Consider the following 57,671-nt stretch of genomic DNA (forward strand, 5'->3'; position numbering starts at 1 on the left):
TTCTCGTTCGGCTTCAACCGAAATCCGTGTTCGTCATTCAGCAAAAACCTTGCTCGCCTTCAACCGAAAACCCTGTTCGGCTTCGCCGAAATACGCATATTTAACATGAATCGAGAACGATTGCCGTAATGTGCGCTCGAGGCGCGCGGCATCGATTCCGTCGATAGAAAAGAGGCTCACCGCACCCAGCGTCTCGGTGTCGAGCGGCGTGTGAATCCGCAAGCCGTCAATGTCCGCGGCGCGTGCGGTCCAGTAGCGGGTCAGCGCACTCAACCTTGCATGAATGTTCGCGACGCCGATCGCCTGATGAAAGCGAATCGCCGGTTCTATGCCGGCTTGCAACGCCGAGTTATAGGTGCCGAGATTCCAGTGATCGAATTTGTCCACTGTGTCGGGCGTGGCATCGAACGGAGCGAGCAACGGCCAGGTTTCGCCTATGCGTTGTCGATTAATAATCAGCATGCCGTTGCCGACGGGCGCGCCGAGCCATTTATGCAGGCTCGTGACGAAGAAATCGCAACCGAGCCTGCGAAAGCTGACGGGCATCTGCGCGAAGGATTGCGCTGCGTCGACGATGGTGATGATGCCGCGCTCCCGCGCGAGCGCGCACAGGCGGGCGACCGGCAGCACTCTCCCCGTCCAGTGAAGCATGTGCGTCAGATGGAGCACGCGCGTGTCGGGACGCATTGCGCACGAATAGGCGGCGACGATTTCGTCATCGCTTGCGAGCAGATCGAACGCGACCGTGTCGACGACAATATTTTCGCGCGCCTGACGCTGTTGCCAGCCGCCAAGTGCGCTCGGATAGTCCCATGGAGACACTAGCACCCGCTCTCCGGCAGACAACGGGATGCCGAAAATCGCAACGCTAAGTCCTTCACTTGCATTCCGATTAAGTGCGATCTCCCCGGCGGAGCAATCTACGATCGTGGCTAACTGCCGCTTGATGTCCGGAAGTTTTGTGTCTAGTCCGGTCCACATGTTGACGTCGGGATTTTTGCTGACGAACCGGTAGGCGTCGATCACCGCCTGCTCGACGACGAGCGGCGGCGGACTCACAGCTGCGTTGTTCAGATTGAGCAGCGGGTGCTGCACGGGATACGATTCGCGCACGCGTGCCCAGTCCACGACGGCGTTTGTTGCGCAGGAAGTACATTCAAGCATGTTTCTCGTCCTGTTCTAGTTTCGGCGGGTCGCATCTGTAAAGCCGAAGTTAATTTATCCGGTAAAAGGCGGCCCGTGTAGTTGTTCAGGCAGAGGAAACCGCATGAATGTTAGGTTTTTGCCACCGTAAGCAGGATATTGTGCCGCGCTGCCACCAGCGACGCGCAGCCCGCTGTCGCGCGCCTGGTTCACTGTCTCGATCGGGGGCGAAGCAGCCGCTCGAACGTCACAGTGACGCACATCGCCAGCGGCCGCTCATGGCCGATTTTCGTCGGATGAGTACGCGAGCCAGCCCGGCGGAATTGCCGATTGCTGCTGTAAGTGGGGAAGTTTCGCGCGCTAAAGATTTGCTACAGCAAAGGGGAGCAACCCATATCTGACAGGTCTTGCGCCTGTCATTCCATCCCCTGAACTATCGCCGCTCGGACGGCTCGGCAAAGTCACTTTGTCCGGCACAGTTCGACCCGTGAGGGACTTTCAGCGAAGTCCCCCAACGTCTCAACTTCAGCGCACACCTGCCAGCGGCAAAGTCCGCGCGCTCCAGCATACCGCGTAGAGCGACTTAATCGAAACATCCATAGTGCTGACCGGCGATCTACCGACGTTTGCGGCAGAGTTCACGCCCGGCGTAGACGGCTAAAAACAGGCCAACGAGCGTGGCCGCTACGGCCAACGATTCATCTTGCCATCCGGGAGGAACCGACAACGTCGCATAAAACCACAGGCTCATTCCGATTGCTGTCATGAACAGGCCAAAGATAAGCCCCCAAACCGGTCCGGCCGTACCAGAGCTTCCTAATCTGTGAGACATGTTCATCGCTATACTCCCCGTTCCGCGCCGACGTTTCCTGATTGCCGCATCCTGCGAGTTCCGCATTCGCACGGTCTGAAGGTAGCGTACGCGTCCAAAATGACGCCTTCAACAACCTAAATTATCATCGAGGTCTTTAGAGTCTTGCGATCAAACAGACAGACACCAATGAAAGAGAGGGCAACCGTTTTGTGTGTCCGAGACAACCGTATTCTGCTGGTTGCCAGGGAAAGGTCGAGATGGGCGCTACCGGGCGGAAGAATCCGTCGGGACGAAGCGTCCCATGAAGCCGCGTTGCGGGAGCTGGAAGAAGAGACCACGCTCGTCGCAGATGAGCTAATGTATCTTTTTCAGTTTAACGGCTTCAACACGCAGCACCATGTCTTCTTCGCTGAGGTGGGGCCTCACCTGACCGCACAGCCCAGCAACGAAATTGCGAGGTGCAGGTGGTTCGCCCCGGTCAAAATCGCGACGCTTTCTTCCAGTGTGCCTACTCGTGGCATCGTGGAGCTTTTCTTCCGACACATCGGCATTCCGGATTTGGATGACGTACTGCGGACGTCGCAGCAGGTGGACCGGGTGACCCCATGAGCCGCACTTATCACTATCACGGATTCGATATTGAAGTGGCCGTTGAGACTGACTTCAGTTGGAAGGCCGGACCCAAGGGGACAACCAGCGTCGGATTTGTGGCGGTCGTGAGGATTAGCAAGGCCGGTGCATCTGTCGCCGTCTTCTCCCCGCTGCGTTTTGGCGAATCCCAAGGCAAGCCATTCCTCAGTGAGGCTGATGCGCTGATGGGCGGCTATAGTGCGGGACGACGTATTGTCGATGACTTGTTCAATTCGTAACCCCGTGCCCTGATGCCCATGCCGCGCAGGAAACCTGGCAGTCGTCCATCCAATTCTCCGAGGCTCTAGATGGCCGCCATGGCGCCATGACCGACCATTCGGTAGCGCCGGACGACTGTCTCCTCGTGGCCGAACCCTGTCCGATGCCGACGAGCGTCAGAGGGGACTCCAAGGCACGTGAGGTGCACGTTTATGGTTCCAAATATCAAACGCCGCAATGCGTGTTTTTCCAGATTCTTGAGGCTCCGTGGGGCCGCCGAATTCGGTTCTCAATGAGTTATTCCGACATCAAGCCGGCCTCGCGCGGGCTTTTTTCTTTCCGGCATACAATTTCACTGGTGGCCGGGGCAAACTGATGGTCTTTCGGCCCACATCGAGTCCATGCCAGCCCCGTTCAGACCCACGCCAGAGCAGCAAGCCATCGTAGAAGCGTCCGGCAGCGGCGACAATCTCAAGATCAAGGCTAACGCGGGTGCGGGAAAAACATCGACACTGCGTCTGGTCGCGCATCGGCTTGCTCCACGGCGTGGTACCTCCCTCGCGTTCAACAGGGAGATCGCTGAGCACGCGCGGCGGGGCTTTCCGGATAACGTCGTTGCGCGGACTGTCCACTCGCTCGCGAATGCCTCGACACCGTCCGGCTTGACCTCGCGGGTGAGCCAGCGCGCCGAGCCGCCGCACGAGCTTGCGGCAAGGTACGGCCTGAGCTCCGTTGAGGTGCCATCTGTCACTGGCAAGACTCTCGAGCTCACCTCCTTCGACCTGGGGCGGATGGTCGCCGATGGACTTGGACACTTCTGTCGTTCCGCTAGTCCCGTATCATCTTTGCTTGATCCGCTTGCCTTACCGCGACAGAACCTGCGCGAAGCCCGGATCACGTGAATACCGCGAGCCCGCGCGGCCACCCGTGATTCGATCACCGAAGGGCTATCGATACGGTTGCCCGGCGGGTCAGACATGTTGCCCCCCGTTGATGTGGATCTCGGCGCCGTTGATATAGGACGCCGCCGGCCCGCAAAGGAAATGGATTGTCTCCGCCACCTCGCGAGGGTTACCCAACCGGTGAAGCGGAATCTCCTTGTTGACAATCTCTTCGGTGCCTGGCGACAAGATCGAGGTATCAATCTCTCCAGGAGCAATCGCATTGACACGTATGCCCTCTGATCCAAACTCATGAGCCATCTCTCGCGTCAGGGCGAAAAGTGCCGCCTTGGACACCGCGTAAGCAGTACCTGCGAAGGGATGGACTTTGAAGCCGGCAATCGAGGTGACATTGACAATCGCGCCCTTGGCGCGTGCAAGTTCCTGAAAGAGAGCCTGGGCGAGCAAGGCATTGGAGACCAGATTGACGTTGAGGACGGTCGACCACGTGCGGATGTCGCTCTTGAGTACGCCAAGTCGCATTCGATCTTCGCCTTTAGGTGAGATCCCGGCATTGTTCACGAGCGCGTGCAGTTTGCCGTCAGGAAGCCGCCGGCGTACTTCGTCGGCAATCTTCTCGACGGAATTCAAGTCCGCAAGGTCCGCCTGAATATGCGACTCCCGCGCAGCTCGCCACTTGCAGTCGTCGGAGAAGGCCTGTCGCGAAACGGTGAAAACCTTCCAGTTGTGTTCCTGGAACAGTTTTACAGTTGCGTGTCCGATCCCACGACTCGCGCCGGTAAGTAACATATAGCGGACTGAATCTTCTGCGTGGGGCGTTTCGGACAATCGACCGATCGATGCGGGTGCCATGTTCATAGTTTTGTCCGGGATAGCGCCGTCGTTGAGACGTTGGGGTCGACCCGCAGCCACTCGAGAGAGATGGCACGGGGGATTCAGACTGGTCGGTAAGTGGAAAAACCGGGGCGTGAGTCGGCCGTAAGGGCCCGCAACAACGAACCAGAAGATGACGAAGCGAAACCGACGGACACACTCGCCGGCGTTCAAGGCAACGGCGAGAACGAGTGGCGGGCTGGATGCCGGATCTGGTGCAACAATGCTCTTCGGCTTGCTCATCGTCGGTACCCTACTCGTCCAGTTCGACGCCGTAGCCGATTCGCCTTCGTTTGCACGCGATCCGGACCTGCCTTGATTTTGTCGAGACGATAGGAGAGGCGAACGAAAGGAGTAAGGCGTTGGTGCAGCACGATGCCGGGCGGAAGCACGCCGTACTCCTTGCAGGCTTACATCGGCGGCGCGACGCCGTCCTTTTCGACAACGACGAACTGACCGCCATAAGTGCCGCCCGTCATCGGCATTGCCACGACAAACACCTTCTTGCCCGTCGTCAACTCAGCGCGGGTCGCCGGAAGAAGCGTCACGACCGGAACGTTGTCCGGCACGGTGATGGTATTGCTGCCGCCCTTGTATGAAACCTTGAGATCGCGACCGCTCGTGCCTTGCACCACCGTATCCACGTTGGCATTCGTCATCGTACTGTTCGCGCCGAGATCCCACGCGTAGTGGCCTTCGCCCGTACCGCGAGCGGCTTCCGGAAAGACCAGAACTTCCCTGGCGGTCAGCTTGCCATCAGGGCCGGGCATGGCAGCCGCGCCGACATAAGAGCCCGGTTTGATATCGGAAAGCTTGATCGCCTTTACGGCGTTGACACCGGACGACTCTGGCATTTCGATCGTCACGGTGTCCCCACTGCGCCGATGCACCTTGAGGGTGCTGCCAGCGAACGACACAATCTCGCCACGGAGTCGTTCGGGCTTGCCGGCTGGGGACTGAGCGAACGCTGCACCGGCGAGCGTCATTGCGACAAAGGAAACAGCGAGCTTGAAACGGATTGACATGATTGCTCCGTAGGGTTTGTTGAGTTGAGGAGATCTTTGCGACTTGTGGCTCAGGATCCACCGAACCAGTTGTAGCCCTGGTTTTCCCAATAGCCACCGGGGAATTCGTTGGTTACGGTGATGCCTACAATGTGCTTCGGGTTCTTGTAGCCGAGCTTCGTGGGTATGCGAAGCTTCATGGGGAAGCCATACTTCGCGGGCAGCAGGCTACCGTCATAGGTCAGCGTGAGCAGCGTCTGCGGATGCAACGCCGTCGGCATGTCGATGCTGGTCCAGTAGTTGTCGGCGCAGTGTAGTGCGACGTATTTTGCAGTTGTATCGGCGCCGGCCCGCAAGAGAAAGTCGGAAAATCGCACCCCACCCCACTTGCCGATTGCGCTCCAACCTTCAATGCAAATGTGCCGCGTAACCTGGCTCTGATGCGGCAACGCATGCAGTTCGTCGAGCGTCCAGATTCGCTTGCCTTTGACGAGACCACTGAGTTCAAGGTGGTAAACGCGTGGGTCGACGTCGGGTACCTGGTCAATGTCATAAAAGGCATTGAACGGAAATGGTCGCGTGATCATCGATTCAGGATAGGTCGGCGCGAGTCTGCGCGGATCGAACAGCAGGGCTTGCGCGCTATCGTTGAATGAAGACATTCTGCGCAGCATGGTGTCGACCGATTCTTCGTTAGTCAAATCGCAGCCCGACAGTAGCGCGAGTCCGCCCATGGTCAGGATTCGCTTGCCAAACAGGCGGCGTGCGGCTGATCGCAGTTCCTTTTCTGCATCCTTGATGATCGATGCGGTGTCGAGCGGTCGTACGGATTTTCGTGAAGTCACGGTTAGCGGCCCCGGATCATGGTGAGCAAAGATCGCGGCGCGAGCGCAACCATCACGACATGTATCGAGAAGAAGACGACGAGCACGCCCATCGCGACGAAGTGGACGATGTGTGCGTTGTCGAAACCGCCCATCAATGTTCGCAGGATCGGCAATTGAACCGGCTTCCAGATAGCCAGGCCTGATAACACCACGAGCACGACGTCAGCGATCACGACGAGATACGCAAACTTCTGTACTGCATTGTATTGGCTAAGATCGTCCTGACTGAGGTTGCCGCGTAGCGCGGCAACCAGGTCGGCGGCAATCGAGCGAATGCCGATGGGAAAGAGTTTTTTGCGCAGGCGTCCCGTCAAAATGCCCAGAACCAGGTATGCTACAAAGTTCGCGACCAGTATCCACATGACCGCGAAATGCCAAAGCAGCGCACCGCCTAGCCAGCCACCCAGTGTGATGGAGGCTGGAAACCAGATGGCCTTGAAGATGGGCGATGCGTCATACACTTGCCAGCCACTCAGGCACATGATTATGACAGCGGCTGCATTGATCCAGTGGATGATGCGAACCCATACGGGATGTATCGTTGCGTGTGTCAAGACGGCCTCACTGTCAACGGTATTAAAAGTCTGAAGCGTGTTCTGCGGCTGTCACCGGCGAGAGAAAGCCAACTGTGCATCGTGCCTCTCCTCGCAGACTCAGTTCGAATCCTAGCTCGCGAAAGACTGTCACGTTGCGCGGTTATCGTTTGGACACTCGTGCTTTAGCCCGCGACAAGAATCGCATCCGGAGCCGTTCAACGCTATCGGTCAAATGACCGACCAGGACGAGTCCTCCTGATTGGAGTGATGGCGTGTCGAAGCACGGGAGAAATGGCCTCGGTCATTCGACCGATGCCGTTCGGCACGCGTCGATGTCATTCTATGGCTTCACTTACGTTGCATATCGCAAACGATGTATCCATTGGCAGCAAACACGCAGACCACTTCTGTGGGCGCGATTGAGCACCTAACGCGAAGATGTTTAAAAGCATCGCCGCCGGCGGCAACATGTCAGGTATCCATCCAGGAAATACCGCGCGTTCCAACTGCGTAGTGCGCTTTCCGACTTCGGATCTTAGTCTCTGAGGAGTTTGAATGATTAAACGTAAAATTGAATCGAGTAGCGCCCGTGAAGCGCAATGGCTCAAATCATATTATTCCGTCCGGGCAGCATTTTCCGCCGTTTGGGTGGCGTTAGCATTTTTAATCGGTAAGCACGCTACAGCTGGCGTCGCAGTTCTGCTTGTCATTTATCCCGCCTGGGATGCTTTTGCCAATTTCATCGACATGTCGCGCAGCGGTGGAACGGGCAAGAACCGGACACAGGCCATTAACATCGCTGTCAGTGCCGTTACAACGCTCGCAGTGCTCCAGACGTTGAGCGTAGGGACGCCTCCGGTACTCGAAATCTTTGGTGTTTGGGCGATCCTCTCGGGGCTACTTCAACTCGCTACCGCGGTCCGCCGTTGGAAGGATCTTGGGGCGCAATTGGCAATGATTCTAAGCGGAGCGCAATCCGCGCTCGCGGGAGCATTCTTCATTAGCCAAAGCGGGGGAACAATGCCTCCCGCTATTTTCAGAATAGCGGGCTACGCAGCCGTTGGAGCAGTTTACTTCCTGATATCCGCCGTATGGTTACATGTGAAGCATGCACGACGTAACTCTATTTGAGGGCCTGCCAGAAACGTAGTCGCAGTTGTCTCAACACGAAAACACGAGATTATCGGTGACTGAAAAGCGGATATCTATGGCGAGCCGTTCAATAGGAGTTCAGTTAATGGCAATTAAATCTCTTAGCATTCGATCACTATTCATTCCTCTCTCCGCTTCACTCTTCTTCGCAGCGCCTTATTCAACAGCGTCAGCTCCCGCTGCGAAAACGTTCCTGCCATTGATTGAATTGACAGTAACGAGACTCAGCATTGCAAAGCAGGTCGCCTTGGTGAAATGGGATTCAGGCTCCGCAATCGAAGATCTCCCGCGAGAGGAAGAGGTTCTGGCAACTGCCAGGACGGAAGCTCGCGCCGCAGGCATATCCGACCAGGAGGCAACTCACTTTTTTTCCGATCAGATAGAAGCGAATAAGCTCGTTCAATACGGCCTTTATGCGCAATGGCGGCGAATCGGAGGAGCGCCCAATGAACCAAGGGCCGATCTGGCACGCGACATCCGTCCGACGCTTGATCGATTGCAGAAGGAGTTCCTACAGGTTCTGGTTTCGACAAGAGATTTGCGCACAGAACAGGGGTGCGGCGAGAGACTCGCCCGAGAAACGCAGTTATACGTTAAAAGTCGGGCTTTGGAGCCGCTCTACGGATTCGCCCTCGAGCGTGCGCTTGCGAGAGTTTGTGTACAAGGTTGAAGTGCTATTCAGTGCATTTGCAGAGACTCCCCGGCACAAACGTCGCTTTTTGATTCGCCCGTACACTGCAAACGTGGAAGGGATCAGCGAGACTTATCGTCGGACCAGGTCAAGCCGTTCATAATCGAGAGGTTCGGCCAGAAAGGCGTAGTACTGCGCGTTGAATCGCATGGTCTTTCTGGTCGCCTTCTCACTCGCCATCCATGCTTCTGAGGCCCCGCGTCCGAGACGCTTGCCGGACTGAAGCAGCAGCGACGAGTATAGCCGCCCGGTTGAATGCGGGTCAGATGTCGATCGCATTGGTTTCGTTGCAACAAAGATCGCCCAACATCCTGTTTTCCTATCGTGACTGCCAATGCCCCTTGGCATCGGTCGTTCGACCCGAATGCCGATATCATCGGAAAGCACTGTCGCGCAGCATCCCGTATCGTCGCGTATGATTGTTAACCCATCCTCGTGACGTTCCATACTCAATCCGATGTTCGACCTTGAGGCCAGCCATGCCGCGCTGCGTATATTCGATGCCGTGAGAGCACTCGCTTTCATCGGCGATCTGAGCATGGGACAACCGACCGACCACTCGTTGCGCACCGGGTGGCTGGCAGTGCGGCTCGCGCACGCGGCCGGACTCGAGGCCTCGGCTTGCGACACGGTCCGCGAGGTGTCGCTGCTACGCTGGTCGGGTTGCACGGCAAACGCGGCAGGGTTCGCAAAAACGTTAGGCGACGACATCGCGATCCGGAGCGCGATGCTTGAGGACAGGCCCGGCATCGCCGAGGTGACTGGCGGAGTCGGCGCCGCAATGATGCCGCTTGCGCAAACTCACTGCGAAGTATCCGGCGAGGTCGCGCGAATAATGGGTCTTTCAAATGCGACCGAAACGGCGCTGCGCCACATTTTCGAAACGTGGGACGGCAAAGGCTTGCCCGCGCAACTCGCACGCGAGGAGGTGCCGATATCCGTGCTGGTCGTTGCGCTTGCCGGTGATCTGGAGGTGTTCAGCCGCACCTACGGCGTCGAAGCTGCGCTTGCGCTGATCGAACAACGCTCCGGTGCACGGTATCCGGCGCACCTCGTAGCGACAGCAACACGCCACGCAGGAAGTTGGCTGACGGAACTGGAGCGTAAATCGCTGGCTGATTTTGACGTCGCGCTGGCGACATCCGATATGCAACGGACGACGTCGACGGAATTGATCGCCGACGTCATCGATCTAAAATTGCCGTGGATGACGGGCTTTTCGCGTGCGGTCGCAATGACGGCTGCCGAATGTTACGCTCGGTTCACGTCGGATGACGCGGCACGCTCGCTCGTATATCGGGCTGGATTGATTCATGGCAGTGGCAGGGCCGCCGTGCCCAATAATGTGTGGAACCTACCCGGGCCGTTGTCGGCGAGCGCCTGGGAAAAGGTGCGGCTGGTGCCGTACTGGACCCAGCGCGCCGGCAAGCAGACCGGCGCGCTGGGCGAAGCCGCCGCACTTGCGTCGTATGCGTACGAACGACAAGACGGCTCGGGGTATTTCCGCGGCGCTGGCAATCCGGAACTGATGTTGGAGGCTCGCGTGTTGGCTGCGTCGGTGGCGTGGGTTGCGTTGCGCTCGACGCGGCCTTGGCGCTCCGCTCTGGCCGACGAGGTTGCCGCACACCTGTTGCAAGGCGAGGCTGCAAACGGCCGGCTATGCCGCGAGGTGGTGAATGCACTGGTGGCGGAACGCGTGCCCACCGCCAGACGCGCGGCAAGGAGTGCGCCGCAAGGTCCGCGTCTGTCTGCGAGAGAGATCGACGTCCTGCGCGCGATCTCGCGAGGTGCGAGCAGCAAGGAAGCCGGGCAGGAGCTGACAATGAGTCCGAGCACGGTGCGCACCCACGTCGAGAACGTGTTTCGCAAGCTCGAGTGTTCGACACGCGCAGCAGCGACGCTCAAGGCGTTGACGATGGGCTTGATCTAGATGCACGGTGTTGCGTGTCCGAGTCATAGACAGCACTCGCCTGATTCAGTACGCGCTGCGCGCGCCCTTCCCGGGCCGCCTTAGCGAGACCCCCCGGCCAGCACAATGTCCGGTACGCCGCCCGCCTGCATCATGATATAGACGACCTCGTCGTTGGTTTCGTTCTTCACGTGGTGAACGGTTCCCGGTTCAACCGAGTAAAAATCACGCACCGCGGTGCTCTGAACATGGCCGTCTATATTCAACTCAACGGTCAGGACGCCACGGACCACGAGAAACCGATCACTGACATTCGTGTGGTGATGCCATTGCGTCTCACCACCGGCTTGAACCGTCGTTTGCAGGATCGCGCAGCCTTCCTCGCGCAATAGCGTCTTATACTGCACCTTGCCGTTGGCAAGCGGAATATCGTTGTCATCCATCTCATTCTCCGATGCGAGCCGACAGCGTGTTGCTGGCGGTTTTGGTTGTCAGGACTTGGCGGAATGCGGACAAACCGGGCGGCAACCACCCGTCAGGTTCGTTGATCGTTCATGATGTCCCGATACACTTGCGGCGGTATCCGCCCACCGACCACAACAATCCTTCGATCAGGAAGTAGACGGCGCCCATGGCCTGGCTTAAAAGCAGCACTCCGGCCAGCGCCGACCGTGCGCCGCTCGAGATCATTCCCCATTGTGCGCCGGAGCGCTTCCAGCGACAGACGGCATGGTAGAGCTGGAGAGCTCCTGAAAGAGCGGCCCAAACTCCGAATGCTCGAGGTAGCCAGCTCAAAACCATGAAAACAACGAATTGATGAACCGACATTGCACTCATCCTCCAGGAATTCCTGTGAGCTTTGCCCTGAGTAACCCGACTTTCGTCACCTCGAGAATCGGTGTGGCTCGAACGACATCATGACATTCGATTGATCTCTGAGGCATCGGTCAAATGACCGACCCAATTCGAAAGTCGTCACATACGGCTATTGGCCCGCAATGTAGGTATTTCCCGGCTGAAGCCCCAGGCAGGAGCAGCAATCGCCAAGACCCGACAACGAGTGGCTTTAAAGGACGTTTCCGTTCCAGTCGAAAGAAGCCGGAAGACCAAAAAACGACGCCGCTATCGGCATGGCGTAATTCATCATGTTCTTTCCATGATGAACCTTGAGTCCACGCGCGTGCGCAGCTCCAAGCAGCGCGGTCGTGTGCGGTTCCATGATCACATCGGCGACGAGTGCATGGGACGGCAGTGCGTCGACGGGAAATGGCAGGGCGTCGCTGGCGTTCAGCCCGACCGGCGATGCGTTGATGGCGATATCGATGTTCTTCATCGACGGCATTCCCGTTGCGAGACGGGCGCTGGATATCGTAGCAATCGAGCGCGCCAACTCACGTGCACGCCCTTCATCGGCGTCATGGACGGTGAGGCTTGCGATCTTCTCCATTCCGAGCGTCCATCCTATGCATCGGCCCACACCGCCGCAGCCGTGCAAATAGATGTTGGCGCCCTCGAGACTCACGCCATCCGCATGCAAGCCCGCGAGAAAACCGGCGCCATCGACGTTGTCGCCTTCCCAGGTCCCATCCGTAAGTCGCCGCAGCAGATTGACGGAACCGATGCGTCGCGCACGTTGCGTCAACACGTCGGCGTGGTCCATTGCCGCGAGCTTGTGCGGCATGGTGAAGATTGCACCATCGACGTTTTCAGTCGCCTTCAGCCCTTTCATCGCCGTATTGAAATTTGAAGAGGTGACGTCGGCAGGCAGCATCAAGGCGTTGACGCCGTAGCGCTTGAAGAGCGCGCTCCAAACAATCGGTGCACGAACATGCGCGATGGGCGAACCAAGGATATAGAAGAGACGCGTCAACGCATCGACGGGTGAGTCGACAGAATATCTTTCATCTTTAATCGTCATCATATTTTTCCATGTTGGCGCCGGATCTTTCAACCCGACGCAGGCCAGTCAATGCGAAGCCGCATTCTGTAGCATCGGCAGCACCGTATTGTTCCGGCGGCCGCCGATATACGCCGCGACGATCGCCGTACCGATCGGTATCGTGAGTGACATGAAGAGCTGGCCGAAGCTCCAGTTCAGACTCAAAAGGATCGCTCCGACATATGCCCCCGATATGGCGCCGAAGCGTCCGATGCCCGTCATCCAGCTCGTACCCGTGGCGCGCATCTCCGTCGGATAGTAGTTCGCGGCCATCGCAGTCCATCCCGTGTTGGTCGAGTTGGTGCAGTAGCCGAGAAGGAACACGGTCATCATCAGACCGGCGAGCGTGAATGACACCTTTGCCAGAATCACAGTGAAAACCCCTGCGGCGAGCAACGTGCCGATCATGACCCTGTGAGCCCTGAAGCGGTCCATCTCCCACCCAATGACGACGTTTCCAAGCGTGCCCCCAACCTGCATCATGGCAGCGACCAACGCCGCCTCACTCAGCGAAAAGTGAACGCCCGTCACCATGATCGGCAACCAGCTATTGAGGAAATAGACGGTCATCAGGTTCATGAACAGGCCGACCCAGAGCGCGAGCGTGACAGTCCTATGAGGTTTGCTCACTACGAGGCGGATAGCCCCCTGCCCCGCGTGTGCGCGCTCAGCGGCGATGAACATGGTCGAGGAGTCGGCGGATGAAGGCTCGACTTGATTGAGCACGCGCATCAATGCGTTGCGCCCATCCTGTTTCACCGCCAGAAACTTTGCAGATTCTGGCAGCACGAACGCCAGGACGAAAGCAAAGAGAATCGGCACTACACCACCGACCAGCAGTATCGACTGCCATCCATGCCGGTCGATGAGATAAGTCGAAAGGAACCCGCCACCGGCGGCACCGAGCGTGAAACCGCAATAGATCACGGTCACCATGATCGAGCGATACTTCCTGGGCGCATACTCGGACGCGATCGTGGCCGCATTGGGCTGCGAAGCGCCCAGTCCTAGGCCGGTCAGGAAGCGCATGACCGACAGCACCGCGAGATTCGGCGACCACGATGAAAGCAGGCTCATCAGGCCGAAGAAGAAAACAGCACCGATCACGAGCTTCCGTCTGCCGAACTGGTCAGCCAGCGGCCCCCCGGTCAAGGCGCCTATCGCAAGTCCGAAAAGACCCATGCTCAGGACTGGTCCCAGCGCCGTTTGACCAACCTTCCAGTCTTTGATGATCGCTGGCGCAATGAAGCCCATCGCGACGACATCAAATCCGTCGAGAATTAGCACAGTCAATCCCAGCATCATAATCTTCCAGTGGAAAGCGCTGAAGGGACGCGTATCGAGGAAGTCCTGAACATTGAGTTGCCTGGCAGCGGACACCTGCGTCTCCTTATTTATTTTCACTCGTGTATGCACCGCTTCATGCAATGGCGTCGCCGGCTCTGAACCGGATATCCGCACTGATCTGGATCTTTTGACCCGTCCGCGCAGCTTCCACGACAGCGAGGGTTGTTGCGAGCGTCTGCACGGCATCGTGTGCGTCAATGAGCGGTTCGACCACGCCGTTCACAACATCAATGAAGTGCCGCAATTGATTTGCATAGACGTTTTCTTCTTCCATTGGAATGCGCTCGTCCTGAATCGGGCGATGACGGCCTTTCTCACCGTCATATGACCAGAGCGTGCTGTCCGGCAATGAAAGCGAGCCGTTGGTGCCCGCGAAGAAATGTGTTGGCACCGGACGGTAATCGAAAAGCTGGCGGTCTTCTCCGGCTGCGGTATCCCAGTTCCATGGCGTCGCGGCGGTGTCAGAGAGGCTGATGTTCGCGACCATTCCGTTCTCGAGTTCGAGTGTGCAGGCGGCTGAATCCTCGACTTCATGCGCCCGGGTCCTGCTCGACGATACCGCCTGAACCGAAACGATCTCTCCACAAAGGTGCCTGATCAGATCGATCTCATGGATCATGTTGATGAGAATCGGGCCACCTCCGGTGCGGCGACGCCAAGGCACCACAAAGTAATCATCGGGTTTGTAAGCCAGGCACATGATGTTGGCGACCACCAGCTTGCCGATGCGTCCCTCACTTATCACCTTCCTTGCAGCCCGCACCATCGGGTTGTGCCGACGGTGATGTCCGACGAGCACTGGCACGCGCGCAGAGCGTGCTGCCTCGGCGAGTGCGCGCACGGTTGCGAGGTCATCGCCAATCGGCTTTTCGATCAGCACCGGAATCCCACGGTCGATACACGCCATTCCGACTTCCACATGCGTGCTGTTTGGCGTGCACACGATGACCGCGTCGATGCGCTCCGTATCGAGCAGCTTGCGATAGTCCTTATAAAGCCCCACGCCCAGTGTACCAGCGTGGTGTTCGGCTTCAGGAGATGGATCGGCGATCGCCACGAGCCTGCATTGATCGCTATTCGCGACCTCCTGCATATGACGCTTGCCGATGACTCCCGCTCCGATTACCGCGATGTTGATTTCCGACATTTGACTAAAGCCCCCTCAGCATCGAGCGTATATGTGAACATGTTCCTATCTGTGTTTTGTGACTTTAGAATCCAAACAAGCAGGTTGTCAACGGATTTTCCAGTCGCGTTCACGTATGGGAACAAACATGCGTTCGCCTCTGAAAACTGGCAAAACGTGCTTGACTCCGTGCCCACTAGAAATCACTATGTGAACGTATTCCCATTTATAAACTCGAGGACATCCATGAACGCTGTGATGCTTGACCGTTTGGCCATTCGCGAAGCAATTGAAAACTGGGCCGTGTGGCGGGATGCAGGAGACTGGGAACGGTTTGCGAGACTGTGGCATCCGGAGGGCGTGATGATGGCCACCTGGTTTCAGGGCAGCGGACCTGAGTTCATTCGCGTGACGCGAGAGGGTTGGGCACGCGGCGTCAGCATTCTGCATTTTCTCGGTGGCACGTCCATCGATCTCGCTGGTACGCGTGCGATCGCGCAGACCAAGATGACCATCTCGCAACGCGGAGACGTGGACGGTCACCGAAGCGACGTCGTGTGCACCGGGCGCTTCTACGACTTCTATGAAAAACTGGATGGCGAATGGCTGCTGCGCCTGCGTCAGCCGATCTATGAGAAAGACCGCATCGATCCCGTCGAAACCGGCGTGAAGCTGAATCTCGATGCGGAGATACTCGGCCGCTTCCCTGAAGGTTATCGTCATCTCGCGTATATTCAGACCAAGATCGGCTATGACGTCAAACGCGACATGCCCGGACTCACCGGCCCTGCTGTCGATGCGCTCTACGCGCGCGGCCGCGCGTGGCTCGATACGGGAACCCTGTCATGAGAGGTCAGATTGACGCTTTCACCTACAACGCGTTGCCGGCTCGCATCGTCATGGGCTCGGGAAAGCGCAAGGAGGTCGCGGCGGAAGGTGCAAGACTCGGATGCACACGTCCTTTAATCGTCACGACACCCGAACAGGCGTCGCTCGGCGACGACGTTGCGCGGCAGTTCGATGCCGGATCAGCTGCCGTCTTCGCCTGCGCCGCGATGCATACGCCTTGGGATGTAACCCAAAGGGCGCTCGATGCCGCTCAAAGCGTGCGCGCTGATTGCGTGGTTGCCATCGGCGGCGGTTCGTCCATAGGGCTCTCGAAAGCCATTGCGTTGCGCACGAGATTGCCGCAGATCGTGCTGCCCACGACGTATGCGGGCTCCGAGGTGACGCCAATTATCGGCGAGACGCGCGATGGGCAGAAGCACACGCAGCGCACGTTAGAGGTGCTGCCCGAGGTCGTCATCTACGATGTCGAATTCACGCTGAGTCTGCCTGTCGCGCTGAGTATCGCAAGCGGTCTCAATGCGATCGCGCATGCGGTCGAGGCACTTTATGCGTCGGACGCCAATCCGGTGACTTCGCTGACGGCGGAGGAAGGGATCGCGGCCCTGAGGGAATCGTTGCCGCTCGTCGCCCAGTCACCGCAGTCCGTCGAGGCACGGCGCCTCGCCCAGTACGGCGCCTGGCTGTGCGGCATATGCCTCGGAGCAGTTGGAATGGGCTTGCATCACAAGATATGTCACGTACTCGGCGGAACGTTCGACCTCCCGCATGCGCAGACGCATGCGATCCTGATTCCGCACGTCGTCGCCTACAACGCGCATGCCGCGCCACATGCGATGGCGCGCATTGCTCGCGCACTGAATGCACCGCACGCGTGGACCGGGTTATACAATCTTGCCGCCGAACTCGATGCGCCGCGTTCGCTCGAAGCGCTCGGTATGCCTGAATCGGGCATCGACCGCGCAGTGGAACTGATCATGCAAAACACCTACTCGAACCCCCGTACGCCCGACGTTCACACGCTCGGTCAAATGCTTCTAAAGGCATGGAAAGGTATGCCTCCAGAGCCGATGGAATGAGGATGCCCATGCGAAACTTCGATGAGGACAACATTACCCAGGCCGTACTCGACAGCCTGGGTGGCTGCGCAACCCCGCGCACACGCCAGATTAGCGAGGCGCTTGTGCGTCACCTACATGCCTTCGTGAAAGAGATAGAACCAAGCGAAGCGGAATGGGCAGCTGCAATCGCCTTTCTTACGAGGACCGGGCAGATGTGCTCGGATACGCGGCAGGAATTCATATTGCTGTCGGACACACTTGGCGTATCCATGCTCGTGGATGCGATCAATCATCGCTTCGATGAAGACACCACGCAAACCACGGTGCTCGGGCCGTTCTATGTGGAGGAAGCCGAGCATTTCCCGATCGGCGCGCATATCTCGCGCAAGTCCGATGGGCTGGCACTGCTCGTCGAAGGTACGATCGAAGATTCCCGAGGCAATCCGATAGCGGGCGCATTGATAGAAACGTGGCACGCCGACGATCGCGGCTTCTACGATGTTCAGCGCGACACCGGCAAATCGGCGCTCGACATGCGTGCGCGCTTTCGTACTGACCAGGCGGGACACTTCTGGTATCGTTCCGTCGTGCCCGCTGCCTACCCTATCCCGAACGATGGCCCCGTGGGCGAGATGCTGGACGCTCAAGGGCGGCACCCGTTTCGTCCCGCGCATGTACATTTCAAACTGAGCGCACCGGGCTTCGAGACCATCGTGACGCATGTCTTCATCGACGACGATCCGTATCTGGACTCGGATGTCGTCTTCGGCGTGAAGGATGCCCTGATCACTAAGCTCTCAAGGATAGAGGGATGTGCGAGCCCCGGCGGACACGAAGTCGAGCCCGGCACGTCGTTGATCGCGTACCGGTTCGTGCTCCCAGACAAAACCAGAAACTAACGGAAGGAATCGTGCACAAACTTTCCTTGCATCACCTGACCATGCTCGACGCACACCCGTTGCAGCTCGTCGACGCCGCGCATGCCGGGGGATTCGACTACTACGGATTGCGCGTCGTCGCGCCGACCGCAGCGGATACCATCATCGATGTGGCACATGATCCCGTTCTCATGCGGGAACTGTCGGCTCGAATGGAAGCGACTGGCGTGCGTCTGCTCGATATCGAAGCGATCTGGTTACAGGCCAGTACGCGTATCGAAGACTTGCTTCCGGCCCTGGAGGCAGGGCACCGTCTTGGCGCGAAGCATGCGCTGGCCGTGGGCTTCGATGACGACCGCGCTCGCCTCGTCGACAACTTCAGCGCACTGTGCGAAGCCGCCGCACGCTTCGATATTACCGTCGGACTCGAACTGATTACCTATTGTCCTGTCGGCACACTAGATGACGCGCTTTCGCTGATCCGTTCAAGCCGCCAGGCGAACGCGCGTATTCTGATCGACACGCTGCAGGTGTTTCGCTCCGGCGCCAGCGTGGAGGATATCGGTAATGTGGAGGCAAGCCTCGTCGAATACATTCAGATATGCGACGGCCCGCGTACTTCGCCTGATTCGGTGGACGGGCGGAGAACGGAAGCGCGCACTGCGCGCCTGCTACCCGGCGACGGCGAACTCCCCTTGCGCGAACTGTTGGCGAAATTGCCGCCTGACCTGACGCTTGCCGTCGAGGCCCCAACCCGCGAATTACGTGGGCGCCCATTCGATCAACAGGCGCGCACCATCATGGAAAGGATGCAGCGCTTTCTCGTCTAGGCGCGTTACTCCGCCAGGTATTGACGCTGAATCCGTGCCGCCGAAGTCGTGAGAATGGCGATGGCCCGCTCGCCGATCTCTTTCGAATAACGCACGGCCGGAATCGCCAGATTCAACGAGCCGAGCGGGAAACCGTTTGCCGACAGGATGGGCACGCCGACACCCACGATGCCCGGCGTGTACTCTTCCAACGAATGCGCGTAGCCTTTCTTGCGCACGTCCTCCAACGTAGCGAGCAAGGCTTTCTTGGTGGAGATCGTGTTCTTCGTGAAGCGCTCAAAGGTGACCGTTCGCATGTACTCCTCACGCATCACGTCAGGAAGATGAGCAAGAATCGCCTTGCCGCCAGACACGGCATAGAGAGGCGCGAGATCGCCGAGCCGCATGTGCGATTGCAGGCGCTGCTGACTGATGACCGTGGCGACGACTTCGACCTGTTCGCCCTTCAGCTGGTTGAGCGCGCACGATTCCGCGGTCTGCTGCGTGATGTCGCGCAAAACCGGTTCCGCACAGGCGATCAGACTGCGCACCTGGTTCGACTGCTGAGCGAGCTTAAGAATGGCGTCGCCGAGCCGGTAGCCTCTGGTCTCGGCCACGAAGCGCAAGTACCCGCGATCCGTGAGATTGCGAATCAGCTTCGTCAAACTGCTCTTCGGGATGTCGAGCGCCTCCACTATTTCCGTATGCGACATTTCGCGGCCCCATTGAGCCAGAAGCTCAAGCAGGTCCAGGGTACGGTCCGCCGACTTCACGGTACTCGCTGTCTCGACATCATTCGTGCGCATGATCATCTGGTCCTTGTTCATATATGGGAACATGGTACATCGCGTCCGGTAAATGTCAAGCGGGCTGAGCTGTCGACTTGCTCACTCCCTGAAGAACAGAATTGGAAAATAGCACTTGTTCCCACCCACGAACGCGTTCACAATTGTATCTACTTATCGAACTTCAACTGGACGGCGCAATACACGCGAGGAGCATATGGAAAAAATCACACAAGGCTTTGGAGGCAGCACCTTCTCATTCATGTGGCAAGACACGGCGCTCGCTGCGATGCGGAAGATGCAAAAGCTGGATTTGAACGACTTCGACGTGCTGGTCGTCCCCGGTCATCTCTGGCCCGATGAGCTTTCCGCAGCGGATCGATCCGGCATGGCAGGCAACTTGAGACGCGAAGGCATTCGCATCGAGTCGCTCAATCTTCCGGCGCTCGATCTCAATCTCGTCAGTCGCGTCGGAGAATTCCGACGCTATTCCATTGACCTGTACGTCCGCACGATGCAACTCGCCTCGGACCTCGGCGCGGGCGCAGTGGTCGTCGTTCCCGGCAGGGTCTCTTCGCTGTTCCCTCCACCTCGCAAGGATTCGGAGCTGCTCCTTCGAGACAGCATGGAGCAGCTTGTCCGGGTTGCCGAACGGCTCGATCAGAAGATCTTCGTTGAGCTTCATCCACAGACACCCATTCCGACCACGGACGCAATGCTTGGCTTTCTCGACGGGCTGGGTCATGAAAGGCTTCAGATTGCCTACGACGTCTCGAACGCCGAATTCGTCGGAGAAAATCAGCCCGACGCGATCAGGCGATCGGGCAATCGCATCGGGCAACTACATCTTTCCGATGGGACACGCACCCAGTGGCGCCATGACCGTATCGGCCTTGGAACGGTCCGCTTCGATGAAATCCTGAGCGCGGTGAAAGAAATCGGAGTTTCCGCAACTTCCATTCTCGAGATCATTTCCTCGTCGCCGCTGGAAGATATGCGCACGTCTGCCGACGTGCTCAAACGCAGCGTGCTCGATTAATCCAGTTAACGGACCTTCCTTCCATGCGTTTATCTCAAGATGCTGTCCAGATTCCCTCGTCGTTTGAGCATCGGTCCGCAATCGTAAACGATGTCAACCTGCATTACGTGATTGGTGGCAAGGCGCCGGGTTCCGCGCCGCTGATGCTCCTCATCCACGGCTTTCCGCAAAACTGGTGGTGCTGGAATAACGTCATCGCTGAACTGGGAGAGCGATATACCGTCGTCGCGCCGGACCTCAAGGGCGTTGGCTTGTCCGACAAGCCCCCGGTCGGATATACGAAGCGCGAAATGGCTACCGATCTCCACGCTCTCGTCGAGAGCCTGCATGGAGCGCCCGCACATATCGTCGGCCACGATATCGGCGGGATGATTGCCTACGCTTACGCAAGCCGCTATCCCGCGCGTTCGCTCACGATCATCGACGTGACCATTCCAGGTATCGGCGATTGGGATCAGGTGATCGCGGATCCGCATGTCTGGCATTTCGCCTTTCATCAAAGACGCGATCTACCTGAAGCCTTGATCGTCGGCGGGCGAGAGCACGTGTACATCAGCTCGTTTATCAATCAGCAAACATTCCGCCGGGGCTCGATCTCTCTCTCGGACATCAACGAGTATGTCGAGGCCTACAAACAGCCGGGTGCGTTTCGCTCTGCCATGGAGATGTATCGCCAGTTCCCCCAGGACGCAATCGACAACCGCAGTGCAGGACGACTTCCCGACGAACTCCCGGTGCTTGCCATTGGCGGCGAAAAGCGGTGGGCAGGCCGCGTCGGCGAACGGCTCGGCACGGTGTCATCGAACGTGACAAGCGTATCGATTCCAGACGCCGGTCATTTTGTTGCCGAAGAGCAGCCGGAGCGCTTCATCGATGCGATGTTTCAGTTTTGCAGGTGATGAAATAAAGAACATAGGAGACGTAACGTGGAAGCCGAATCAAAAATCGACATCAAGACATTCCTGGATGACCGGCCGTTGTGTGCCTTCCAGATTCGCGTTGTTCTATTGGGTTTGCTGGTGTTGATCCTCGACGGGATGGACACCACTGCCATGGGGTTCGTTGCGCCGGCCCTCGTGGCCGACTGGAAAATCGCGCGCGTTGCGCTATCGCCGGTTTTCATGAGCGGGCTGTTCGGTCTCGCCGTCGGTGCTCTCGCAGCAGGTCCGATAGGCGATCGGGTCGGCAGGAAGGCGGTCATCGTCTCGTCGGTTTTTCTGTTCGGCTTCTTCAGTCTTGCGTCGTCCTTTGCGAACGACATATGGACCCTCGCGCTGCTGCGATTTCTGACGGGACTCGGTCTGGGTGCCTCCATGCCCAACACTGCGACGTTGGTATCGGAGTATGCGCCCGCAAGGCATCGCAATCTTATGATCACGCTCGTGTACGCAGGCTTTGCGATCGGCGGCGCGATGGGCGGCGTTGCGAGCAACGTCCTCATCGAACTATCTGGTTGGCGCGCGGTTCTCTTCGCCGGCGGCGTGCTGCCGATCGCACTCGGGATCGTGATGATCCTCGCGCTGCCGGAGTCTGTTCGATTTCTTGCGACACGCCCTGACAAAAGGCTGGCGGTTCAACGCATCATGCAGAAGCTCGCGCCTGGTGTCCTGCTTGCCGGCACGGTCATCCGCACCACGGACGACATGGCGGGCAGCGGGAGAGGCAAGGTGGCGATCATCGTCGGGCGCGGGTATCTCATCGGAACCGTGAGTCTATGGGTCGGCGTATTCGCGACACTCTTTACGCTCTACCTCATCAATAGCTGGCTGCCGCTGATGGTCAAGGACGCAGGCATGAGCCTAGGCGATGCGTCGTTGATCGCGACGCTCGGCCAGACCGGCGGAGCACTGGGTTCGCTGGCTGTCGGCTGGTGCATGGACCGCTATTCGCCTCACAAGGTGCTCTGTGCAACGCATGTCGCCGCCGGCCTGTGTGCGCTGTGCATCGCTGTCACCGAGCGCACGTTCATCGCCACGAGTCTGCTCGTATGCGCGATGGGCTATTGCATGAACAGCCTGAACGTGGGCTATGTCGCCTTGGCCGCACGCTTTTATCCCACGTTCGTCCGCGCCACGGGTACGAGTTGGGAACAGGGTATAGGCCGGTTCGGGGCCATCAGCGGTGCGGCAATGGGGGGCGTACTGCTTGCGACTGGCTGGAGCTTCAATGCAGTGTTTGGCGCGCTTTGCGTACCAATGGCGATCGGCATGGTCGCCATTTTGATCAAGAGCATCTTCGCTGCCGATGTCGTGAACGCCGACATGCCAGCGTCGAGCATCGAAGATGCCACCACCTTCGCAGGAGAATTGAGATGACCCAAGAAAACATTCAGTTCCGCTCTCACCGTCTTCATGATGGAAGACTAGCTTATCGTCGCAGCACATCAGCCACCGCGAAACAGACCGTGCTGCTTCTGCATGGTTGGCCGCAAACATCCTGGGCGTGGCGGCGGGTCATACCTCTGCTGAGCGAGCAGTTCGATGTAATCGCGCCCGACCTCCCCGGGTTTGGCGATTCCTCGAAACCGGAGTCCGGCTTCGATAAGAAGACCATCGCGCACAGGCTTCATGAATTGATCGAAGCGCTCGGTATAGAAAGGGTGGCCATCGTTGGTCACGATCTCGGCGGGCACGTTGCGTATGCATACGCCGCCCAGTGGCCGAACGCGGTCAGCCACTTCATCTTTGTCGAAAGCAGTCTTCCCGCATTCGGACAGGAAGAAGCAATGGACGTATCGCGCGAGGGAAGCTGGCACTTCGGTTTCAACATGGCCGGCGACATATCGGAATCGCTCGTCGCAGGTCGCGAGTTTCTCTTTGTGAACCACTTCATGCGCCGGCAGACCGTTGGCGTATTCGACCCCGATTCGGTCAGCAGCGACGACGTCAACGTCTACGCTCAGGCACTCGCCCGCCCGGGCGCGTTGCGTTGCTCCTTTAGTTACTACAGGGCCTTGCCGCTCGACCGGCAAGACAACGTCATCTGGGGCAAGACACCGCTTTCGATGCCTGCGTTGAGTGTCGGCGCGCAATGGGGCTATGGGCCATCCTCCGCTCAAACGCTTCGCCGTGTCGCGGCGAACGTCTCGGAGATCGTCATTGACGACTGTGGTCATTACGTTCCGGAAGAGCAGCCTGTCGAATTCGCCAGGGTGGTGGGTCGATTCATATCGAATGAAACTGTATAGTCAACCTGCAAGGAATAGATATGGACCCTGCGGAGTATCGACACAGCGTCGTTCAGGTAAAGAACCTCAAGCTGCATGTCGTATTGGACGGAGATGGTCCGCCCGTCGTGCTTCTACACGGGGTCTCTCAGACCTGGTTTGCGTGGCGCAAAGGTAATGCCCCTGCTTGCATCCAACCATACCGTCATTGCGCCGGGGCTGCGCGGCGCGGGCTATTTCGACTGTCCTCACGGCGGTTACGACAAAGCGACCATGGCCGCCGATATTCACGAGATGATGCATGCGCCAGGTTTCGAACGTTACGCGGAATGCGGACACGACATCGATGCGATTGTCGCGCTGACGGTCGCCTGCAACTATCGTCAGGCGGCAACACATCTTGCCATCCTCGATTCAGCGATCCCGGGCTGGAGCAAGTGGGAAGCGATCTTATCGGATCCGCGTGTCTGGCATTTTTCGTTTCACATGAAAGAGAACCATCCCGGGATGGCTGCTCCACGGACGCGAATATGACTATGTCTCCGCCTTTCCTTTCGAGCGTACCGACGATCATTCGACGGAAGACATCGAGACTTATGCAAGGGCCTTCACGCAGCAAGGACGCACGCGCTCTGCGCTCGAATGGTACAGAGTCTTCCCTAAGGATCATGCCGATGCATTGCGCTGGAAGCAAACGCATCTTCCGATACCCGTACTTGCTTCCGGCGGACAGCATTGATGGTGCGGGAATGGCGGAGATTGCCAGAGAGTTCGCAACGGGCGTGACGGGGCGACGTATCGCCGATACAAATCACTGGCTTCCGGTGGAGCGTCCGGTCAGGACAGCCCATGCCATCCTGAACTTCCTGAGATTTAGGTCGACGCCAACCAGCGCGTGATGAGGTTATATGGAAACAGGTCATATCGAAGGATTCGAAGCGCGCCGGTGTCCCGGTCATGGTGTCACGATCGATTCGCTCGTTGGCGGTTCAGGTCCGCCACTCCTTTTATTGCATGGCGCGCCACAGACACGGGTCTGCTGGAGCGCGGTCGCGCCAGTGCTGGCCGAACATTTCACAGTGGTCGTGCCCGACCTTCGCGGATATGGCCGAAGTGACAAACCGCACGGCGGCGGCGATCACTCCGCCTACTCGAAGCGTGAGTTGGCATTAGACCAGATAGCGACAATGAACGCCTTCGGATTCGAGCGCTTCAGCGTGGCCGGACACGACCGTGGAGGACGTGTCGCTTATCGTCTCGCGCTGGACCATCCAGACCGTATCGACCGTCTTGCGGTGCTGGATATCGTACCGACGAGCGATGCCATGGACGCGCTCGACCGGCATTCGGCACTGCGCTTCTGGCACTGGGCGTTCCAAGCACTCGACGAGCCGTTTCCGGAGCGCATGATTGGCAACGATCCCTCCCTCTACGTCGCGACCATGTTGAGCGCACACGCATCCAAAGGCTTTCAGTTCGATCCGTCGAACGTTGCCGACTATCTGAAGAATATCGGCGACCCTGCCGCGATACACGCCATGTGCGAAGACTATCGGGCAGCATGGACATTTGACCGCGAGCTGGATGAATCGGAACGGGGCGTCCGCACCATTGAGGCACCTGTCTTCGTTCTTTGGGGACAAGAGACGCCAGCGGCGAAATCACCGTTGGAAAAATGGCGCTGCTGGGCGCAGGTCGTTGATGGTCACGCCATCCCATGCGGGCATTTTCTGCCCGAAGAGGCGCCCATTGAAACTGCAACGGGACTTCTACAGTTTTTCTCTTGACCGCCCGAGATAGTAACTATCGAGTTTGACACTTCCCCGTAACGAGCCCCGGAGAACACCGAGCCGCGATGAAGATGTATCGGCAATTCGCTCAAGATGCCATTGAAAACCGCGACGCAGGAAAGTTACCGGACTCCGTTCCGATTCTGGCACTGGGCGGTGATAGACCGTGGAGGCCTCACATTGTTCGCCGACTGAGTTCTGTTTCCGACAATGTGCGCGGTGGTTCACTGCCTAAATGTGGGCGCTTTCTTGCCGAAAAACAGCTCGGTCTTCTCATGGAAGCGTTACGAGACTTCTGCAAGCATTGAATGGCGTGGGCGGCTCTGCCAGCCTCCAGCTCTGCTTTCTAAACGCCTCCTGGTCTCGATGCCCAGCGTCACTGGATCGGAAAAGGTGAACCTCTGCGAATCCCGGAGACTGCCCATGTTGCATAAACGCGCTGGGTGCTTATGGCCGCTCGTCGCATCGCCGGCATCCCTTCAGGTATTCACGACAGTTGTTGCCATATAGGAATTCGTTCCGTATAGTATTATACCTACCGAAACCGCAAAGTGATTCAACCGCTTTGCGGCCACCGATGTCCACACTCCGTATTTCTCTTGATAGACCAATTACCAATTTCAGTCATCGAAGTCATCTCTCGATTGCGATGGTCAACCGGGCGACCGCCTCGTTACCGACTCAGTTGGGCAAGGGGCGTACGGGGCCCAACCGAGTATCTGTAACTAAACTGGAGTCGACATGGAATTGGAACGCAGGAATCAGGGGGCACGCAATGAGGCGCCTGCAACTTTCGTGCTTTTGCACGGCGCCTGGCATGGCGGCTGGTGCTACCGCGACACCGCACTTGTGTTGCGCGCGTCCGGCCACACCGTCTACACCCCCACCCTCACGGGCGTCGGCGAGCGGGCGCATCTCAACAACCAAAACATTACGCTGGAAACTCATATCCGCGATGTGTGCGGCGTCCTGGAAGCAGAGGAGCTCTCCAATGTCGTCCTCCTAGGCCACTCCTATGGTGGCATGGTCATTACCGGTGTGGCCGACCGCATGAGCGATCGCATCAAGTCTCTAGTCTACCTGGACGCCTTCGTTCCCGAACATGCGCAGTCGCTCAACGACTGCCTTCAACTGGCGCTATCCAAAGAGAACGCCGCTGCATTTCTATCGGCCTTTCGAACAAGTGCGATGACCGATAACAGTGGCATGACACTGCCAATCCCAGCAGCGGTCTTGAACGTAGAACCGAAAAGCCACGCGTGGGTCGACCGTCGTTGCTCGCCTCAGGCACTAGCCACGTTCGAGACGCAAATCCTTCTCACGGGACGCGGATCGGTGATCGAAGAGCGGTTGTTCATTCTTGCCGAAGGATGGGATCCAAGTCCCTTTCCGTATTTTGCCAAGCAGGTCATTGGAAAAACGGGTTGGCGTGTCTCCACAGTACCGTGCGGTCACGAGGTGATGGTTGATATGCCGGTCGAGCTCGCCAATCTACTGATGACACTTACCTAGTCTTCGGCTTTGTCAACTTCTCGCACCGAAACCGGAAAGGCAGCAGAGGCGCACAGTAGATGGCGCCGCGGCCGGCATCACCCGGCGATTACAGACATGCGCGTAGTGCTGCGTCACTCCACGTGACTTTGTGACACAGCAGTATTGGGAGGATCGTTTGGGTCGGACATTTGACCGATAGCGTTGAGCGACCCCGGATGCGATTCTTGTCGCGGGCTAAGGCCCGAGGTATCCAAACGATGACTGTGCAACGTGACAGTCCTTCACGAGCCAGGATTCGACTTACTAACCAGTGCATAAGTAAGCGAACATAAATCGACACCATGGTCTAAGCTTAAAGGGGCTTGGGGAGAGGCGTGATGCGCGAGGACGACGGCCGACAGCTTTCACATGCAACGCGGGAAGAGATGCGGATCCACGCGGTCAAGCGAGTCGATGCTGGCGAGTCGCCGGAGGACGTGATTCGCACGCTGGGCTTCTCGAGGCCGCGTATTTACGAGTGGTTGGCGGCGTGGCGCGAAGGAGGTATTGAAGCGTTACGAGCCAAGTCTATTCCGGGCCGGCCAATGAAGCTGTCGTCCGAAGCGATCCGCTTTGTCTATCAGACGGTCACAACGAAGAATCCGATGCAAATGAAGTTCGAGTTTGCGTTGTGGACGCGAGACATGGCGCGGGAGTTGATTCGCGAACGTTTCAACGTCAGGCTCTCCGAGGTATCGGTCGGTCGGCTGCTCAGGAAGCTCGGGCTTTCACCCCAGCGGCCGCTGGCGCGCGCGTACCAACGCGACCCAGAACTGGTCGAGTCATGGATGCGGGACGAATATCCGGCGATTGTCAGGCAGGCCAAACGCTGTGGGGCTCAGATTTTCTTCGTCGACGAATCGACGGTGCGCTCGGACTACCACAGCGGCACGACCTGGGCACCGATCGGTCAGACACCGGTGGTCGAAACCACCGGCGCGCGCTTCAAAGTGAACCTGATCTCGGCGATCAGTCCGCGGGGCCAACTCCGTTTCATGTGCTTTGAAGGCAGCTTCAAGATCCCGGTGTACGTTGACTTCGTCAGGCGACTGATACTTAACGCCGATGCTCCCGTCTTCCTGATCGCCGATGGTCATCCGGTTCATCGTTGCAAAGCGATCCGCAAGCTTGCCACAGAATCGGATGACCGCCTTTGTCTGTTCTTCCTGCCGGCTTACTCGCCGGACCTGAATCCGGACGAACTCGTATGGGGTTATCTCAAGCATCACAAGATCGGCAAGCTTGCTATCAAAGGTCCCGGACATCTTAATTAGCGTGTTCGAGCAGTTCTGCGCTCGTTGCAGAGAATTCCGGCTTTGGTCCGATCCATGTTTCGTCATCCGTCAGTCCGTTACGCGGGGTGACGCATGTCCGGTTACTTTGTTTCGGCTAAGTAAGTCTGCGAAAAGAGGCGCGATGCGCAGTTGTTTTTCGCTCGCCGCTGACAACCGCATAACACTGGCCTCATCAGTCGCTCGGATACGACCCCCGCTGCGGTCTATCTGAGTGGCTGCGGTGGTGGTGCGAGGTTTGTTGACAGGTTCAGTTGAGAGCTGGCGGATTGGCCTGCTCCACTACGCTGCGCAGGCGAATCCGCCGGCGTGGAACCGGGGCAGCGCTGTTCAGCTGCGTGTGGTATCGATGCAGCTTAAATTCCGATCATCTCTGTCTTGACGCAGGGGGCCACTTTACGCAGTGCAATGGAATAATAATGATGAACGGTTTAACACTTAGGCAGAAATTGTGGATGCCGCTGATTCTTTCGTGGCTTGGCCTTTTTGCTCTAACCATCTGGAATGCAGTGCAGACCCGCGATCTCCAGTTGGCTGAGCGGAAACATGACTTGCGCGACGTGGTCGAAGCGACCTACTCGATCGTTGCCGGCCTGAACAGGCTCGCGCAGTCGGGTGCAATTTCAGTGGATGCAGCTCAACACGAAGCATTGTCACGTCTCGCCGATCTGCGAACTGCAGACAACGGCTACGTGACCGTTGTCAGCACATCTTCAGTCATGGTGATGCATCCTTTGAGCCCGCGGCTCAACGGCACCGACCAGTCAGGTTACAAAGATGCGAAAGGAACACCCCTGTATAAGGAAATCGCAGATGCGGGAAGTTCGGCCAATGGCTCGGGGTTCGTGGAGTATTGGTGGCCCAAGCCGGGGGCCAGCGAGCCAAGTTCGAAGCTAGCCTTTGTGAAGCGCTTTCAGCCGTGGGGCTGGGATCTGACGTCTGGCGCCTATCAGGATGACATACAGGTCGCTTTCTATAAAACGTTGCTGCATTCCGTCTTGATGTTGCTGGGGCTAGGAGCCGGAATTTCGTTGCTTGCTGGTCTGACTATCCGTAGCGTGAGCCGATCCGTTGGCGGCGAACCGTCAGCCGCTGCGGCGCTCGCGAGACAAATCGCGGAAGGTGATCTGACTGGCCAGATTCGTGTTACTCCCCATGACGATTACAGCGTCGTGTCAGCGATTGCATATACCCGTGATAATCTCGCTGAGACGGTGTCGGGAGTCAAGGAGACCGCAGATGCTATCAGGCTGGCTGCCGCTGAGATTGCGACTGGCAACGCTGATCTGTCCAGTCGAACAGAACAACAGGCGGCGTCGCTGCAGGAGACCGCAGCCGCGATGGATCAACTGACTTCAACGGTTAGACAGAACGCAGATAGCGCGTCTGAGGCGAGTGATGTGGCAGCAAGCGCTTCGGCGCAAGCGATACGTGGTGGCGCGGTTGTCAGGAACGTCGTTGACAATGTACGTGCTATAGCGGCAAGTTCTAAACAGGTCTCTGAAATCACGTCAGTCATCGACGGAATTGCGTTCCAAACCAACATCCTTGCCCTTAATGCTGCAGTTGAAGCCGCGCGGGCTGGCCAAAACGGACGCGGATTTGCGGTCGTCGCGGGTGAAGTACGTAGCCTCGCGCAGCGAAGCGCTGCCGCGGCCAAGGAAATTCGAATGCTGGTAGAAGCGTCCATGGTGCAGGTTGAAAGCGGCGCGGGACTTGCTGAGAATGCGGGTCAGGCCATCACCGATATTGTGGCGACTGTGAACCGGGTGACGAAGATCATGGAGGACATTGCAAGCGCATCGAACCAGCAAAGTTCAGGCATTGAACAGATCAACCGTGCGATTTCGCAAATGGACGCGACAACCCAACAGAATGCTGCATTGGTGGAGCAGGCGGCTGCCGCCGCTTTGTCCTTGAGTGATCGTGCAGTCGAACTCAACGATGCGATGCAGTCATTCAAGCTGGAATAGCCATGATCGAGCTAAAGCGCCTGGATAACCAGCAAGTCGATGTGATGGCGAAGGGTTAATCACATCGCTCAATCTCGGGTGATTCGGGCTTACTGACCGGCCAGACCAACTGGCTGATCAAGTGTATGCCGATCGACTTCGGAAACTGAAGTTGATAATCATTGAGAGGCCCCCTGGCCGCCCGATGGAGGGGGCGGCCAGGGTCTACAGTTGAACTGCATCGGTCAAGGACCCCGTAACCCTGCGTGCGACTTTCACCGCACAGGGCTCGAGCACAGCATCAAGCGTCTTGCTGACGCCGGCCTTGCCGAATTGCACAAGTCCTTCGCAAACCGTCACATCGTTGGCTCATCTCATCGTTGAGACGAGGGCGCTGAACCGTCGGAAACGGTCGGGTCTACGCCGCCGCCAACATGAAGTCGGGTATTCTTCATATTGAACGCCTTGCCGTTCAGGCATAACGTATTTTGGTCGGACCGCGCGGCTTTACGCATTGCGCGATTCGTCAACCCTGTACTTTTCTTGCATCAGCCTGACGTAATAGTTTTCCCGGATGATATGAATGAGAAAAACTTACCGCACCGTCCAGCTTGGTCGCCCGCGCAGATGATTCGGTCAATTAACAAAACCCCTGCTAGCGCTGACCTAAGACGTTCGCAATACGAAGCGTTTTCGCACCAGATTCCGCTCTTGTACGCGCTCCTCATCGTCAATACGGCGGCAGTAGTTTTTACTCATTTCCGGGTGGCGCCGCATTGGTTGGCAATCTATCTACCATTCGCTCTTTGCGCGGCGTGCGTCGGACGGGTCGTCCTGTGGCTGCGAGCCCGCAACGTCGAGTTACCCGACGCGGTGATTGCCCGCAGACTCCAGAACACGCTGCGACTCGCGGTTGTACTCGGGGCGGCGTTCACCGCCTGGGGCCTTTTGCTGTACCCCTACGGTGACGCATACGCCCGGTGCCACGTCGCGTTCTATATGTCAGTCACGGTGGTTGGATGCATCTTTTGCCTGATGCATATGCGTGCCGCAGCCATGCTGGTGACGTGTATCGTCGTCGCGCCTTTCGCGCTGTTTTTTCTGATGAGCCGAAATGTCGTACTCGTCGCGATTTCAATCAACATGGTGCTCGTAGCCGCCGTGATGATTGTTATCCTGCTGATCTACTATGGGGACTTCGCCAGTCTTGTGGAATCGCAACGCAAGCTGTTGACAAAGCAGGCGGAGACCGAACGCCTCAGCGCGGAGAACTTCCGGCTCGCCAACCTCGACAGCCTGACGCAACTCCCCAATCGGCGCCGCTTCTTCTCCGATCTCGACAGGCTGCTTTTAACGACCGACGTCCCCAATGCGGGTATCGCCGTGGGCATTCTTGACCTGGACGGGTTCAAGCCAATAAACGATCTTTACGGACACCTTTTTGGCGATCGGTTGCTCGAAGAGGTCGGGCGTCGTCTGGGATCGCTCCGGTTGCCGGGCATGACTGCCGCGCGCATTGACGGTGACGAATTCGGACTCCTGTTTAGCGGCGACGTCGGTCAGGCCAGGTTGCTTGATCTGGGCGCTGCGATTTGCACTGCGCTCCAGCGACCCTATGAACTGGCGGACGGCACCGCACGTTTGTCAGCATCGATCGGCATCGCGGTTTTCCCCGATGCGGGCAAGACTGCAGTAGAACTTTCCGAGCGGGCTGATTATGCACTGTCCTTTGCAAAAAATCATCGCCGTGGTGGAACGGCGATCTTTTCAAGTGAGCACGAGACGCAAATCAGGCGGTTTAATGAAATCGAACAAGGCCTGAAGTTGGCGGATTTCGAGCGCGAAATTTCAGTATTTTTCCAGCCGATTTTCGATGTTTCTTCTAAAGGGATCGTCGCTTTTGAAGCGCTTGCGCGATGGACAAGTCCGACGCTTGGTACGATATCACCCACAGACTTTCTTGCAGTCGCCGAGCGGACCGACCTGATCCACTCACTGACGCAAGTTCTGCTGCGCAAAGCCCTTGAGGCCGCAGCGACGTGGCCACCGCAGATGCGCATTGCGTTTAACCTTTCCGCCCGCGACGTGGGCTCTCCCGAGGCAATCGATCGGGTGATCCGTACAGCGCTTGCAAGCGGCGTGGCGCCACATCGGATCAACTTCGAAGTCACTGAAACGGCGCTCATCCAGAACATCTCCAGTGCCCGTGAAACACTAGGCGCCTTAAAAAATCTGGGAGTGGAAGTCTCCCTCGATGACTTCGGCACAGGGTATTCCAGTCTGAGCTATGTTCATCGACTTCCGATCGACAAGCTCAAGGTCGACCGTAGTTTCATTGCTGACATTGTCGACGATACGGCTGCACGCGCTGTCGTAAAGAGCATTATCGACCTGTCCAAAAATCTTGGCGTTACCTGCGTCGTGGAGGGTGTCGAAACCGCGTCGCAAGTCAACGTTCTCTTAGGACTGGGCTGTTCGGTCATGCAAGGGTACTTCTTCGGCAGACCGATCGCGGGACCAGATGTGTTAGAGGGCTTCGTGATGAATGGCTTCTTGAATGAAACCTTCCTGTCAGACGAGAGCAAGACCGATAGCGATCCTGGCCCGAAACGAAGTAATCGCGTTGCGACTGGAAGGAGCGAGGAGCGAAGATAGTAACGAGGGTGACGTGCGACCGGCTGGCTTCTCCTCCGTGAGATAGACACTCTCCTGGAGCAATGGGAGTGGTTTGCAACCACGTTGTCGCCCGCTGCGGCAGGCGCGAAACCCCGGCGTCGCGCAACCAACCGCAACCGATGCTGGAGGCGGTGGATGATGCACCGGCGGGTCGGTAGAAACGCTTTGTTTTGCTGCCGAACGAATAGTCTGACAGTGTAACGGTGTGCGCGCGAACGTCCGGTTCGTAGTTGCGGTCCACTCCCATCTGAGGCTTCGATGTCCTTATTGCAGTCGCGAAGGCTCGGGACCAGGCCTAAAGTTCCCCGGAAAACAGTCGTTAAAACGGGTTGGGCACCTTTTACTGTGGAGAAAGAAATAGCTGCCTGGCGGGTGATGCAACGATCACCGCTAGTGTTGACGTTCAGAATTGCTGCTAGCCAGTGATCATAGTGGTGCTAGCAAGATCGATAATGACGCTAGCGTGCCTTGCAATTCATTTCAAGCATCGCACGTGCCCTTGAAGCAACAACAGCACTTTCGTTAAACCGGGCGCTTCGCACAGTCGGGTCTGCGCCGAGCGCGATCACGCGTGCCGTTCGGAATATCCCTTCATACAAGCATTAAAGTCTTTTCCAGAATCAATCCACAAGGACGGGTACTGCTCCCGGCAACGCGCGCCATCCCGCTCGACACCGACTGCCGATGATGACAAGCATTGTTCGGATCGCCCGCCATGAGAGCCCGGATCGCCGACGCCACGATCGCAGAGTTACTGAACAAGTTCCAACACGATTGTTGTACCATCGCAACAGGAATCGAATCACGCCGATTGTGTCCGATCCCTTACGCAGCAAGGCATTCGACACACTTAGCCGCTAGCGTTCCGGTGAACACGGCTAGCGGCAATTGTGAACACCAACACCAACTCCGCCCTGAAGGACGGTGCTTGCGCGAAAATCCTTCGGATCAACGCTGTTACCACCGAGGAATTTGTACCGGCCGTTTCGAAGCACCGTTTTATATCGATATCTCGGACTCCTAGCAATAGTAGAAGATTGGTGCACACGATTCCATCCAGTCATAGTGGCTGCACGCAGTCGCCCATGCCCAGTTTGAGGTAGGAACTACCCCCGTACGACTATCGCGCATCGCGCAGACGCTCTTTCGGTCAGCAAGGCAAAAACGAATGCGACGCTCCTCGACAAGATCGGCAAGCCATTGCGAGCTGTCTGGAAGAGCTGTTGGTGACCTCGGGCACTCCCAAGAAGCGATGACTCATGAGATATCAGGGAACGGAGGATCGACGCTTCTTCTTCGTCCTTGCCCGTCGTAACCGTCACCCCGAGTGCTTTGCAATTCTCGAAGCAGCTGAATTGTGTGCATTCCGCGCCCCGGGACAAGCGCGGTCAGATGCCAACCGTTGACGAGATGGCATCAGACGGATCACTACATCACTTCGTCATGTATAACTGTCTAAGGACGCCGCCGCGTCGTGTCCGGCAGCTTACGCCAAGGCAAATCTCCTGGGTCGACGGCCAACGCACCCCGCGCTTTCGCCGTCAGCACATCCTTGCGTTCGTCTACTACAAGTGGCACAAAGTCGGCCCGAAAGTGATTGCTGCTTTTAACGACAATGATCTTCATGAGTTCTGGCTCAACTCCGACGAAACGAAACAGCTCGCGATCCTGAGTTCCAATCTTCGCGCTGGCCACGACTACCAGAATTCCGTCGATTTCGACGCAAACAGAGCATCCGAGCTCAGCAACGAACCCGGTCATCTTGGGACCTTTGTATCTTACTCGGCCATCACTAATCGACCGGACCACGAACTCACCCTCGACAGGCGGATCGCTAGGACCGTCCCACAACATTGAGCTTTGCCCCAAGCGGCCGTAAAACCGTGCTCCAATTCCCGCTTGGGTTGCACGCCTGGCGAATTCCGCATCAGTCATTACGCCCACAGCGATCCGTTGCGGAAAAATCCTGCCGGCACCGGTTTTTATCAGCGCGTGGAGCATTCCGGTTGTCGAGCCGGTGCCGCCGATTCCGGGATTATCTTGCGTATCGGCAATGACCACCGTCTTCTCGGTTTCACCACCGCGTCGTACCGCTTCAAGAACAGCATCCTCTGCTTCATAAACATTCAACCGCCACTGCGTTGGCTCCCCAGCCATGGCCTCAAGTTGCCGGACTGCCTCTGCCGCGCGATCTCCGATGCTCCAGATCATCGGTGCACATTCCTCGAAGTCCGAGGATGGGAATCCCATGCAGAAGTTTGAGAGCGTACCTAACTCGGCGTCAATCCGAAGAAGGTAATCATAGATTTGCTTGGGCTTACCAAAAGTTGTGTTTTGTGAATTGATCGGAATTAGAAATGGCAGTCGCGCATGACAACCCTTTTCTCTTTGCCCCTGTTCCAAGCGGCGCCGCAACGCCTCTGCCGTCAACGCGCCCGTTTCTACGTAGTCGATGTGAGGATACGTTCTGAATGCGACCATTGCATCAGCTAGCTCAAGCATTCGATGCGTCACGTTCGCGTGCAGATCGAGACTTACAACGATTGGCATCTCGTCACCGACGAGCGCACGAACCCTAGACAACAATTCACCTTCTGCGTCATCGAACCCCTGAGCCATCGCTGCGCCATGCAAGTCAAGGTAGACCGCGTCAAAATCGCGCTTCGAGACATCACCGCATATCTCGCTGCAAATTCGTTCAAATGCATCGGAAGTGACGTACGACGAAGGCACCGCGCCACACCAGAGGCTTGGAACGAGTTCCCAACCCTGCTCCCGTGCAACCCGCGCGAATCCCATTCCAGGTACGGGCACGTTTTCCAGCATCTCCAGCATCGCGCTTCCTCGAACTGCCGCGGGGAAAAGTTCACCAGCGTTAAATGCTTCCCAATTTGCAAGGTCGGGGGCGAAGGTATTGGTTTCGTGCTTGAAACCGGCAACTAGAACTCTCATACACTGACTCCGTGTGACCATAGTTCCTACGCGCGTTGAATGACTTCATTCTTGGCGCGCGGTGATTGACAACATCTAGCCTTAGGCGCTCCACCGCCGAGGGGGGCGGTAGAAATTCGTCGCCGAATTATGCTGACGTCGAAACGGTATCCGAACGGCGGATCATTATTGTTGCAGCCCGGTTACACAAAATAGATAGTGCGCCAAAAAATAGGATGGCAGACATCACATACAAGCCGGACTGAATCGACCCGGTGGTATTTTTTAGCCAGCCAATTAAAAAAGGACTCACAAATCCACCAAACAACCCAATGGTGTTTAATAATGCGATTCCACCAGCAGCCGCAGTTGCTTTCAAATAGGCTGTCGGAATGGACCAGAAAACAACATACGCCACATAAATACTGACCGTCGCACCGCTCATGCACAAAAGTGTGCGGATCAAGTCGTGCTCAAAGGTCGATGCAAGCAGTACTAGGCATGCGCCCAGGATAGCGGGAATCCCGCTATGAAGGCGACGTTCCCCTGTACGATCGGAGTGACGTGCCAGTACTGGCACTAGCAGAACGGTCGCCAGATATGGGATTCCTGCATACCACCCTAAGGCGCCGTTGCTAACGCCGCTAGATTTGAGCATCGTCGGTAGCCAAAAGCTCACCGTATAAACACCACAAATCAAGCAGAAATAGCCAAAAGCCAACATATAAAACCACGGATCCTTTACAACCGCCCCAAGCGAATGATGCCGCGTGCGCGGACGAACAGCCTGTATGTCGTTCGCCAACGCTGCACGATCATCTTTTGATAACCAAGTCGCCTGAGCCGGGGTGTCAGCCAAGTAGAAAATAGTGACTGCGCCCAACAAGATGCAAGGCAAACCTTCGACAACGAACAGCCATTGCCAGCCCGCGAGACCTCGCGCCTGGTCAAGCGCACCCATAATTAACGAAGCCAACGGCCCACCTAACAGGCCTGCGAGCGGCCCACCCATCAACACGATACTCATAACTCGAGCACGTCGTGTATCCGGGTACCAGTAGGTCAGATAGAAAATCATACCCGGGGCGAATCCTGCTTCAAACACGCCGAGGAGAAAGCGCAAAACGTAAAAGCTTGTCGAGTTGTGAACGAATAACATAGACGCAGAAGTCACGCCCCAAAGCACCATAATTCGACTGATCGTCTTGCGTGCACCAATACGTTCGAGGATGAGATTGCTCGGCACTTCGAAAAGCATATAGCCGAGAAAAAAGATACCGGCTCCAAAGCCATAGACCGCTTCATCCATGCCTAACGCCTGCTGCATTTGAAATTTGGCGAAGCTTATGTTGTAACGATCAAGGCATGCCAGTACGTAACACAGCAACAGAAATGGAAGAAGCCTCCAATCGATCCGTCGGTAGATGGCTTCGAGCTTTTCGATATTATCACCGTCTTCTGACTTCACCGTTATACGTGTTCTCATGAACACTGCCTCCTATCAGACGCTCTGATTTTAGTCACTAGATGCACTTGCTTCGTGCGGAAGACCTGTCTGGCTCATCCGGCATAGCCGCAGCGATCAAAAGGTTCCGCGACGAGTGCTAACCACGCCGCACGCCTTTTTGTCCCCCAATCGCTATTCCGCGGAATGCCGCGTCACATAGTCCGCGATCTCGTCGTGCCTCGCAAACCACACTCCGCCGTCCAAGCTCTTTGCGTACTTGATGAGCTCCTCGACGATCCAAATACGAGAGCGGTTCGTTATGATGTGCGGATGCATCGTAAGTTCGAAGAGCCCCCCTTCTTGGTGTGCAGCATCGAGCTCCCGCTTGAAAATGTCGAATACTTGTGACGGCGGAGTGTAGGGACGCAAACCTTGGAAGCGGTGCATGAGGAAATACACGGCATCGTCGCGGACCCAGTCGAACGGTATCTCAGTGATCCCTGTCGGGAGTCCATGCGATTCAAGTTCGTAACAGTCCTCGTCAGCGCCGAGCGAGGAGTCGTAAGAAAAGCCGAGTTCTTGAAGGATTTGCAAAGTGTTTTCCGAGAAATCGGCCGACGGCGAACGAAAACCTGTGGGTCGCCTACCTGTGACCTTTTCCAACTGGTCCATTGAACGGGCGATCAGGTCGAGTTCGCTTTCGCGGGGAAGGTTAGAGTTGAGTTCATGAATCCAGCCGTGTACGCCAATCTCGTGCCCTGCTTCGACAACTTGGCGCTGCTCCGCCGGATAAAGCAACGCGGTCACGGCCGGTACGTAAAAACTCGCCGGAACAGAATATTTCTCAAGCAATTTCAGGATCCTTGGCACGCCCACACGGTTCGCGTACTGCCCCCAAGCGAGACGATTGATCGACTTCCCGCCGTCGCGAAGCTCGTTTGTCTCGTGATCCGAATCGAAGGCAAGTGCTACCGCGAATCTAGCGCCATCGCGCCAACGTGTGGGACGCAGCCGCCGACCGGCACGGACCCTGCCAACTAGCCGACGCCACTCTTGTTCCGGCCACTGCCATGGCTGTACCGTGCCCTGATCGCTCATTCCGATTCTCCTGTGTGACGCGCGTTCCGCGCAGATTGACCACCCGCTATGTCTCAGCAGAGGTTTTGCACCCAAAGTCTAGGTGTTTGGCAACTCTCCTAGTTGACGTATTGGGACATACGGTTGACAATTTGTGCCTTTGGATCGAAAGCTCAGCCAAGGCGATTCACCGTGAAAAAGAGAGTGGTCAGGAGCGGGACGTTGTTCGGTTATCCGAAGGCGGCGAGCGAGGTCGGTTTGAACGGGAGCGCCCTGATGGCACGCGTTGGTCTTCCCGAAAACTTCGCCGACGATCCCGACAGCATGATTTCGCTCGATGCTTTTGTGCGTTTATTGGAGATCTCGGCGCAGGAGTCCGGACGCTCCGACTTCGGCCCTCGCGCTGCGATAGCCCGAGGAGTGCCCGACTATGGCCTCGTAAGCTTGCTGCTCAGAGAAGAAGACACCCTTGGCGACGCTTTGCAAACCTACATCGCGCATTTGCATCACCACTGCAACGGCATTTACATTGAACTCGACACACGATTCGGCAAGCCGTTTTTATCATTCCAGATCGTGTCGGATCCACCGTCGATTCAGGTTATGGAGTTTTGTGCATGTGGACTCGTTCAGCTTATTCGCTGGCTGACTGGTGCAGATTGGCGTGCAGAAGCGGTATGCCACGAGCATCCCCGGCTGTTGCACACCTCGATCCAGAGCAACTTTTTTCGCTGTGAGATTCGATATAACCAAGTAGTCAGTGGAATCTTGCTGGGGCGAGACGCACTTGCACGTAAAGTAATTACCTCTCCAGAGGTTCTTCGGCGTCAAGCGAAATTGCTCATTGCGCATACCCTGGGGGGCGCCTCGGATCAGTTCGAAGCACAAGTCGCTCGTATCATGAACCTGCAACTTCACGACTCCAAATCGGGAGCAGACGCTGTCGCGGCAAGCCTGGGAATCAATCGAAGAACACTCCACAGGAGGCTCGCGAACAATGGGCTATCGTACTCGAGCTTGCTCGAACAAGTACGGCGAGACGCCGCGAAGCGGCTTGTCGAAGTTAACTCGATTCCTCTAGCGGAAGTCGCGGAGGCTATAGGCTTCAGTAGCCTAAGCGCTTTTTCACGATGGTTTCAAGGCAGTTTCGGCTGTCGTGCATCCGATTGGAAGCGCAAGATCGATAGCCAAGAATGAGTGAATACGCGTCGCGGTGGCGCACGGCGTCGTAAGTCTGTGCCTTCGAGGCGCGCGTCAAGCACGTTCGCGATTATCTTTTCCTAGATCGGCCCGTCCCAGGATGTGCGCCATACCTCCTCTGGTGTAGCGGCCACGTGGCTCTAAGTCGTCAGCGCCAACGTCAAGTCAGACAATATCGAGCGGCCCGATTTTCCGTGAACATGGTGCGTTATCCGTCTTCACGCGGTGTGCCCGTCCAATGCTGGCCAAGTTCAGGATCTCAGGAAACGTTGGCGTCCCCTTTGCCCGCCAAGCAGCCGTGTGGTCGGAAACCGTTCCCGACCTGCCTCATCGCATGAGCGCCCGAGAGACCACCAAGCGCACATGCGACCAATACGCCGGCGTAGTGCGACACTGGACGTCGCGCTTGACGACCGCCCCAGTGGGTTTCGAGGGGGCGAGACGCCTACACCTCTCGCGACGCTCCCATAGGGCCGGCGTCGCACCGGCCCGACGCTTACTCGACCTCGGCGATCAGCTCGATTTCGACGCACGCGCCGAGTGGAATCTGCGCGACGCCGAACGCGGAACGCGCGTGCTTGCCGGCATCGCCGAACACCTCCGCGATCAGCTCGGACGCGCCGTTCGTCACGATGTGCTGCTCGGTGAAATCGGGCGTCGAGTTGACGAGGCTCATCAGCTTGACGATGCGCGTCACGCGGTTCAGATCGCCGACATGCGCGTGCAGTGTCGCGAGCAGATCGACCGCGATCGAGCGCGCGGCGGCCTTTCCTTCTTCGGTACCCAGTGTCGCGCCGAGCTTACCGACCCATACCTCGCCGTCCTTCTTCGCGATGTGGCCCGACAGGTACACCGTGTCGCCGCTTTGCGCGCTCATCACATAGGCGGCCGCCGGCGCACCCGCGACCGGTAGTTCGATGCTGAGTTCCTCGAGCTTGTCATACACATTCGCTTGAGCCATGTCGAATCCTTTATTTGTTGAGATTGCAATAACGCAGACGGGGCGAAGTCCGCATGCAGCGTGCACGCGGACTTCGCCCTGAGGAAAATGTGCGGCTGACGCCTGTCACATGCTCGCGCGCACCAGTGCCGCGAGACGCGCCACGCCTTCGTCGATTTTGGCCGGGGGCACCTTGTCGAACGACAGGCGCAGCGTGTTATGTTGTGGTTCATTTTCAAACAACCGACCGGCCAGCCCTAACCTTATGGCCCGATCGAAGGCGATATACACTCGGCCAACGATGGTTGGCATCTTGGCCGGTAGGCCAGCCGTATCGGATACTAGAGAGCATCGATCCACGCAGTCACTGCAGCATTAAAGTCTGCGGGCCGGTCTTGCATGATCCAGTGCCCGGCATTGGTCCATACTTCGACTTTCGATTTGGGGTTTGCGAACCATGGGGTCATCGTGCTGGCTTGAACTGGATCGCGACATAAATGGTAGAACGGCAATTTCAAGGTCTGACAGAAAGCTGCACTCGATTGCCCGACGCCTACTTGATCGACACCCAAAAACAATGGGCCGAACGATTCGCTTACGACGTCTGCTGGCATGCCCGACACACGCCTAGCGTGCCAGCGTCTGAATGCGGGATCTGTCGCCGGATCGTAAAACGCCTCGAACAAAGCCGAAGCGACAGTAGCTGGGTTCTCAGATGAGAGGTTGTTTGCAGCTTGCTGGAAAACCGGAGCATAGGAATCTGAAAACCCGAGACTTCCGTCAACGGATACGACCGCACTGACCAGGTCGGGCCTGAGGGCCGCCACCCGCGCAGCGATCTGACCGCCCATCGAATGGCCAATGAGGGTGAATTGCTGACCCGGATACGTTGTTGATATGAACGATATGATATCTGCCACGTAGTCAGTGGGCAGATATCCGCCCGATGGCTTGACCTCGGACCTGCCATGTCCTCGCAAGTCGACGGCGACTACGCGATACTTGTTCTCGAATGCCGGAAATTGCCAACTGAAATCGTGAGAGTCGCAAGTCCATCCATGCAAAAACATCACGTTTTTGCCTTCGCCGACGTCCGTGTAAAACAGCTTCGCCGTAGACGTCGCCGGAGCTGCAGACGCGCCGCCACAACCAGCAACCGCTCCAGCGGTCGCGGCGCCCATCAAAACCAGCATGCCGCGCCGGAACAATAGTTTCGAGTGCATAAAATCTCCTGAGTTTTTCCTTGTATCCAATTAGAGCGGCGCATCGCGGCTTTAAGAACCTGCGTCACCCTAGACGATGTAAGGGCGGTCAGCGTCAACTGAGCGAAGTCAGAGCTTGGGGGGTAAATTCATTGAGTTCACTAGTGCGTCCTAGTAGCACTTTCTCGAGCCAAGCAGGGTCTTGCAGCAATGCGCGACCGACTGCCACCAAGTCAAAATCTCCTCGCTCCAGGCGCGCGAATAGGAGGTCCAACGGCGCTGGGCGGGAGCTTTCGCCAGCAAAAGAAGCGTAGACATCACCTGACAGCCCGACAGACCCGACGGTGATGGAGGTGATTCCCGTCAGCTTCTTGGCCCAGCCAGCAAAATTCAACTCTCGGTCGAATTCGGGAAATGCAGGTTCCCAAAACCGACGTTGCGAAAGATGAAAGGCATCCGCACCTGCTTCAATCAAGACGCTCAGTAACTGTTCGAGCGCATCGGGTGTCTCAGCGATTCTCACGTTAAAATCTTGAGGCTTCCACTGCGAAAGGCGAAAGATCACGGGGAAGCCTCGACTCACCTGCCGCCTGATCGCCTTCAAGATGTCCGATGCAAAGCGCGAACGCTCAATCAGTGTCTTGCCCCCATATCCATCAACACGCCGATTTAGATCATCGAAGAAGAACTGATTAATGAGATAGCCGTGTGCGCCGTGCACTTCGACGCCGTCAAAACCGAGTCGCTCGGCGTCCGCTGCTGCGCGAGCAAACGAGTCTATGGTGTCGGCGATATCAGCGTCGCTCATTGGGGAGCCAACTCGCTTACCCTTTGAATCGAATCCCGAAGGGCTTTCGTATGGCGTCGGTGGGACCCAGTCCGGTACAGTACTTGAACGCTTCTGGCCCACATGCCACAGCTGAGGCACGATACGCCCCCCAGCGGCGTGCACCTCATCCACCACCCTTTTCCAGCCTGCAAGTTCCGCCTCACCATAGAAGCGAGGGACGTCGGGCTCGTTGACAGAAGCCTGCCGACCGACTCCGGTACCTTCGGTGATGACCAGTCCTACACCCTTCTCGGCCCGACGGCGATAGTATGCTGCAACGTCTTCCGTCGGGACACCGCCTGGCGAAAAGGAACGCGTCATAGGGGCCATTACCACGCGATTTGGAAGATCAAGTGTGTTCAAACGATAGGGACTGGATAAAATATCAAGACCTTTCATTGCTTTGCTTATCCAAGAAAATTGCAGTCATTCCTTTAGCGCGTACAGTGCAAGTTCGGCGTACAGCATGCGCTTTGCTGCATTCGTTCCATAGACGGATAGAACTCGCGCGGGCGTTCATGAAACTTCGACGTGATCGGAGCGTGCGCCGAACCCGTGTGCGACTATGTGTTCCTGGCCGCAGCGTTTGCCCGCAAATGATCCCCATTCCTGACGTCGGCGCATCGCCTTGAAGAGGCGTAAAACAATAGTGCCGAGCACGCGCTCGATACGCAGAGCACGACCACAAAAGCTATGAGTAAGCTATGTGAGCCGCGCAGACGATCGCTCAATACACCAACCAACGCAGGTCCAAGGCTTGCCCCGAGCAGGTAATTGAATGTCATGAAAAGACCAGTCGCTCGCCCTCGCATCCGGTTGGGTACGGTGAGCTGAATTGGCGCCACCATGAACGTTGTCACCGCTGAGAAGGTTACGACTTCACACCCATAAAGCCAGTAAGCCAACGCTGCTGTGTCCGCCATGAGAAAAGCGGCGGTAACAGGAATCTGAAGAGCCACGACAATAGACAAGCGCTTGAGAAGCGGATGCAAAAGGTCTCGATTATCCAGTCTACGGAGAAGAACTTGCGAAGCGAGGCATCCGGCTAGTCCGATAACGAGAAAGATAGTGCCCAAAGGGTGTCCAATTTCCGCCGCAGAACCAAGCCCTTCGCGAATCATCACGCTGGGAAACCAAGCGAGGAGAACATACAAGCCGGCAGTGACAAATACAAAGCCCGCGTAGTAGCGCATTAACTGGGACGAGGAGAAAAGAAATTTCAACGTCGCCCGAGTGGATACGTCCACGTCGCTACCGTGCTCTCGACGCGTCGGCTCCCGGAGAGTGAGGAGGATCGCCGCGGCGAGCAGAATCCCCGGCAAGCCTAGGATGATAAATACTGCCTGCCATGCATCGATGTGACCGATGACAGGCAGGGTCATTCCACCGGCGCGTGTGAAGTAGCTCAGAGCGGCGCTGCCGAGAACGAGGGCCATACCTCCTCCGATATAGGGGCCGGTGTGGTAAACCGCTGTCGCTCTCAGAAGCTTGCGCCCCGATGTCAGGTCAGACAAAATCGAATAGGAAGCTGGCGAACAACCGGCCTCCCCTATAGCCGTACCGGTACGAGAAAGGAAGAGCTGAACGAAGTTTCCACTCACACCGCAAGCAGCAGTCGCAAGCCCCCATGCGGCGACGCAAGCGGCGGCGATCCCCACGCGATGATAGCGATCGACCAGCGCTCCCAGCACGAGACCGGAGCAGGCATAGAACGCTCCGAACGATAATCCTTGCAGCATCCCTATTTCAGTGTCCGTAAGAGAAAACTTATGCCTGACCGGTTCGAGCAGGAGAGAGAGAACCTGCCGGTCCATATAGGAAAACGTGAACGCAAGGGCCAGTAAGACAGTCGTGACAACCAGGCTCCGTCTGCTCGACGATGATGCGTCGACGGGTTGTTGCGCTTCCATAAGCGATCTCCGATGAAACAGTGCGCCAAGTGCCGTAGCAGCGCCTTGGCTCTAGGTGTATGCCGCAGACAACCGGAAATCTCTTGCTCCGGCAGCCCGGTATGTCACGAATGGTGGGCGTTTCAAATTTCCGCCAGTTGACGATTTGGGACGCTCGCTTGTCGTTTTGGGACACCGGTGCCTAGGGGTTATCACGCAGTTACTAAGGTCATTCGCGCGCGCCAGTGCACGTCACCCGCCTGCCTTAGCTCCCAGCCTCGTCGGTTGCGACAACGTTTATCAGGATCGAGTTGAGATCCCCCCGAAAACTGACGCCTATCTCTCTCGATGAGAAACAGGTGTCGAAATGGGCAGCCATCCTGTGCGAAGCCGACGGATGTTGAACGCCTTTACAGACTTCACGGGCATTAGCCTGAACTGATAACCCATCTGCATTAGCTGCCGGGCCCGGTGATAGGCACGGTCCCAGAATGCACACGTTGCGTCCCAACATGTCAACTGGAAAGCGATTTTTCCCCATATAGTAATTCGCAGATGACAGTTGCGGATGCGCTTTGCTCCGACATCGTACGGATGCTTCCGCTACTGCCCAGAGCTCTCGAGGAGTAAGCGAACGTTTCGAATATCCTCACCGCGCGCAAGAAAAACACGGTCCGACAACTCAGGCTTAAAGTCTGGCAAAACGGTTAGCAGTCGAAGTCTTCATTCACCGCTAAGCGGATGGTCGTGTATGGCGTGTATTGATACCACTGGCTAGAAGAGGCGACCAGTTCGCCGCTCTACCCGTCGTCTCTACTATCACCTACTTTAAGGAGTTGCCAAATGTTCTTAACCCAATTGTCTCGCTATCTCGCGAGCAACCAGGAAGTCCAATCATGAGAGCGGTCCGCATTCGAGCTCCAGGCGGATTGGACCAGTTAGAGACGGTCGAACTCGCAGATCCAGGCGCGCCGGGCGTTGGCGAGATTCGCGTGCGGGTGCATGCGAGCTCGTTGAACTATCACGACTATCGCGTCGCTTCCGGGGACGCGGGGCACTTTGATGGCCGCATCCCCATGGCAGACGGTGCCGGAATTGTTGAGGCGGTGGGAGCGGGCGTCTCGGAATTCGCGGTAGGGGACGCTGTCGTTTCCGTGTTCTTCCCGCAGTGGCAAGATGGCCGACCATGGGTGGGCGACTTCTCCCAGACGCCGGGTGATGGCGTCGATGGCTATGCGCGAGAGGTAGTGGTGCGCCCGACAAACTGGTTCACTCGTGTCCCCGCCGGCTACAGCCTTGCTGAGGCCGCAACTTTGACGACCGCTGGCGTGACCGCTTGGCGAGCGCTTGTGTCAGACGGCGCCCTCAAGGCCGGCGACACGGTACTGGTGTTGGGCGCGGGTGGCGTATCGGTATTCGCCCTTCAAATCGCGCGCGCTATGGGTGCGACGGTTTTCGCCACCTCCTCCTCAGATGCGAAGCTGGAGCGACTTCGCGCGCTCGGCGCCGCTCAAACCATCAACTACAAGAAGCAGCTCGACTGGGGCCGTGAAGTGGCCGACCGGACAGGTGGCCGTGGCGTCGACCACGTAATCGAGGTTGGCGGGGCTAGTACTCTTTCGCAGTCGATCGCCGCAGTTCGCGTGGGCGGCCACATATCACAGATCGGCGCCTTGACCGGGCGCTCCGGTGAGGTTCCGATAGCGGCACTGATAGGCAAGAATGCGCGTCTACAGGGGGTGACTGTCGGGAGTCGTTCAAATCAAATGGATATGATTCGGGGTCTGGAAGCCACGGGGCTCAGACCTCTGATCGATCGACGCTTCTCGCTCGAGCAACTGCCCGAGGCGTTCAAATACCAGCTGGAGGGTCGCCACCTCGGCAAGATCGTGGTGGAGTTCTGAGAATCTGAGCTGCGACCCGAGTTGCCGCCAGATCATAGTGTGCCCGGTTCGGTGCAGGACGAAAAAGACAAAAAAGACCATCGCCCGGCGGACGGTCGACCGCTCAGGTATGGTCGCTTCAAAATCCCCCGCTAATGAGCGCCCGCAGGGCGCTCATTAGCGGTGTTACAAAACATTTATTGCCATCTCCTTCAGAGAAGAAGGATAAGGAAGCGTGGATTTCAACAACTCAATTTACGCGTCCGCAACATGCGGCCGAGAACACCAAGGTGCGACTCTTCTTGCGGGAAAAAAATATTCCCTTCACCGTAAAAATGGTGGAAGGTCTTGGGTCGGGCGCAGAGACCAACGAGTTCAGAAAATTTAATCCGCGGCGCGAAGTCCCCGTCGTCAAAGTGGGCGAGAACACGCTGTTTGATTCAACGATAATACTTGAGTATCTAGAAGAGAAACCTTTGCCGGTGGGCGATCCGTCGCGGGTTTCGTCTCCGATAGTGCTACCAGGTATTCATGGTCGTCAGACCTTGCCCAGAAATCGACGACGCAGCGTTGTCCGTCGACAGCCATGACGCCAGGCCGTTCACAGAATGTCTTTGCAGCAGGATCCGCTTCGAGCATCAGCCATGCTTCGAATGCGCTCCGCCTGTATAGAGTCAGACGTCGCCGCAGTTTCGGACTGAAGACGTCATAACGGTGCGCGCCGCGAGGACGCGGCAGCGTGAGCGGCTCGAAACTTCGCGGAACGCCGACCATGCGGGCCTCCTGCCTGAGGATTTCATGGTCTAGGACGAACGTGAGTTGACAATTTTAATTCGCGCTAACGCGAAGTGAATGATATGAACGTCCCCCACCCATTCGTATGTTCCGTGTCAGCAATACACCGGTGGACGGCGATCGCTATCGAATTTGGAAATCGGTCATCATATTGGCCTGCTCAGCCGATTTAACAGGATCTGTCATGACGCATACGATCGTGGGTGTGGACATCGCAAAAAACGTAATGCAGGTTCACTGGGTCGATCCCGACACCGGCGAGATCGTGAACAGGCCTGTCAAGCGGACGGCTTTTCTCGAATACTTCGCCAATCGTCCCCCCTGTCTCATCGGTATGGAGTCTTGCAGCGGGTCTCAGCACTGGGCACGGCGATTGATCGAGATGGGCCACCAGGTGAAGCTGATGCCAGCAAAATTCGTCAAGGCATTCAACATCCGCAACAAAAACGATGCGGCAGACGCGCGGGCAATCTGGATGGCAACGCAGATGACCAGCAAAGCGGTCGCCGTGAAGACCGAGGCTCAGCAGGCGGTTCTCGCCCTACATCGTATGCGCCAGCAATTGGTAAAGTTTCGCACAATGCAGATCAACAGCCTGCGTGGGTTGCTGACCGAATATGGTGAGGTGATGGGTGCCGGTCGTGTGGCATTGGACAGGGCGGTCGCGGGAGTTCTGGAAAGATTGTCAGGACGCCTGCCCGCGATACTGATTGATACATTGCGTGAGCAATGGAAGGGGCTGGAGGACATGGACCGGCAGATCGGTCAGATCGAGCGTCGTTTGCAAGAGTGGATGAAGGACGATCAGGCTTCCAAGGCGATCGCGGCTATTCCGGGCGTAGGTTTGCTTACCGCAACAGCTGCAGTGGCAACGATGGGTCATGCGAAAGCCTTCAAATCTGGTCGCGAGTTCGCAGCGTGGTTAGGTCTCGTGCCGGCACAGACCGGCTCCGGCGGCAAGATCGAGCTACAGGGGATAAGCAAACGAGGTGATACCTATCTCAGGACCTTGCTCGTTCACGGGGCGCGGAGCATCATTTATCGCGTGAAAGAGCCAGGTCCATGGGTGACACAGATGAAACAGCGACGTCCGTTGAACGTCGTAATCGTGGCGATGGCCAATAAACTTGCCCGGATAATCTGGGCGATATTGGCGCATCAACGTCCATACCGGAAGGGCTACGAAAGCGTCAAACCAGCCTGACATCGCTGGCCTGTCGGAAGGGTTTTGCTGGAAGGGATGGAACGTCAAAAGTTGCGGTGGCATTCGAGTGTAATGACAAAACGGGTAGGACCTGGGACTCGCCAAGCCTGAAAAGTCGTCAGAGCGCATCAAGCTCGTGAAGTGAATGAGGCGCGAGTCAGCGGATTTCATAGGGGCCCGCAGCGACCAAGGCTGCAACAAGGCCGAATGTAGAGCTGCAGCCCATCCTGTTCGTCAAAAACACTCGAAAGTCTGGCGCAATGGGGGACGTTCATGTAGACGACTTTACTTCGCTAGTTAGCGAGGCAATGTTGTCAATTCAATGGCTAAACTGTTGCCGCCGCGAGCACAGTCCAGTGACAACTTTCCTTCGTTTTACGATAGTGGCGCTACGGCTAGCGGCAATTCTGAACCCCTACGTCAATCGAATCACACGGTTCTGCTCCAGCTATTGCAGGCGTCTGTCCACTTCCAGATCGGGTGCCGCTTCGACGATCTTGTCCAGCACGTTCGCGAGCTCTGCCGAGCGGCCGGATGCTCCCGGGCCGGATAAGAGCCAAAGAAAATGCAAAGAAGTTTCCGGATTCGCACTGGCAGCCCCCGACTCGTCGAGCAGCGATACCCCGTACCAACCTCCATCAATCGGCGTCAAAAAATGACGCAATACTGAGAATGCCTCGTCGAACGCCGTTCCGGCCGTTGCGCAAAGCGCGGCGAGTTCCGGTGACACCGCTGCCCGTTTGAATCGCGCTTCATATGGCCAGACAGCTTCGAACAGTGGTTCCGCAAAGTGTAGCCAAGCTCGCCCGGGCGAGTTACCGATCTGCCGTATGTACTGCCTGAAGCACTGCGCAGCCCCGATGAGCACGCTCTGCGGCACTTTCGTTAATAGTCGTCTCACTTCATCGAGCGAAAGGGGTGCCTTCCCGGTACTCGGGCTGATTCTCCAGCTAAACAGTGGATGGAGAAACTTCGAGGCGGCGAACGCCGCACCGTGTTCGGTCCTGGCAGCGGTCTCACAGGCTGCCATGAAGAGCGCACCCTTGAATGCCCGTGTCGCGGCGAAACTCAGTTGTGTGCCGGCGATCAGCACCGTGCGAAGCCTGACCCCTTCCTCGCTGTTCTCGCCCAAACGCTTGCGAAACGCGCCAAGCGCAAGGCGCCAGTCGACATGCAGAATGAACCCCGCACTGTGCGCGAATGCCCCGCCTGCAGAAAATCAGACCACAAACCAGCATTTTCCGGAGCAAGGTCGGCCCCCTCCAGGACCTCAAACGCTGCCGCCGGTTGCCCCGAACAGTACGCGGACCAACTCAGTTGCGCCTTGAAATCGCGTTCATCGCGGCTCGTGCGCGCGATGCGAAGACGGTCTGCGGCATCTGCGCCCACCAAAGGAGCAGGATCTCCCTGAACCGACTGTACACCCGTAGAAAAGCTGCCGAACAGGTCGCTTTCCTTGTAATCGCCCTTTATGAACGGGTGCCGCGATGCAATGGCCTCGAGCTGGGTATGCCCTGCATCGGGTAACACACCGGCCAGTCGGATCGCCGAGAGCAGCAACCAGACGCGATGATCCCGTGCCTGGGGGCGCCAGTCCGCGCCTTCGATTTCATACTCCAGATAGATCGACGGATACTCGGTCAGGATCCGGCTTACGATTTCTGCGACCAGCCGGTCCGGTGCACTATCCAGCCTCTCGCGCATGGCCAAAACCAGTTCCCTTCGCATGGACCAGAACGCATCGCCCGGCAGCTGAAGGATCGCGGTGGCGGCTTCCCCTGCATTGAACAGCGTCGGGTTTCGCTGCGCGTTGATCCACAGTCGCAGACCGAGTCGACCCGGGAGACGCTTCCACGACGCTGCCAGTTCGCGCGCGTACGCGCAATCCTCAACGGCAATTCTGCCGAGCAGTTCGCTGAGCACGACGCACAGATGAACGGCGCCATCGTGATAGCGGTTTTGTTCATGCGCCCCCACGGCTGGAACGCCGTTGTCGAGTGTGTCCCAGTCGCTGCTTATAGCGCCGGCTTCTTGGGCCGCGATGCTCGTGTTGAACAGAGATTCGTTGCACAACTGAGCGATTCTTCGCTCTTTCCCTCGCATGTTGAGGATGGCCGTCACGAGACGGTCAATATCGGAGACATCCTCGAGCGCCAGCGACACCCTGACGATGTCTTTGAGCGTTGTCGGCGGCTCCGCCGCACTTTCGCCTGCAGGTCTCCATTGCGTCTTGATTTCAATTTCGGGGGTGATGGCCAGAATTGCTTCCCGCAGATCACGGTCATCGACAAGCGGGCTTTCAAGGGCCTGTGAAAGTCTGAAGTGATGCATGACCGCGTCGCGTGGTTTTGCGCGCATCCTGGCAAGAATTTTCCAGGCCTGAGCCCAAGGCTGGGCGGTATTTCGTAACTGAAAGATCAGACGCTCATAGTGTCGGTCGGTGAAAAGCTGCCCGACGAACTTGTGATGCCAGTCGATTGCTGTCTCGAGACGCGTCCGGTCCGTGAGCTTCGCACAACACCAGTTGACCCTGATCTGGACTGCGTCGGCGGCCTGCCAGATCGTTGTATTGCGAAAGAACTCGAACCACGCGGGATCTTCAATCTGCGCCGTGATGACATCCCACAGATCGCCCTTGCCGGCTAGAAGCCACTCCGCCCCCTCCAGTTCGGATGCGGTGGTCGATGCGAAGGGCTTGCGGAACACAGCGGCTCGTGCCTCGCGCGCGCGTCGTGGCTGCTCGGCCACCTCGGCGAGGCTGGCCAGATCGGCCCACAGTGCACGATGTTCGTCGGGCGCCGGGCCTTTACGGTACGGTAGCGGCGTGACCGCGATAGTCTCCCAGCGCGCTTCGGTCTCAGCGGCGTCGGTCTCGTATGAATCAAGCGCGTACACAGTCCGCAGATCTTCGAAGCGATCCCGGTCGCCCTCCAGCAGATTCAGAAAATAACGAACGGGGGCATCGTTCGCGCTGTATCCAACCAGAACAAGCGTCTTGCACCGCACGAGATCGAAGAGGAATCGCGATGCCCAGCCCGAACGCATGTAGGCGTCACCATATTCCGCGCTTGTCAACACCAGCGGCGTTGCATCGAGCCCGGCCACTGCATCTTGGGTTCGGCCATGCAGATGAATGATGCCATGACACGCCTCTGAGCCAGGGGGTGGTAATGCCTGGCCTGCCAGGCTTGAAGCTTTTCCTCGACCACGCCCCTCATTTTCATCAACAGCACGTTCGAACAGACCTTCGAAGTTGGTGGTGACACGACCGCTCCCAATCCGGTGATCAACCTCACCAGCGCCAATCCCAAGTCGATCACGGCGGCCGGCAACGATCTCTTCGTCGGATACGTACACACTGCGCCCAATATCGATGCCTTCAATCTCACCACAGGCAGCCTGGACACCACGTTGATCAACAGCAACCCCAACACCGTGTACGTCGGCAATGACGTGGATTCGATGTACGGCCTTCGATCGTACCGTCGGTCGACCGGGGAGTACGTGATCACGAAGGACAACTACAACGGGGCCAGCGTCATCATCTATCGCTGGACACACTGATCGACAGTGCTCGTCGCGGCTACGCCCCGGCGAGCACCTCACGTCATGTCGACTTAATCACCTTGTTTCTTTCCACAGGCAGCGTTCGGCCGGAAAATCCGGTGCGGCCTTCCGTACCGCTAGCCGTTTGCCAACGGATGATTGTTGGCAATCCAGGTCGTACTCTCCAGCGTCCGGTTCTGGCCGAACCCGGAAGCCTGCTATCGCGTGCTGTCGACTGCGGGACGTAGCCCGCACCGTAAAAAGTCCTGATTTCCGAGGGCAAGATATTGTCAGGACCTGAGAGAGCGGCTACGCGTCACGGACCAGATTGAACGTTTCCGTACCGGTCGTTCACACCTTTCTTCGTATCCGGTCCAACGCTCTGGCACTGGTTCGTGAAATCGCTACGGGCATTCGACGTGCCTGTCTCATCGAAGTGGCCGTGGTGAAATCTCACGATGGAAAAGTAACCTTTCATATAGTTTTTGCAGTCCCCGCCGCCACTGCCACCGGCGATCAGACCGGCGAGACACAGGACGGCACCGCAGGCGGACGGTTTGTCGTCGTCGGCCAGCGCCACCGTCTGGGTGGCGACCGCGCCGCAGATTAATATTGCGATCAGTCGTTTCATGAGATCTCCTGTCAGGTGGTCAGAAGGCGCAGTGCCACAAGGGCTCCGACTGTGAGCGCCGCGGAGCCAAGCGTGGCGCATACGGTCCATGCGGCCAGTTCGATCCGGCCGATGCCACGGCCGCGGCCGCGCTCTTCGCGCAAGACCTCGCGCAGCAGATCGCGGCTTCGTCCGTTGGCTTCGTCGTACTGCCTGAGCGAGATCTCGCCAAGCAGTTGATCGCGGGCCTCTGAAAACCGTCCCGCTTCGGCCAGCACATCGGTGCTCGATGCTGCGAACTGGTTGAGGAACTGCTCGTAGCGGGATGTGAAGCGCAGCAGCGTAAGTTCACCGTCGTCCTTGAACTGCTTGCCCGTGGTCTCGAGCCGCTGGGACAGACCCTTCACGTCCCGTCGTAGCAGCGATAGCTCACCCAGTACTGCGCCGATCAGTTCCTCGCGGATCGAATCGTCCGATGCGCCCATCAATGCACCACAAGTTTGAAGACTGCGTCCAGTTCGGTGGTTACCCGTGTGGCCAGACGTTTGATTGCAACCAGTTGGCGAATCTGTGCAAGATGTTCCTCAGGCTCCCCGCTCTCCATTGCTTCGGCGTTCATCGCGACATAGTCGGTCGGATCGTTGCGAATATCGATGATGGAGCGATCGAACGCCTTGATCTTTTCGTAGATAGGGTTCTCATACATCACCGCATCACGATTCAAGACGAAATTGCGGTTTTCCGCGTAGTAGTCGAAAATTTTCGAGAAAACCTTTGACACGTCGTCTTTCGGGGTGACCGTGTTAAACACGACGCGTATCCGGTTTGCCGGTACACCGATTTCTCCGGTGAGTGCGCGCAATGTCGAAATTGTGTCGACCTGTTGTTTAAGCGCAGGAACGGTCGGTACGACGAAGGCATCGAAGTCCTCGTGAGAACCTTGATAGTCACGCATCAGCGAGACAAAGTCTTCGACATTCGATGCCCCGATATCGACCACGGCATGCCGCAAGGTCATCAGTTTGTCCTGCAGTTCCCCAAATTCCTTCCCACGCATCGCCGATCCTTTTTCGCTGTCGTCCGAGTTGATCGACTCGACAGGAATCACCTGGGCACCTTCCAGCCGTGGCGCGAGAAGGTGATGCGCAACGGTACTCTTGCCAACATTGCCTGAGAAGTTGATTACAGCGATCTTCATGATGGTTTGCTCCTGTTGTTCGATTTGACGATGACGGTCGCGAGGTGATCGCGGCCGCCCGTTGTTCTCCGCCGCCTTATGGTTCCATTTCGAGCGTCGGCCCGTCATGTCCGGCGGTCTGCGACTGCAGGTCCTGTCCGCGCTCCGGCGTCGCCTGTTGGGCGGTCTGCTGTGCAGCGTGAGTTTGGCCCCGTTGCTCCCGCTCGACCTGCTTGCGTACGGCCTCGATCGTTGCTTCGCTTACCTGAGGCATAGGCACGTCCAGTGGCCGGTTAGCTGCGCGCGCCTCGGCCACGGCGCTTTCGAACTCCCCCATCAGCTTCTCCTGCTGCTGCTCCGGCAGACCCTTGATCTCGTCACGCAGCACCTCGCGCGCGGCCTGCGCCTTGATGCGCTCGCGTGCCTCATCGAGCGTCTTCCGCTGTTCCTTCGAGTATTTCCAGTCTCCGTTCAGGAACCGCTCGCGTGCCTCATTGATTTGTCGGCGCTCATCGGCGTCGCGGCGCGCGCTGGCCAGCGCTTCGCGCTGCTCGCGCGTGGGCAGGCCCGGCACATCGGGCGAGAACACCAGCCATTCGTTACGTCGGCTCTCGACTGACTTTGGCGCGAGTTCGGTACCCTTCTCGTCGAACTGGCGCTGCTGCGCTGTTACCGTCTTGCTGCCGCCCTTTTCCAGCTCGATCCGCTGACCGGGCTGCACACCGCTTTCGCCGATCGCGCGCTCGATGTCCAGCCCCCAGACGGTGTGCTCGCCATCCTCTGTCCGCACCGTCGCGTAGTAGCTGTCGTTCTGCTTTTCATCGTGGTTGAACGGGGCGGGACCGTGCGCCACCAGCACCCCCGCCGTGACACCGGCCGGCGTTGGCACGCCCTGAACGGGGCTCGCCGGCGCAGCTGCAGACGGTTGCGGGGCGGTCGTCGGCTTACCTCTGGGCGCGGTGTTTTCACGTCCCGGAGTGGCCGGTTTCGCCGACTCCGGCGCGGCGGGTTTTTGCCCCACTGCGTCTGCTGCCTCCATCTCATTCGTGCGCGCCTTGTCCGCCTCATTGGATTTGTCACCGGCCCCGATGCGCATCGCCTCGCGCGCAGCGGTCAGTACTGCCCGATCCTGCACGCCAGGCTTGAAGCCACGCGTCGGCACGCCAGCGAGTTCGGCGGCGATCCACGCCTGCCGTCGAAACCCTTCGCTGCCCTTAAGCTGCAGCTCACTCCAGTTTTTCGCCTTCGCGACTTCGACCATGTGTGCGATCACGTCGCGGTCCTCGCTGGCCGTCAACAGCGAGCGGCCCTTGTCCTCGAAGTGCACCGTCTCGCTTTTGCGATCCAGAAACTTGCCTTCATGCGCGACATACCGGTTAGTGACCGACTTCGGCAGGTCATAGCCAGTCTTCTCGAAAACCGGTTTCGGGCGGATGGTGTTCTCCGGCCCATCGCCCTTCTTCCCGAGTGGCTTGCCGGTGCCGGCGGCCGGCTTCACCGACTCGTCGGTGGCTGTGCTGGTCGCTGCGTTGGGCAATGGGTCGCGCTTGAGAAGCTTCTCGACCTGCTCCCGATCGGCCGCGCGGATCTTCTTCAGGCGCTCTTCGGTTGCGTCATCGACCGGCGTTTCCGGACTGCCGGGCACGGCGCCCGCGTCTGGCTCGTTCGCCGGCGGCGTGACGCGCGCGCGGATGGTCGACGCATCGTCGGCGTTTGCCGGGTCGCGTTCGCGGTAGTCGATCCGGTCGGGGGGAAATTCGATCTCGTTCATACGGTCACTCCTTGCGGTTCAGGCTGTGATTGAGGTGCTGCGGTCTGCGCCGACACGGCGGCCGCCGCGTCCGGCAGGACTTCTCGCAGGTAAGGCATCAACTGGAATAGTGATGCGCGGATGCTGTTGCGGTTGGCCAAGTGGACAGGCGCGAGTACTCCAATCTCGTGCTCCCGGACGTCACGCGCCAGACCGGCCGACTGTGTGGCTGCGTCTGCGGCCGCCGCGGCCTGCTGCGCGCGGCGGGCCGCGTTCTGCGTCTGCCACCACTGCTCGACGTCGATCTTTGGCACGGGTGCGCACAGTTCGCGCGCGACGAACGCGGCGTGTTTCATCTGTACTTCATTGGGAAACTTCGGACCGAAACCGAACCAGGCGCGCCGGCGATTGGTTTTCTCCAGCTTCGCCATCACACCCCGCAGGTAAGGGCTCTGCCGCACGAGCCGGTCGACGAGCTCGGCGTCTTCATAGAAAAACGCCTTCTCGCACAGGATCGGCTCGCACCCCTCGATCGTGATGATCTGTTTGTTGTGCTTCAGCGCCCGCAGCTCCTGCGGCATCATCAGTGCCCTGCCGTGCTCCGACTCATTGGTGCTCGTCGACGAACTCCGCCCGCGACTGCGGTTACGCGAGCGCGCCATGTACGTGAAGGTCCCCAGCATCTTCGAGTACTCTTCCGATTCCTTGACCGTACGCGGCGCATACAGGCTGCGCATCTTGCAGTTGATCGCCAGCGTTTCGGCGCCGTGCTTGCCGTACAGCTTCGGATCCTCGATCTGTGACATGCCCTGAAAGATCAGCATCAGCCGGAGGTTGTAGCCAGCAATGAAAGGGTTGGCCGTATCGATGATGTCGATCTTGCCGGGCGCTGCAAACTCATCCAGGATCAGCGCGCACTGGTATTTGAGCGCAGCATTCTCGGCAGGCAGCTCCCGCGTGTTCAGGTCGATCAGCTGCGAGAAAAAGAGATTGACCAGCAGCGCGCCGGCCTTCAGGTCGCCCGGCTTGATGCCCACATAGATCGACATGCGCTTTTTGCGCACATCGGCCAGATCGAAGTCCGAGCGGCTGGTTGCCGCGTCGACCACCGGATTGCTGAAGACGTTCAGCGGCGCGGTCATCGTCGATACGATGTTCGCGAACGCTTCCTTCGACTGCGACAGGAAGCGGTTCAGCGCATCGAGACATTCGAAGGTGAGCGCCGGCAGCCCGTGAGTCGCATGCGCTGCATCGGCACGCGTGCTGACGATCGACGAGACGTGTTCTCGGATCGCCCTGCCCTTGCCGGAGGCCTGCCGCAGCACCTCTCCGAACGTGCACGGCAGCGAGGGCGTTTCCAGCAGGTACAGCACGAGCCCGATGAACAGGTTGCGGGCGTTGTCGTTCCAGTACTTCAGGCGCGCGTCGACGTTGGACGGATACAGGTGTTCGCCGATCGCCATCACGTCGCCAACGCGCGCATAGGCGGGTCGGCTGGCGATGTATTCGAGCGGGTTGTACGCGTGCGAGCGGCCGTCTTCCGAGAAAGGCGCCCACAGGTAGGTTTCGTGGCCGCATGCCCGCCGGTAGCCGGACGTATAGTGGTAGTTCTCTTCCTTGATGTCCTCGACCACGGCCGAATCGGGATAGGTGAGAAGATTCGGGATCACGAGCGACGTGCCCTTGCCGGAGCGGGTGCCGGCGGCAGCCATCAGAAAATCCTGGCCGTAATACTTCAGGTATTCACCCTTGTACTTGCCGACAATGAACGGCGGATACAGATGTTGTGAAATGGTCATGGTTATTTCCTCTCCAGCAGGCCTGCTTTCACAATGTCGTTACGGGTTGCGAACCGGGCCTCGCCAAACTGGGCGAGGCGCTTGCGGCCCGACACGAGCGCCATCGTGATCACGACCACTGGCAGGCCGGTGATGACCACCGACAGCAGCGTGCACACCTTGAGCGCGCGCACCACCGCAGGCACGTCACCGTAGGCATGCCAGTAGTCATACAGCGTGAACACGCCCGCGCTGCCCTCCGGCAGCTTCTGCATCTTCGCGAAAAGCTGGCCGCCGGCGAACTGGCCGAGGAACGCGAAGCCGCACAGGATCAGCAGGAAGACCACCACGGGGATCAGAATTCGAAACGGCTTCGACATGGTCGGTCCTCAGTGGGTGGCTGCATCGCTATTG

53 protein-coding genes and 1 pseudogene (1 of these 54 running past the window's edge) are annotated in these 57,671 nt (G+C 57.8%); 26 read left to right on the top strand and 28 right to left on the bottom strand.

Translation table 11 applies throughout. From position 1 onward, the window contains the following. Positions 1-33: 33 nt before the first annotated feature. On the bottom strand, positions 34-1,164 hold the full coding sequence (locus P0D96_RS37100) for an aminotransferase class V-fold PLP-dependent enzyme (protein ID WP_408318602.1): 1,131 nt from the start codon (positions 1,162-1,164) through the stop codon (positions 34-36). Positions 1,165-2,143: 979 nt separating this feature from the next. Here P0D96_RS37100 and P0D96_RS37105 point away from each other — a divergent pair. The 3 genes from P0D96_RS37105 to P0D96_RS37115 all read left to right on the top strand — a co-directional run bounded on the left by P0D96_RS37105 (position 2,144) and on the right by P0D96_RS37115 (position 3,708). Continuing rightward, positions 2,144-2,566, top strand: coding sequence for an NUDIX hydrolase (locus P0D96_RS37105; RefSeq protein WP_408318604.1), 423 nt, complete (start codon positions 2,144-2,146; stop codon positions 2,564-2,566). Continuing rightward, positions 2,563-2,826, top strand: a complete 264-nt coding sequence (locus P0D96_RS37110) for a hypothetical protein (protein WP_408318606.1) — start codon at positions 2,563-2,565, stop codon at positions 2,824-2,826. Before P0D96_RS37105 ends, P0D96_RS37110 begins: the two co-directional genes overlap by 4 nt. Positions 2,827-3,207: 381 nt before the next feature. Continuing rightward, complete coding sequence (locus P0D96_RS37115; RefSeq protein ID WP_408318608.1) at positions 3,208-3,708, top strand: DEAD/DEAH box helicase family protein; 501 nt, start codon at positions 3,208-3,210, stop codon at positions 3,706-3,708. A gap of 69 nt (positions 3,709-3,777) precedes the next feature. Here P0D96_RS37115 and P0D96_RS37120 read toward each other — a convergent pair whose 3' ends face one another. The 4 genes from P0D96_RS37120 to P0D96_RS37135 all read right to left on the bottom strand — a co-directional run bounded on the left by P0D96_RS37120 (position 3,778) and on the right by P0D96_RS37135 (position 7,026). Further along, positions 3,778-4,566: an SDR family NAD(P)-dependent oxidoreductase gene (locus tag P0D96_RS37120; protein ID WP_408318610.1), complete on the bottom strand. Its 789-nt coding sequence runs from the start codon at positions 4,564-4,566 to the stop codon at positions 3,778-3,780. Positions 4,567-4,991: 425 nt separating this feature from the next. Continuing rightward, a complete protein-coding gene (locus P0D96_RS37125) occupies positions 4,992-5,606 on the bottom strand; it encodes a hypothetical protein (RefSeq protein ID WP_408318612.1) in 615 nt (204 codons plus the stop codon). Between the two features lie 50 nt (positions 5,607-5,656). Next, a complete protein-coding gene (locus P0D96_RS37130; RefSeq protein ID WP_408318614.1) occupies positions 5,657-6,430 on the bottom strand; it encodes a molybdopterin-dependent oxidoreductase in 774 nt (257 codons plus the stop codon). Positions 6,431-6,432: 2 nt separating this feature from the next. After that, entirely contained in the window at positions 6,433-7,026 is a 594-nt protein-coding gene (locus P0D96_RS37135) for a cytochrome b/b6 domain-containing protein (RefSeq protein ID WP_408318616.1), read from the bottom strand. A gap of 537 nt (positions 7,027-7,563) precedes the next feature. On the opposite strand from P0D96_RS37135, the gene P0D96_RS37140 reads away from it, so the two are divergent. The 3 genes from P0D96_RS37140 to P0D96_RS37150 all read left to right on the top strand — a co-directional run bounded on the left by P0D96_RS37140 (position 7,564) and on the right by P0D96_RS37150 (position 10,781). Continuing rightward, complete coding sequence (locus tag P0D96_RS37140) at positions 7,564-8,139, top strand: DUF308 domain-containing protein (protein WP_408318618.1); 576 nt, start codon at positions 7,564-7,566, stop codon at positions 8,137-8,139. 106 nt (positions 8,140-8,245) lie between these two features. Next, on the top strand, positions 8,246-8,830 hold the full coding sequence (locus P0D96_RS37145) for a chorismate mutase (protein WP_408318620.1): 585 nt from the start codon (positions 8,246-8,248) through the stop codon (positions 8,828-8,830). Positions 8,831-9,308: 478 nt separating this feature from the next. Beyond that, a complete protein-coding gene (locus tag P0D96_RS37150; protein WP_408318622.1) occupies positions 9,309-10,781 on the top strand; it encodes an HD domain-containing phosphohydrolase in 1,473 nt (490 codons plus the stop codon). A gap of 80 nt (positions 10,782-10,861) precedes the next feature. Here the strand turns inward: P0D96_RS37150 and P0D96_RS37155 are convergent, their stop codons facing one another. From P0D96_RS37155 to P0D96_RS37175, 5 genes are all read right to left on the bottom strand, one after another. Further along, the gene (locus tag P0D96_RS37155; RefSeq protein ID WP_408318624.1) at positions 10,862-11,203 is read right to left on the bottom strand and encodes a cupin domain-containing protein; all 342 of its coding nucleotides are present in this window, start codon (positions 11,201-11,203) and stop codon (positions 10,862-10,864) included. Positions 11,204-11,312: 109 nt separating this feature from the next. Next, complete coding sequence (locus tag P0D96_RS37160) at positions 11,313-11,588, bottom strand: DUF308 domain-containing protein (RefSeq protein ID WP_408318626.1); 276 nt, start codon at positions 11,586-11,588, stop codon at positions 11,313-11,315. A 238-nt stretch (positions 11,589-11,826) separates the two neighbouring features. Beyond that, positions 11,827-12,681, bottom strand: coding sequence for a shikimate dehydrogenase family protein (locus tag P0D96_RS37165; protein ID WP_408318628.1), 855 nt, complete (start codon positions 12,679-12,681; stop codon positions 11,827-11,829). A 45-nt stretch (positions 12,682-12,726) separates the two neighbouring features. After that, the gene (locus P0D96_RS37170; RefSeq protein WP_408318630.1) at positions 12,727-14,079 is read right to left on the bottom strand and encodes an MFS transporter; all 1,353 of its coding nucleotides are present in this window, start codon (positions 14,077-14,079) and stop codon (positions 12,727-12,729) included. A 40-nt stretch (positions 14,080-14,119) separates the two neighbouring features. Next, positions 14,120-15,193, bottom strand: a complete 1,074-nt coding sequence (locus P0D96_RS37175; protein ID WP_408318632.1) for a Gfo/Idh/MocA family protein — start codon at positions 15,191-15,193, stop codon at positions 14,120-14,122. Positions 15,194-15,418: 225 nt separating this feature from the next. Between P0D96_RS37175 and P0D96_RS37180 the strand changes: the two genes are divergently transcribed. The 4 genes from P0D96_RS37180 to P0D96_RS37195 are packed head-to-tail and all read left to right on the top strand — an operon-like array spanning position 15,419 to position 18,787. Beyond that, positions 15,419-16,021, top strand: coding sequence for a nuclear transport factor 2 family protein (locus tag P0D96_RS37180; RefSeq protein WP_408318633.1), 603 nt, complete (start codon positions 15,419-15,421; stop codon positions 16,019-16,021). Then, on the top strand, positions 16,018-17,097 hold the full coding sequence (locus tag P0D96_RS37185; protein WP_408318635.1) for a maleylacetate reductase: 1,080 nt from the start codon (positions 16,018-16,020) through the stop codon (positions 17,095-17,097). The genes P0D96_RS37180 and P0D96_RS37185 overlap by 4 nt, the downstream gene beginning before the upstream one ends. 8 nt (positions 17,098-17,105) lie before the next feature. Further along, positions 17,106-17,978: an intradiol ring-cleavage dioxygenase gene (locus P0D96_RS37190; protein ID WP_408318710.1), complete on the top strand. Its 873-nt coding sequence runs from the start codon at positions 17,106-17,108 to the stop codon at positions 17,976-17,978. Between the two features lie 11 nt (positions 17,979-17,989). Next, positions 17,990-18,787 carry a sugar phosphate isomerase/epimerase family protein gene (locus P0D96_RS37195; protein ID WP_408318636.1) on the top strand — a complete coding sequence of 266 codons (798 nt, stop codon included), beginning with the start codon at positions 17,990-17,992 and terminating at the stop codon, positions 18,785-18,787. Positions 18,788-18,792: 5 nt separating this feature from the next. Here the strand turns inward: P0D96_RS37195 and P0D96_RS37200 are convergent, their stop codons facing one another. Further along, on the bottom strand, positions 18,793-19,572 hold the full coding sequence (locus tag P0D96_RS37200) for an IclR family transcriptional regulator (protein ID WP_408318638.1): 780 nt from the start codon (positions 19,570-19,572) through the stop codon (positions 18,793-18,795). Positions 19,573-19,768: 196 nt separating this feature from the next. Here P0D96_RS37200 and P0D96_RS37205 point away from each other — a divergent pair, with 196 nt between their 5' ends. From P0D96_RS37205 to P0D96_RS37255, 11 genes are all read left to right on the top strand, one after another. After that, positions 19,769-20,590 (top strand): sugar phosphate isomerase/epimerase family protein, encoded by an 822-nt coding sequence (locus tag P0D96_RS37205; protein WP_408318640.1) that lies wholly within the window; start codon positions 19,769-19,771, stop codon positions 20,588-20,590. A gap of 23 nt (positions 20,591-20,613) precedes the next feature. Continuing rightward, positions 20,614-21,489, top strand: coding sequence for an alpha/beta fold hydrolase (locus P0D96_RS37210; protein ID WP_408318642.1), 876 nt, complete (start codon positions 20,614-20,616; stop codon positions 21,487-21,489). Positions 21,490-21,516: 27 nt separating this feature from the next. Continuing rightward, positions 21,517-22,905 carry an MFS transporter gene (locus P0D96_RS37215; protein ID WP_408318643.1) on the top strand — a complete coding sequence of 463 codons (1,389 nt, stop codon included), beginning with the start codon at positions 21,517-21,519 and terminating at the stop codon, positions 22,903-22,905. After that, on the top strand, positions 22,902-23,777 hold the full coding sequence (locus tag P0D96_RS37220) for an alpha/beta fold hydrolase (protein ID WP_408318645.1): 876 nt from the start codon (positions 22,902-22,904) through the stop codon (positions 23,775-23,777). The genes P0D96_RS37215 and P0D96_RS37220 overlap by 4 nt, the downstream gene beginning before the upstream one ends. A 156-nt stretch (positions 23,778-23,933) precedes the next feature. Continuing rightward, entirely contained in the window at positions 23,934-24,290 is a 357-nt protein-coding gene (locus P0D96_RS37225) for an alpha/beta fold hydrolase (RefSeq protein ID WP_408318647.1), read from the top strand. Between the two features lie 374 nt (positions 24,291-24,664). Beyond that, positions 24,665-25,543: an alpha/beta fold hydrolase gene (locus P0D96_RS37230; protein WP_408318649.1), complete on the top strand. Its 879-nt coding sequence runs from the start codon at positions 24,665-24,667 to the stop codon at positions 25,541-25,543. Between the two features lie 68 nt (positions 25,544-25,611). Further along, entirely contained in the window at positions 25,612-25,854 is a 243-nt protein-coding gene (locus tag P0D96_RS37235) for a hypothetical protein (RefSeq protein ID WP_408318651.1), read from the top strand. 433 nt (positions 25,855-26,287) lie between these two features. Continuing rightward, entirely contained in the window at positions 26,288-27,058 is a 771-nt protein-coding gene (locus P0D96_RS37240) for an alpha/beta fold hydrolase (RefSeq protein WP_408318653.1), read from the top strand. Between the two features lie 407 nt (positions 27,059-27,465). Continuing rightward, entirely contained in the window at positions 27,466-28,353 is an 888-nt protein-coding gene (locus P0D96_RS37245; RefSeq protein WP_408318712.1) for an IS630 family transposase, read from the top strand. Positions 28,354-28,793: 440 nt separating this feature from the next. After that, a complete protein-coding gene (locus P0D96_RS37250; RefSeq protein WP_408318714.1) occupies positions 28,794-30,344 on the top strand; it encodes a methyl-accepting chemotaxis protein in 1,551 nt (516 codons plus the stop codon). Between the two features lie 558 nt (positions 30,345-30,902). Next, positions 30,903-32,978 (top strand): putative bifunctional diguanylate cyclase/phosphodiesterase, encoded by a 2,076-nt coding sequence (locus P0D96_RS37255; protein ID WP_408318655.1) that lies wholly within the window; start codon positions 30,903-30,905, stop codon positions 32,976-32,978. Between the two features lie 1,476 nt (positions 32,979-34,454). On the opposite strand, the gene P0D96_RS37260 is transcribed toward P0D96_RS37255, so the two are convergent. The 3 genes from P0D96_RS37260 to P0D96_RS37270 form a co-directional block, all read right to left on the bottom strand. Further along, the gene (locus P0D96_RS37260; protein ID WP_408318657.1) at positions 34,455-35,951 is read right to left on the bottom strand and encodes a M81 family metallopeptidase; all 1,497 of its coding nucleotides are present in this window, start codon (positions 35,949-35,951) and stop codon (positions 34,455-34,457) included. 127 nt (positions 35,952-36,078) lie between these two features. After that, positions 36,079-37,416 (bottom strand): MFS transporter, encoded by a 1,338-nt coding sequence (locus P0D96_RS37265; protein ID WP_408318658.1) that lies wholly within the window; start codon positions 37,414-37,416, stop codon positions 36,079-36,081. A 153-nt stretch (positions 37,417-37,569) separates the two neighbouring features. Further along, positions 37,570-38,475, bottom strand: a complete 906-nt coding sequence (locus tag P0D96_RS37270; protein ID WP_408318660.1) for a polysaccharide deacetylase family protein — start codon at positions 38,473-38,475, stop codon at positions 37,570-37,572. A 201-nt stretch (positions 38,476-38,676) separates the two neighbouring features. On the opposite strand from P0D96_RS37270, the gene P0D96_RS37275 reads away from it, so the two are divergent. Beyond that, the gene (locus P0D96_RS37275) at positions 38,677-39,651 is read left to right on the top strand and encodes an AraC family transcriptional regulator (protein ID WP_408318662.1); all 975 of its coding nucleotides are present in this window, start codon (positions 38,677-38,679) and stop codon (positions 39,649-39,651) included. A 499-nt stretch (positions 39,652-40,150) separates the two neighbouring features. Here the strand turns inward: P0D96_RS37275 and P0D96_RS37280 are convergent, their stop codons facing one another. The 5 genes from P0D96_RS37280 to P0D96_RS37300 form a co-directional block, all read right to left on the bottom strand. Next, on the bottom strand, positions 40,151-40,615 hold the full coding sequence (locus P0D96_RS37280) for a RidA family protein (RefSeq protein ID WP_408318664.1): 465 nt from the start codon (positions 40,613-40,615) through the stop codon (positions 40,151-40,153). Between the two features lie 105 nt (positions 40,616-40,720). Beyond that, positions 40,721-40,906, bottom strand: a complete 186-nt coding sequence (locus P0D96_RS37285; protein ID WP_408318720.1) for a hypothetical protein — start codon at positions 40,904-40,906, stop codon at positions 40,721-40,723. Positions 40,907-40,935: 29 nt separating this feature from the next. Next, positions 40,936-41,817 (bottom strand): alpha/beta fold hydrolase, encoded by an 882-nt coding sequence (locus tag P0D96_RS37290; protein ID WP_408318666.1) that lies wholly within the window; start codon positions 41,815-41,817, stop codon positions 40,936-40,938. 94 nt (positions 41,818-41,911) lie between these two features. After that, positions 41,912-43,024: an NADH:flavin oxidoreductase gene (locus P0D96_RS37295; protein WP_408318668.1), complete on the bottom strand. Its 1,113-nt coding sequence runs from the start codon at positions 43,022-43,024 to the stop codon at positions 41,912-41,914. 164 nt (positions 43,025-43,188) lie between these two features. Next, positions 43,189-44,535, bottom strand: coding sequence for an MFS transporter (locus tag P0D96_RS37300; protein WP_408318670.1), 1,347 nt, complete (start codon positions 44,533-44,535; stop codon positions 43,189-43,191). 875 nt (positions 44,536-45,410) lie between these two features. Between P0D96_RS37300 and P0D96_RS37305 the strand changes: the two genes are divergently transcribed. From P0D96_RS37305 to P0D96_RS37315, 3 genes are all read left to right on the top strand, one after another. Next, on the top strand, positions 45,411-46,418 hold the full coding sequence (locus tag P0D96_RS37305) for a zinc-dependent alcohol dehydrogenase family protein (protein WP_408318672.1): 1,008 nt from the start codon (positions 45,411-45,413) through the stop codon (positions 46,416-46,418). Positions 46,419-46,552: 134 nt separating this feature from the next. After that, positions 46,553-46,987, top strand: coding sequence for a glutathione S-transferase family protein (locus P0D96_RS37310; RefSeq protein WP_408318674.1), 435 nt, complete (start codon positions 46,553-46,555; stop codon positions 46,985-46,987). Positions 46,988-47,376: 389 nt separating this feature from the next. Beyond that, positions 47,377-48,396 (top strand): IS110 family RNA-guided transposase, encoded by a 1,020-nt coding sequence (locus P0D96_RS37315; protein ID WP_408318676.1) that lies wholly within the window; start codon positions 47,377-47,379, stop codon positions 48,394-48,396. 448 nt (positions 48,397-48,844) lie between these two features. On the opposite strand, the gene P0D96_RS37320 is transcribed toward P0D96_RS37315, so the two are convergent. Next, complete coding sequence (locus tag P0D96_RS37320; protein WP_408318678.1) at positions 48,845-49,489, bottom strand: hypothetical protein; 645 nt, start codon at positions 49,487-49,489, stop codon at positions 48,845-48,847. Continuing rightward, positions 49,483-51,753 carry an SIR2 family protein gene (locus P0D96_RS37325; protein ID WP_408318680.1) on the bottom strand — a complete coding sequence of 757 codons (2,271 nt, stop codon included), beginning with the start codon at positions 51,751-51,753 and terminating at the stop codon, positions 49,483-49,485. Before P0D96_RS37325 ends, P0D96_RS37320 begins: the two co-directional genes overlap by 7 nt. Here P0D96_RS37325 and P0D96_RS37330 point away from each other — a divergent pair. Next, positions 51,649-51,960, top strand: a pseudogene (locus tag P0D96_RS37330) (SMP-30/gluconolaconase/LRE-like region family protein); the annotation flags it as partial. The gene P0D96_RS37325 and the pseudogene P0D96_RS37330 overlap by 105 nt on opposite strands. Before the next feature lie 298 nt (positions 51,961-52,258). Here P0D96_RS37330 and P0D96_RS37335 read toward each other — a convergent pair. The 7 genes from P0D96_RS37335 to P0D96_RS37365 form a co-directional block, all read right to left on the bottom strand. Further along, positions 52,259-52,573 carry a TrbM/KikA/MpfK family conjugal transfer protein gene (locus P0D96_RS37335; protein WP_408318682.1) on the bottom strand — a complete coding sequence of 105 codons (315 nt, stop codon included), beginning with the start codon at positions 52,571-52,573 and terminating at the stop codon, positions 52,259-52,261. Between the two features lie 11 nt (positions 52,574-52,584). After that, positions 52,585-53,037, bottom strand: coding sequence for a hypothetical protein (locus tag P0D96_RS37340; protein ID WP_408318684.1), 453 nt, complete (start codon positions 53,035-53,037; stop codon positions 52,585-52,587). Next, the gene (gene stbB, locus P0D96_RS37345; protein WP_408318686.1) at positions 53,037-53,750 is read right to left on the bottom strand and encodes a StbB family protein; all 714 of its coding nucleotides are present in this window, start codon (positions 53,748-53,750) and stop codon (positions 53,037-53,039) included. Before stbB ends, P0D96_RS37340 begins: the two co-directional genes overlap by 1 nt. 76 nt (positions 53,751-53,826) lie before the next feature. Continuing rightward, on the bottom strand, positions 53,827-55,500 hold the full coding sequence (locus P0D96_RS37350; RefSeq protein WP_408318688.1) for an LPD7 domain-containing protein: 1,674 nt from the start codon (positions 55,498-55,500) through the stop codon (positions 53,827-53,829). Then, positions 55,497-57,278, bottom strand: a complete 1,782-nt coding sequence (locus P0D96_RS37355) for a type IV secretory system conjugative DNA transfer family protein (protein WP_408318690.1) — start codon at positions 57,276-57,278, stop codon at positions 55,497-55,499. The genes P0D96_RS37350 and P0D96_RS37355 overlap by 4 nt, the downstream gene beginning before the upstream one ends. 2 nt (positions 57,279-57,280) lie before the next feature. Next, on the bottom strand, positions 57,281-57,637 hold the full coding sequence (locus P0D96_RS37360; protein WP_408318691.1) for a hypothetical protein: 357 nt from the start codon (positions 57,635-57,637) through the stop codon (positions 57,281-57,283). 9 nt (positions 57,638-57,646) lie between these two features. Next, positions 57,647-57,671 carry the 3' portion of a hypothetical protein gene (locus P0D96_RS37365; protein ID WP_408318693.1) on the bottom strand. It continues 419 nt past the right edge of the window, so only the last 25 of its 444 coding nucleotides appear in the window; its start codon lies off the right edge, out of view; the stop codon is at positions 57,647-57,649.

The sequence above is a fragment of the Paraburkholderia sp. RL17-347-BIC-D genome, from assembly GCF_046027915.1.
Classification (GTDB): Bacteria; Pseudomonadota; Gammaproteobacteria; order Burkholderiales; family Burkholderiaceae; genus Paraburkholderia.

What these genes read in the sequence shown, in the direction of transcription:
- P0D96_RS37175 (WP_408318632.1), bottom strand. Translation starts at nt 15,193, where the DNA reads ATGTCGGAAATCAACATCGCGGTAATCGGAGCGGGAGTCATCGGCAAG.
- P0D96_RS37105 (WP_408318604.1), top strand. Translation starts at nt 2,144, where the DNA reads ATGAAAGAGAGGGCAACCGTTTTGTGTGTCCGAGACAACCGTATTCTG.
- P0D96_RS37190 (WP_408318710.1), top strand. Translation starts at nt 17,106, where the DNA reads ATGCGAAACTTCGATGAGGACAACATTACCCAGGCCGTACTCGACAGC.
- P0D96_RS37110 (WP_408318606.1), top strand. Translation starts at nt 2,563, where the DNA reads ATGAGCCGCACTTATCACTATCACGGATTCGATATTGAAGTGGCCGTT.
- P0D96_RS37360 (WP_408318691.1), bottom strand. Translation starts at nt 57,637, where the DNA reads ATGTCGAAGCCGTTTCGAATTCTGATCCCCGTGGTGGTCTTCCTGCTG.
- P0D96_RS37295 (WP_408318668.1), bottom strand. Translation starts at nt 43,024, where the DNA reads ATGAAAGGTCTTGATATTTTATCCAGTCCCTATCGTTTGAACACACTT.
- P0D96_RS37265 (WP_408318658.1), bottom strand. Translation starts at nt 37,416, where the DNA reads ATGAGAACACGTATAACGGTGAAGTCAGAAGACGGTGATAATATCGAA.
- P0D96_RS37355 (WP_408318690.1), bottom strand. Translation starts at nt 57,278, where the DNA reads ATGACCATTTCACAACATCTGTATCCGCCGTTCATTGTCGGCAAGTAC.
- P0D96_RS37290 (WP_408318666.1), bottom strand. Translation starts at nt 41,817, where the DNA reads ATGCACTCGAAACTATTGTTCCGGCGCGGCATGCTGGTTTTGATGGGC.
- P0D96_RS37305 (WP_408318672.1), top strand. Translation starts at nt 45,411, where the DNA reads ATGAGAGCGGTCCGCATTCGAGCTCCAGGCGGATTGGACCAGTTAGAG.
- P0D96_RS37165 (WP_408318628.1), bottom strand. Translation starts at nt 12,681, where the DNA reads ATGATGACGATTAAAGATGAAAGATATTCTGTCGACTCACCCGTCGAT.
- P0D96_RS37210 (WP_408318642.1), top strand. Translation starts at nt 20,614, where the DNA reads ATGCGTTTATCTCAAGATGCTGTCCAGATTCCCTCGTCGTTTGAGCAT.
- P0D96_RS37285 (WP_408318720.1), bottom strand. Translation starts at nt 40,906, where the DNA reads ATGCCAACCATCGTTGGCCGAGTGTATATCGCCTTCGATCGGGCCATA.
- P0D96_RS37245 (WP_408318712.1), top strand. Translation starts at nt 27,466, where the DNA reads ATGCGGATCCACGCGGTCAAGCGAGTCGATGCTGGCGAGTCGCCGGAG.
- P0D96_RS37255 (WP_408318655.1), top strand. Translation starts at nt 30,903, where the DNA reads ATGAATGAGAAAAACTTACCGCACCGTCCAGCTTGGTCGCCCGCGCAG.
- P0D96_RS37200 (WP_408318638.1), bottom strand. Translation starts at nt 19,572, where the DNA reads ATGCGCACGAATGATGTCGAGACAGCGAGTACCGTGAAGTCGGCGGAC.
- P0D96_RS37140 (WP_408318618.1), top strand. Translation starts at nt 7,564, where the DNA reads ATGATTAAACGTAAAATTGAATCGAGTAGCGCCCGTGAAGCGCAATGG.
- P0D96_RS37235 (WP_408318651.1), top strand. Translation starts at nt 25,612, where the DNA reads ATGAAGATGTATCGGCAATTCGCTCAAGATGCCATTGAAAACCGCGAC.
- stbB (WP_408318686.1), bottom strand. Translation starts at nt 53,750, where the DNA reads ATGAAGATCGCTGTAATCAACTTCTCAGGCAATGTTGGCAAGAGTACC.
- P0D96_RS37180 (WP_408318633.1), top strand. Translation starts at nt 15,419, where the DNA reads ATGAACGCTGTGATGCTTGACCGTTTGGCCATTCGCGAAGCAATTGAA.
- P0D96_RS37240 (WP_408318653.1), top strand. Translation starts at nt 26,288, where the DNA reads ATGGAATTGGAACGCAGGAATCAGGGGGCACGCAATGAGGCGCCTGCA.
- P0D96_RS37115 (WP_408318608.1), top strand. Translation starts at nt 3,208, where the DNA reads ATGCCAGCCCCGTTCAGACCCACGCCAGAGCAGCAAGCCATCGTAGAA.
- P0D96_RS37205 (WP_408318640.1), top strand. Translation starts at nt 19,769, where the DNA reads ATGGAAAAAATCACACAAGGCTTTGGAGGCAGCACCTTCTCATTCATG.
- P0D96_RS37335 (WP_408318682.1), bottom strand. Translation starts at nt 52,573, where the DNA reads ATGAAACGACTGATCGCAATATTAATCTGCGGCGCGGTCGCCACCCAG.
- P0D96_RS37350 (WP_408318688.1), bottom strand. Translation starts at nt 55,500, where the DNA reads ATGAACGAGATCGAATTTCCCCCCGACCGGATCGACTACCGCGAACGC.
- P0D96_RS37310 (WP_408318674.1), top strand. Translation starts at nt 46,553, where the DNA reads ATGAGCGCCCGCAGGGCGCTCATTAGCGGTGTTACAAAACATTTATTG.
- P0D96_RS37155 (WP_408318624.1), bottom strand. Translation starts at nt 11,203, where the DNA reads ATGGATGACAACGATATTCCGCTTGCCAACGGCAAGGTGCAGTATAAG.
- P0D96_RS37225 (WP_408318647.1), top strand. Translation starts at nt 23,934, where the DNA reads ATGCCCCTGCTTGCATCCAACCATACCGTCATTGCGCCGGGGCTGCGC.
- P0D96_RS37250 (WP_408318714.1), top strand. Translation starts at nt 28,794, where the DNA reads ATGAACGGTTTAACACTTAGGCAGAAATTGTGGATGCCGCTGATTCTT.
- P0D96_RS37160 (WP_408318626.1), bottom strand. Translation starts at nt 11,588, where the DNA reads ATGTCGGTTCATCAATTCGTTGTTTTCATGGTTTTGAGCTGGCTACCT.
- P0D96_RS37120 (WP_408318610.1), bottom strand. Translation starts at nt 4,566, where the DNA reads ATGAACATGGCACCCGCATCGATCGGTCGATTGTCCGAAACGCCCCAC.
- P0D96_RS37230 (WP_408318649.1), top strand. Translation starts at nt 24,665, where the DNA reads ATGGAAACAGGTCATATCGAAGGATTCGAAGCGCGCCGGTGTCCCGGT.
- P0D96_RS37220 (WP_408318645.1), top strand. Translation starts at nt 22,902, where the DNA reads ATGACCCAAGAAAACATTCAGTTCCGCTCTCACCGTCTTCATGATGGA.
- P0D96_RS37145 (WP_408318620.1), top strand. Translation starts at nt 8,246, where the DNA reads ATGGCAATTAAATCTCTTAGCATTCGATCACTATTCATTCCTCTCTCC.
- P0D96_RS37300 (WP_408318670.1), bottom strand. Translation starts at nt 44,535, where the DNA reads ATGGAAGCGCAACAACCCGTCGACGCATCATCGTCGAGCAGACGGAGC.
- P0D96_RS37100 (WP_408318602.1), bottom strand. Translation starts at nt 1,164, where the DNA reads ATGCTTGAATGTACTTCCTGCGCAACAAACGCCGTCGTGGACTGGGCA.
- P0D96_RS37150 (WP_408318622.1), top strand. Translation starts at nt 9,309, where the DNA reads ATGTTCGACCTTGAGGCCAGCCATGCCGCGCTGCGTATATTCGATGCC.
- P0D96_RS37185 (WP_408318635.1), top strand. Translation starts at nt 16,018, where the DNA reads ATGAGAGGTCAGATTGACGCTTTCACCTACAACGCGTTGCCGGCTCGC.
- P0D96_RS37260 (WP_408318657.1), bottom strand. Translation starts at nt 35,951, where the DNA reads ATGAGAGTTCTAGTTGCCGGTTTCAAGCACGAAACCAATACCTTCGCC.
- P0D96_RS37270 (WP_408318660.1), bottom strand. Translation starts at nt 38,475, where the DNA reads ATGAGCGATCAGGGCACGGTACAGCCATGGCAGTGGCCGGAACAAGAG.
- P0D96_RS37125 (WP_408318612.1), bottom strand. Translation starts at nt 5,606, where the DNA reads ATGTCAATCCGTTTCAAGCTCGCTGTTTCCTTTGTCGCAATGACGCTC.
- P0D96_RS37315 (WP_408318676.1), top strand. Translation starts at nt 47,377, where the DNA reads ATGACGCATACGATCGTGGGTGTGGACATCGCAAAAAACGTAATGCAG.
- P0D96_RS37280 (WP_408318664.1), bottom strand. Translation starts at nt 40,615, where the DNA reads ATGGCTCAAGCGAATGTGTATGACAAGCTCGAGGAACTCAGCATCGAA.
- P0D96_RS37340 (WP_408318684.1), bottom strand. Translation starts at nt 53,037, where the DNA reads ATGGGCGCATCGGACGATTCGATCCGCGAGGAACTGATCGGCGCAGTA.